The following is a 56,689-nucleotide window of genomic DNA, read 5'->3' as shown; positions in this document are numbered from 1 at the left end:
GAGGGTTACGCCCACCTTCTCGGCCGGTCGCTTGGCACGATCGCCGCCTGGCTGCGCGACGAGCGGCAGGTCGAACTGACCGAGCAGGATCTCTTTTCGATGCGGGAACGCCTGCTGGCGCGCTTTGGTACGGAGCTCGCCCCGATCCCACATGTGGCCGACACGGTCTCCGCCCTTCCCTGGCCCGTCTGCGTCGCCTCTTCAAGCCAGCCCGAACGCATCGCCCGCTCGCTCGAGGTGACGGGTCTGCTTCCGCTCTTCGCCCCGCATCTCTTCAGTGCGACCATGGTGCCCCGCGGCAAACCCGCGCCAGATCTCTTCCTTCACGCCGCCCGCAAAATGGGCGTCCCGCCCGAGGACTGCGTCGTCATTGAAGACAGCCCCGCCGGAATCAAGGCGGCCAGGGCCGCGGGGATGCGTGTCGTCGGCTTTCTCGGTGGGGCGCACGCCGGCCCCGCCGGCCTGAGAGAGGCGGTTGCAAATCTCGGCCCCATGGCCATGATCGCGGACATGGAGGAGTTACCCGCGCTTCTGCGTCGGGCCTCGGCCGGAACGGGGTAAGCCAATGGCCGAATTTGTCTGCGCCGTCGATGTCGGCACGCGCAGCGCGCGCGCCGGGATCTTCGCAAGCGACGGCACGATGCACGCGCGCGAAATAGCGCCATTGTCGCTGCACGAGGGTCCGAGACAGCGTGGGGAATACAGCGCCTCCCAGATCTGGGAGGCAATCTGCACCGCGATCCGGGCGGCTTGGAAGACCGCTGACCTCGCCCCCGATGCCATCGGCGCCCTGGCCTTCGACGCGACCTGCAGCCTCGTGCTCCGGCGCGCCGACGGCAGTCCCTTGCCGCTTGGTCCCGAGGGAAGCGACACCATCGCTTGGTTCGACCATCGCGCAATCGAGGAAGCCGCGGCCTGCACCGCCGCAGGCGGCCGGGTGATCGAAATCCAGGGCGGCGCCATGTCGCCCGAAATGCAGACGCCGAAACTGCTCTGGCTCAAGCGCCACCGCCCCGACCTCTGGCGCGACCTCGCATATGCCGGAGATCTGTGCGACTGGCTTGCCCTTCGCGCCACCGGCCAGGCGACCCGCTCGCTTTGCGCCGCATCGGCCAAGTGGCCATGGCGGTCCGACAGCGGCTGGCAGAAGGGTTTCCTCGCACAGCTCGACCTGCAGGACATGCCCGGGCGCGCGGGCCTGTGCACGCCTTCCGCGGTCGGCACCTCGGCCGGTCAGCTTACCGCGCAGGCCGCCTCCGAGACGGGCCTGGCAGCAGGCATCCCCGTGGCCGTCGGGCTCATCGACGCCTTCGCGGGCGGGCTTGGCGCTGTCGGGCTTTTCGATCGCGAAGCAGCTGCGGGCCAGTGCACGCTTGTCACCGGCACGTCGAGCTGTCTCATGGCACTCGGCGCCGGCCCCGAGTCGCGAGCCGGCATCTGGGGCCCCTATCCCGGCGCCATCCTGCCCGACCTGAGGGTCAGCGAGGGCGGCCAGTCGGCGGCTGGCGCGTTGCTCGACCACATCCTCGCCACCTGGCCCGGCGGAGACCACGAACATGCGCCCGTTCTCGACCATCTCGAAACGCTGCTGGCACGCCACGGTCCCCGACTCGGCGAAGAGATCCACATCCTTCCCGACCTCGCGGGAAACCGTGCCCCGCGCTCGGACCCGCTCGCCCGTGGGGTCATCAGCGGTCTGACACTTGATCGCGGCTTCGACGCGCTCTGCACGCTCTACTGGCGGGCAGCCGTTTCCCTTGCGCTCGGCGTGCGGCAGATCCTCGGCCACATGGGATGCAGCACCCCCGAAGATCCCATCGCCATGACGGGAGGCTTCGCGCGTAGCACCCTGCTGACGCAGCTTTTCGCGGACGTGACGGGCCGACGCGTGCTCTGCCATGCGGACCGCGATCCGGTGCTTCTTGGCACCGCCAGCGCGGCCTTCTGCGCGATGCAGCCGGGCACCTCTCTGGAAGAAACCGTCCGCCGGATGACGGGGACGACGGTCAGCTTCACGCCCGATCGGGCCGCCGACCGGCAGTACGCCCGCGATTTCCGGATCTTCCAGCTGATGCAGGCCCAACGGTCCGAGATCGTGCAACTTGTCGAACAGGCATGAGTGCGCCTCAGGTGCCGGCACCGCTGACCCGGCTCCAGACATCCTGGTAGACGGTCTCCAGCGTATCCAGCGCCTCAGGCAGGTTCTCTTCCGCCAGCATCATGAAGAGCTTGGTGCATTCTTCCGAGCTGGCATGAGGGTGCCTTGTATTCTCTGCCCCGTCACCCTGAAGGATCTCGCGCAGGCGCCGTGCCGAGAATTCATCTTTGTCGAGGACGCTGCGTCCCTCCAGCGGCTCCGCCGACAAACGCTCAATGACCGTCGGGTCTCCGGTCAGCATCACGATCCGGGCCCCCTGGCCAAGCCCGGTCGTCATCATCTCGTCAGCCAGCTGCGCGCCGTAGCCGTCCGGCAAATGATTGTCGAGGATCACCACGTCAAAATCCTTCATGCGCAGTGCCTCGCGCGCCTGGAGCAGGGTCAGCGCCTCGTCCAGTTCGACATCAAGGCGCGTCTTCTCGATGGCGCGGCTCACCTGAAGCCTGTCGATCATGTCGTCCTCGACGATCAGGATGCGGATTTTCTTGCTGGGCACTTCCATCTGGACACCTCGTGCGGATCAACTCGGTCTGGCGTCGACCTGGGACACGGTCGTCGGTCGCTCGGTGGGGCTCGACCCCGCGAGGGCAAAGCCCAGCGGATCGGCTTCGGGCTGCGCCAGCGGAAGCCGGATCCGGATCGTCGTTCCGGCACCAGGCTCGGACTCGCACCAGATCCGCCCGTGGTGGCGCTCGACGATCTTGCGGCAGGTCGCGAGGCCCAACCCCGTCCCCTCGACCCCCTGGGTCGTCGGAGCCCGGCGGAAGGGTTCGAAGACCCGGTCGACGAAGTCCGGCGGGATGCCGATGCCATGGTCGCTCACGGAAATCAGGACATGCGCCTCGCCATCGGCTTGCGCCGAGATCGCCACATCCGGCGGGGCATCCCCAGCGTACTTGATCGCGTTCGAAACGAGGTTCTGCAGCAGTTGCGCAAGCTGCGGTGCGCTTCCTTCGACTCGGTGCCCGCGCAGCTCCTGCGAAATCACGCAGCCGCTTTGAGCTATCTCTTCCCGCAGGGCCAGCAGCGCGGTATCGACAACATCGGAAATATCCGTTTTTTCGAGTTCCACGCCCCGATCAATCTGGATGTGCGCCGCAAGAGAATCCACCATGTTCCGCATCTTTTCGGCGGACTTCTGAAGCAACCGAAGCGTTTCCCCGACCTCCGCCATTTCGCCCGACGCGATATCCTCGGCAAGTTCGCCCGACAGGAAATTGACGGCCCGGATCGGCGCCTTGAGATCGTGTACGAGCACGCTTGCGAAGACCTCCAGTTCTTCGCGCTGCGCTCGAATACGTGCCTGCAACCGCACCTTCTCCAGCGTGCGCCACACGATCCGATGCAGCGACGCGACGCTCAGTGACTGCTTGGGGATGTAGTCGGCGGCGCCGCCCTGGATCGCACTTTTCGCGATCTCCTCGTCCCCCTTCCCGGTGAGCATGATGATGCCCGCGTCCGGCCAGCTGTCTCTGAGACGGGGCAGAAGCTCCAACCCATTGCTCGTGGGCAGCATATAATCAACCATCACGATATCCGGCGGCTTCCCTTCCCAGCCGAGCAGCTCGGATGCATCCGCCGCTTCGCGCACCGAGACTTGTGGCAGCACCCTTCCCAGGAGCCGCCGCACGAACTTGCGGTCTCCCAGATCGTCGTCAAGGACAAGGATGCATGCCTCCGCCATGGTCACCCCCCGGTCCCGCCCACGACCTTTGGCAGGACCACGATCTCGGAATAGCGCTCGAGCGCCTCGATCAGCTTGTGGAACCCGCGTCCGACGGCATCCTTGCGAATATACCCGGCGACGTTCCTGTCATAGGCGCAATTCACGTCGAACTGGTTCCCCGAGGTCGTCAGCACGAAGACGACAGTCCGCCGGATCCGCGGATCGGATCGGAGCTCGGCAAGGAACTCGTGCCCGTTCATACGCGGCATGTTCACGTCGAGCAGGAGCAGGAATCGCCGGTCCCGGGCTTCCGTGCTACGCAGAAAATCCAGCGCCTGCACCCCGTCCTTCACGCGTACCAGCGGCGCGCCGATGTCTGCCTTGCCGAGCGCCCGTCGCAACGCCCTGGCATCGCCATCGTCGTCCTCGATCAGCAACAGCTCTGGGCGAGGCTGCATGAGGGCCTCCGTATTATCCTGATTGAAGATCAGCCCGAATTCGCGAGAGCTCATATCGCGCCCTCCTCGTTTTGGAGCCCGGTGACAACCGACGCCCTCTCGAAAAAGGCCACGAGTTCCAGGCAGAAACTTTCGAGTACGGCCCGCGCCCCGGTCACAGCGACCTCCGGATCGGAGCAAAGCTTCAGCGTACGGCGCAGCATGGCACAGGTCATCAGCCGGAGCGGCGGGCTCATGGCGGTATCAAGGCGCCTGACAAGCTGGCGGAGCCTGTCGCGGCGCCGCTCCCCGCAATCGAGGCTCGAGAGGAGCAGCTGCCGTTCCAGTGAATTGATCAGTGACTGTCCGAGGCTTTCAGGGCGAATCCGATCCTTGACCAGATAGTCCGCGCACCCCGCCCGGATCGTGGCCGCCATTATCTCGGGCGTCTCGACGCTGGTGACCATGATCGCAATGGCCCCCTCCTGGTCGGGGCGGGCGAAGATGAGGTCCAGAGCTTCCCGGCCCGTGGCAAGGCCAAGGTGATAGTCCACATAGATCAGATCGAACCGCCTTGCCGACAGGTTGGCGGCAAGGCCCTCCAGATCCTGCGCCTCGTGGAAATCCGCTTGCAGCCCGGCCCGATTGATAAACTTGATCAGCCTCCGCCGGTCGGTCTCGTCGTCTTCGAGCACCAGCACGACGAGGGCAGTCCCCGGGATATCCGGGGTCAGCTCCGCTGATCTACGCCCTTCGTCGCTCATGTCACCCCCGTCCCCTGAGAACGGGGCCCGTCTTGTCCACTACGCTCCCAGTGCTAGCCCGAAGGGGTTAAGCGGACGCTTAGGACGACCTACGGAGAGGAGCCAAACCCTTAGAATGCGTCGTATTTTTGCATCTCCGCAAACCGCGCGAGCGGCTATACTGCCGGCCCGAGCGGAGTGTTTCCCCCGATGACAAAGATCAGATCCAATCGTCTCGGCACCGCCTCGCTTCGGGCCCGCATGGTGGCTCTTGCCGTACTGATCTCGGCTCTGTCGGTCATCTGTCTCGGTGCAGCGAGCTATCTGATGACGCGCGACGTGGAACAACGTCACCTCGAGCTTGAACTGGAGCGGCGGCTCGACCGGATCCGCGCCCAGTTCGACGCGGAGATGACGAGGATTCTGCAAGAGATGATCCTTCTTGCGAACGTTCCACCGGTTCAGGGACTTGCCCGCACGCTCTCCGGCGATCCGGTCGATCCGGCGGACGGAAGCTCCACCGCCGCGGACTGGAAGTCGCGCCTCGCCGCGATCTTCACGTCGGTCCACGAGGTACGCCCTGAGTATGTCCAGCTCCGGCTCATCGGCCTGACCGATGGCGGGCGCGAGCTCGTGCGGGTCGACAAGCGCGGCAGTACGATCGTCAGGATCCCTGAGGCCGAGCTTCAGCAGAAGGCAGGCCGGGACTACGTCCGTGTCGGCGCCCGACTGGCCCCCGGCGAGATCCATGTCACGTCAGTCGAATGGAACCGCGAAAACGGCCGAGTCACGGATCCGCGGATCGCGGTGATCCGCTACGTGCTGCCGGTCTTCGACGCCGACGGAAAGCGCTTCGGCATGGTCGTCATCAATGTCTCGGCCGGTCACATGATCCAGAAGATCACGCGGTCCGTGCCGCCGGGGCGCACGGTGCTGCTACTCGACGGGAACGGAGGCGGCTTCATCCAGGAACCGGGTGGCCGTGGCACACAGATTCTGATCGACAGGCTACCTCCATTCAGCCCGTCCATCCTCGAGGCGATCGAGCACGCAAGCGCCACGCCCCAGATCAGGCATGCCGACGGCAAGATTCTCGCCGCAACCACCCTTGACCGGGTGCGGCCCGGCGGCTCCACGCTGCACCTCGCCCTCATGACGGACGCCCGTGAATTTGCCATCGGCGCGCGCCGTACCTCCACCATCATCCTGCTCGCGGGTATCGCCACGACGCTGGTGGCCGCCGGTCTGGCGCATCTCGTCACCAACCGGCAACTGCGCCCCCTGCTTGCCTTGAATTCCGAGATACGGGCCGCCGAGGCCGCGATGCGCCGACCGGACCTGCCCAGGGACCGCGCGGACGAAATCGGGCAGCTTGCCCGAAGCTTCGGCCGCCTCCTGGCCCGCATCTCCGAGCAGAACCAACCTGCGCGCACCGTCTTCGACGAAGTCCGCGACAGCGTGCTGGTGATCGGCGCGGACAACACGATCGAAGACGCGAACCAGGCGGCGACACGGCTCTTCGGCCGCCCTCGGGACGATCTGGTGGGCACCAGCTTCTGCACGCTCCTGGTGAATACGGGTCGCCCCCCGGCTGCATGCGAGTCATGCGCCGGACGCTTCGGGCCCTGCCAGGGGACCATCGACGGGGCGCATCGGAACAGCAGCTTCTTCGAACTCGAGGCCATCCGGCGGAACGGCGAGCACTTCCCGATGGAGATCTCGGCCAGCACGATCGAGACCGGCGGCCGCAAGCGCCGCATCTGCATCATGCGCGACATCACGGACCGCAAGGCCGAGGAAGCCGAACGCGCGAAGCTGATCGCCGACCTCCAGGCCTCGAACAGCGAACTCGACACCTTTGCCTACGTCGCCTCTCACGACCTCAAGGCACCGCTGCGGGTGATCCACAACGCCGCGGACTGGATCGAGGAGGATCTCGACGGCACTCCGAATGAGGAAATGCTCGAGAACCTCGAGATCCTGCGCAGTCGCGCGGACCGTATGCAAAAGCTTCTGGATGCCCTGTTCGAGCACGCCCGCATCGGCCGCAAGCGTGGGGACACGCCCTCCGAACTTGTGACCGGCGCCGATCTCGAAGAGGAACTTCGCACGCTTCTCACCGTGCCGGACGGTTTCGAGCTGACATTCGATGAGGGTTTCCGCGGGCTCCGCATTTGCCGGCTTCCGCTCCAGCTCGTTCTGCTGAACGTCATTTCGAACGCCCTCAAGCATCACGATCTCGATCAGGGCTGCGTCCGCGTGGAAGCGCGTGTTTCCGGCACCATGGCCGAGGTCCGCGTGACGGACGACGGTCCCGGCATCGACCCGGCCTACCACGACCGGATCTTTGGCATGTTCCAGACGCTTCGCGCCCGCGACGAGATCGAGGGCAGCGGCATGGGGCTCGCCATCGCACGCAAGCACGTCAAGCTCGCCGGGGGCGAGATCACGGTGCGCTCGGTGGCGGGCGAGAGGGGAACCTGCTTCGTGATCATCCTGCCGCTGGCCGAAGACGCGGCCCGGCCCGCAGCGGCCTGAAGAAGGCCCCGCGCGTTCAGAAGGCTCTTGATTTCGCCCCGAGGACGCGCAGGATCTCGGGTCCCTTGAAATCGTTCTTGGTCCAGATCTCCAGCACGTTGCAAGCCTTTGCCTTGGCGTAGAGAAAGGGCGAAGGCCAGTCGCTGACGATGACAACCGGCAGCCGCTTCCACTCGGGATGCGCCGCGAGTTCGGCCACGAAATCGGCCCCGCGCCCGTCGGGAAGCGTATTGTCCAGGAAGACGAAAAAGATGGCGCGCGTTTTCAGTATCTCGCGCGCCTCGCGGAGCGACTTGGCAAAGATGAAGTTCTGCCCCTCGCATTGCCGGGTGACGACGCGGCGCATCATCGCGCGATCCGTTTCTGTATCCTCGACGATCAGGCAGCGTTCGGCATCGGTGTTCATGCGTTCCAGATCCTGAAAGACGTAAGGTTCCCGCACTTCTATCGCACGCCCCCCGTTTAGGATTGTTTAACATCCGCCAAGCCCAGCCCGAAGGCGATCCGCGCCTCCGCCTCGGCCATGCGCGCGGGAAGCAGGGCCCGCCACTGCGCCATGGCGCGGTCCGTGCGGACATCGTGCCCCGTCATCCGGGCGGCGAGCGTGGCGCTTACGGCACACCACCCGGCTCGCAGCGCCCCGTCTGCCGCGTGCAGCCTTGCCTCTGGCGATGCATCGCGCAAGCGCGCCGCCACGGCGCGCAGCCGCTCCATCATCTCCTTCGTCAGGGCATCCCGCGACAACTCCGCGGCTGCCCTTGCGGCAAAACCCTCCAGTCCGCGGCCCTCTTCCTTGATCAGCCGCCGCAACAGGAAATCCTGGGCCTGCATGCCTGTCGTGCCCTCGTAGATCGTCATGATGCGCGCATCGCGGTAGTGCCGCTCCACCGGCCATTCCCGTGTATACCCCGCACCCGCGAAGACCTGTATCGCGCCGCTCGTGCTGGCCGTCCCCAGCTCTCCGCCAAAGGTCTTGACCAGAGGCAGAAGAAACGCCGCCCGGGCCGTGGCGCCGTCATCACCCCGGTGCGCCTGCTCCAGCGTCACGGCGGTTTCCAGTACCAGCGCCGTCAGCAGCACCGCGTGGGCATCGAGCACGGCAAGCTGTCGCTGCACGTCCGGGTGGGCCTCGATCGGCGTCGGCGGCCCGGACGGGTCCCCGCCCTGTCGGCGTTCCGAGGCATAGTCCCGGGCAAGCCGCGCGCATTCCATCGCGATCCCGGCGCCTTGCGTGCCCACCTGAAGCCGCATCAGCTCGATCATCCCGAAAAGCTGTGACAGCCCCCGCCCCGGCGCACCGATCAGCGTGGCCTCGGCGCCGTCGAACCGCAGAACGCAGGTGGGCGAGCCATGCAGACCCAGCTTTTCCTCGATCCGCTCGACGGAAATCCCGTTACGCGCCCCGTTCTCGTGCAGGTCCGGGACGAGAAAAAGCGACAGGCCGCGTGATCCTTCCTCAGGCGTCCCGGTCCGCGCGAGCAGCAGATGTCCGATCCGGTCGGCCATGTCGTGGTCGCCGAAGCTGATCCAGCACTTGGTGCCCTCGATGACCCAGCGCTCCCCCTCGCGGCGGGCCCGCGTCCGGATCCGCCCGACGTCGGACCCCGCGTCGGGCTCCGAGATGCAGATCGTCGCCGTCCACTCTCCGGATGCGATCCGGGGAGCCCACTCGGCGGCCAGTTCCGGTGCGGCGCCGGCCAGCAGGTGCGCCCCGGCCCGCGAGGATCCGAGCGCCATCATGAACGGAAGCGCGGCACCTTCCATCGGCAGGGTCGCGGCAACGTGCACCGGCAATGGCAAGCCCATTCCGCCAAGATCGGGCGACAGGTCAGTGCCGATCCAGCCATCGTATGCCAGTGCCCTGTAGGCCGCCTTGTAGCCCCCGGGCACGATCACGCGCCCGCCCTCGAGGCGGCACCCCGCGGCATCGGCCCGTGCGGCAAGCGGCGCAAGATCGTTGCGCGCCCGCACCTCTGCCGCCTCGAGGATCTGGGACAGCGCGACATCATCGAGCCCAGCCGCCTCGGCCTGCTCCGCCCAGCCCGGTGTCCGGGCCAGCACCGCTGCAATCAGTCCTGCGCTCATGCGTGCTCCAGCGCGATCACCCGCGGATCTTCGCTCCAAAGCGCATCGACAAGGTCCGAGCGGTGCCGCAGCACTGCGCGCTGATTGATCGATCCCTTGTCGGTCACCTCGCCCTTGTCGAAGTCGAGCGGCACCGACAAGAACATCATGCGGGTCACCCGACTGGACGATCCCGTGGCCGCCGCGGCATGCGCCGCAAGCCGCTGCGCCGCCTCGTGGCGCACCTTGGGATGGTTCAGAAGCGCCTCGCCGCGCAGGCTCGTCCCAGTCAGATCCCGCAGCGCGTCCCAGTTCGGCACCACCAGCGCGCCCAGCTCGATATGCCCCTCGCCCGCGATCACCACGTCCGATGCAAGCCCGCCAAGCTGGTTGGTCAGCTGCGCCCGCAACGGACCGACCGCCACCCAGGTGCCGGAGGCCAGCTTGAAGTTCTCGGCCAGCCGTCCGTCGAAGACGAACCCTTTCGAGGGGTCCCCGGGCACCGCAAACCTGAAAGCGTCTCCGAAGCTGTAGAAACCCTCCTCGTCGAAGGCCTCTGCCGTCAGTTCGGCGTTACCCCAGTAGCCCGGCGTGACCGAGGGGCTCTTCACCCGCCCCTCCAGCTTGTCGCCCTGCGGCACCAGTTTCAGCACCACCCCGTGCGCCGGCACGCCGAGGTTGCCCGCATGCTCCTGCCGCTCGGTACAGATCAGCGAGAAGGGCCCCGTCTCGGTGGCCCCGAACCCGGTCGTCAGCAATACGCCACCCGGCACCATGTCGTTGGCGACACGCGTGATGCGGTCCCAGACCGGCTGGCTCATGCCCGCACCCGCGTAGAACAGCATCTGCAACCGCTTGAAGAAGGTCTCGCGCAGGGCGTGATCCGTCTCGAACGCATCCAGCAACATCTGAAAGCCCAGCGGGACGTTGAAATACCAGGTGGGCGAGATATCGCGCAGGTTCTCGATCGTCCGGTCGATCCCCTCCGGCGTCGGGCGCCCGTCATCGATGTAGTAGGTCCCGCCGTTGTAGAAGATCATGTTGAAGACCTTGTTGCCGCTGGCCGTGTGGTTCCAGGGCGCCCAGTCGACAACGACGGGCGGGGTCTCCTGCATGAAGGTAAAGCACTGCCGGATGATCTGCTGGTTCGAGCAGAGCATCCCGTTGGTCTGGATCACCGCCTTGGGGGTGCCCGTCGTCCCCGAGGTGAACAGGAACTTGGCGACCGTATCGGAGGTGACCGCCTCATGTGCGGCCTGCATCTCGTCGCTGGGCGGGGTGGCCAGCAGGCTTTCCAACGAAATCGTCTCGCGCCCCGGCACCTCGCCCTCTCGGCAAACAACCGGCACCTCCTTGCCAAAGACCGCGTCGATGCCGGACACGAATTTCGTGACATCCTCGGCAAAGATCAGCCCCGGGGAAAGCTGCTCGGCGATGTCGCGCAGCTTGGCAAAGTCGCCGCCCGCCAGCGCGTAGGCCGGCGCCAGCGCCGCCGATGGCACGCCGACGTGCTGTGCTGCCAGCGCCATGAGGGCATGCGCGATGGAATTGCCCGAGAGGATCAGGACCGGGCGATCCTGCGACAGCCCACGCGCCACCAGCGCGCTCGCGATCGCACGGATGCATGTCGCAGCCTCGCCGTAGCTCAGCCTGATCCATTCGCGACCGGGACCGCGCTCGGCCATCCATGTCCGGTCGGGGTCGGTTTCAGCCCAGTCGAAAAGCGGCTCGGTAATCCGGTCGGGATAGGGCTCCAGGGGGTCTTCCTGCCAGACCAGGATGCTTCCGTCGGGACGTGTCCCGGATCGCACTTTCGAGTCCCAAAGCGGGACTTCGACCTTCGCTTCGGTCATGTCTCCTCCTGCATGCCTTGGCCGCGGGGCAGGCTCCTCTTCCCGCCCACGGTTAAGATAACGTTGACTCGAATCATCCGTTTTGTCTACAAGGAAACAGAATTGAGCGTCCGGAGAGGCGCCGGGAGGAAGGCACTTGACCGATGGATCGAGCGGGGCCGAAGGCCTTGTCACCTACGAATTGCGCGGCGACGTCGCCCTCATCGGGCTGAACCGCCCCGACAAGCGCAACGCCATCTCCGACAGGTTCGTGCAGGCCATCGGCGCCGCCGTCACGCGGGCCACGGACGAGGCCAAGGCCGGAGTCATCCACGGCCACGGCCCGCACTTCTGCGCCGGGCTGGATCTCTCCGAACACTCGGAAAAGCCACTGTTCGAAGCCGTGAAGGGCTCCCGCCAGTGGCACCGCATCTTCGACATGATCGAACGCGGCCTGATCCCCTTCGTCTCGGCCCTCAGCGGTGCCGTGGTCGGCGGCGGCTTCGAACTCGCCGCCTCGACACAACTGCGCGTGGCCGACACCAGCGCCTTCTTCGCCCTCCCCGAAGGCCAGCGCGGCATCTTCGTCGGCGGCGGCGGATCGGTCCGCGTCGCCCGCCTGATCGGCGCGCCCCGAATGGGGGACATGATGCTGACCGGGCGCACGCTCGGGGCCGAGGAAATGGAACGCTGGGGCGGCGTCAGCTACGTCGTCCCCGAGGGTGAGGCGCTGACCCGCGCGGTCGAGATCGCCGCCCGCACCGCCACCAACGCCGAGTTCACCAACTACGCCATCCTCAACGCCCTGCCCCGCATCGCGGACATGTCTTCCGAGGACGGTCTGTTCACGGAATCGATGGTCGCCTCGCTGGCCACCATGACGCCCGAGGCCAAGCAGCGCCTGCGCGACTTCCTCGAAAAGCGCGCCGCCAAGGTACAGGCGCCCGGCAATGGGTGAGGCGCTCGAAACCACCCGGGAGGGACAGTCGATCCGACTCGGCCCGCTGGCGGAATCGCTCGGTTTCCTGCTGCGCCTCGCCCAGTTGCGCAGCTTCGAGGACTTCTTCGCGAATCTCTCTGACAAGGACGTCCGCCCGGGCGAGATGTCGGTCATGCTCGTCATCCATGACAACCCCGGCATCCGGCAGGGCGTCGTCGCACGCGCGCTCGACATCAAGCGCGCCCACATGGCCAAGATGGCCCGCACGCTCGAGGATGCGGGGCTCATCGCCCGCAGCGTGCCGGAAGACGACAAGCGGGCGATGGAGCTGCGTCTGACCGAGAAGGGCGAGGCGCACCTCGCCGAACTCCGTCCCGCCTTCGACCGCCACGAGGCGAGCGATGTCAGCGGGCTGACACCGGCCGAGGCAGAACAACTGCGCACCCTTCTGCGCAAGTATCTCAGGATCGAGGACGGGGGCCGTATCGCATGAACATCGACGACCTGATCGCCATCGACTTCCACACCCACGCGGAAGAGCCCTGCTGCGGCCCACGCGACGACGGCTACGACGACTTCCAGGCCGCCATGGCGAAGTATTTCAAAAATCCGGCGGGCGCGCAGGGCATGCTGCCATCGGTCCAGCAGACGGCCGAATACTTCCGCGAACGACGCATCGGCGCCGTGATCTTCCCCGTCGATTCCGAGCGCGAAACCGGCTTCCGCCGCTATTCCAACGAGGAAGTCGCGCAGATCGCCGCCGAGAACGACGACATCCTGATCCCTTTCGCCAGCATCGACCCGGCCAAGGGCAAGGCCGGCGCCCGCGAGGCGCGTCGCCTCGTGCGCGAGTTCGGCGTGAAAGGTTTCAAGTTCCACCCCACGCTGCAGGGCTTCTGGCCCAACGATCGCATGGCCTACCCGCTCTACGAGGCCATCGCCGATGAAGGCGCCATCATGCTCTTCCACACCGGCCAGACCGGCGTCGGCTCAGGGATGCGCGGCGGCATGGGGATGCGGCTGAAGTATTCCAATCCGGTGCACATCGACGATGTCGCCGTCGATTTTCCCGACACGCCCATCGTGCTGGCCCACCCCTCCTTCCCCTGGACGGAAGAGGGCCTGATGGTCGCCCAGCACAAACCCAACGTCTACATCGACATGTCCGGATGGTCGCCGAAGTACTTCCCGCCGATCTTCGTGCACTACGCGAATTCGATCCTGAAGAAGAAGATGCTGTTCGGCTCCGACTGGCCGGCGATCACGCCGGACCGCTGGTTGTCCGATTTCGACGGGCTCGATCTCAAGGAGGAGGTGAAGCCGCTGATACTTAAGGAGAATGCGAGGCGGCTTCTGAAAATGTGACGTCATGACAATTCAGGGAGGAGACTCATGACACTTGCTAGATGGACGACCGCCGCCACCGCGGCCCTGATGCTGGCGCTGCCGGCCACCGCGGATGCGCGGGACCTGCGCATCGCGTCGGGTGCGCCCCCGGCCCACCCCTCGACCAGCCACCTCTACGAGAAGCTGGCCGAATACCTTCCCGAGGAATCCGACGGCGAGATGGGGGCCATCCCTCTCGGCCCCGAGGTCGTGGGCCTCGGCGGCATGAAGGACGCGCTTCAGACCGGACTCGTCGATGTCGGCAACCTGCTGCCGCTCTACTTCCCCGCTGACCTGCCGAACTTCGCGCTCGCCGGTGAACTCTCGCTCTCGGGGCGCGATCCCTACGCGATGGCCGCCGCCCTCACCGAGTACACGGTCAACTGCGCCGAGTGCCAGCAGGAGCTATCCGACGCCGGCATGGTCTTCCTCGGCTCCGGCTCGTCCGATCCCTACATGCTCCTGACCAAGGAGCCGGTCGAGACCGCCGAGGACCTTCAGGGCCTGCGCCTGCGCTCGGGCGGCGCGCCCTACTCCCGCTGGGCCGAGAACTTCGGCGCGGTCCCGGTTTCCATCAGCGTGCTCGAAACCTTCGAGGCGATGAGCCAGGGCACGATCGACGGCTCCATGGCCTCGATCGGCGACCTGCTCGCCTTCCGCCTTGTCGAACTTGTCGAGTACGCGACCCCCGTGCCACTCGGCACCTACTTCTCGACCTCGAACTTCACCACTGCCGCCACCACCTGGCAGTCGATGTCCGAGGACGAGCGCGCCGCACTCATGCGCGCCGCCAACCGCGCCAACGCCGACTTCTCGCAGCGCTGGGGCTACGACTTCGCCGCCATCGCCCGCGAGGCGGCCGAGGAAGCCGGCATCGAGTTCCTCGACGCCGACGAGGCCTTCACCGAGGCCGCACGCCAGTTCGCCCTCGACGACCGCGAGACGGCCGCCGAGGTCTCGGCCGAACGCTTCGGAATGGATGACGCGCCCTCGCGGGTCGATGAGTTCGTCTCCCTCTTCGAGAAGTGGGAAGGCATCTCCGAAGAAGTCGACCACGACCGCGACGCCATGATCGACCGCATGTGGGAAGAAATCTGGTCCAAGGTCGACGTCTCGTCCTACGGGCTCTGAAAGACCGGGGCGGCCCTCCGGGCCGCCTCAGCCCTTCCGATACAGGCAAACGGGGTGTGACGATGAATTCCATCGAGCGCGCGGCCGACCGCGTGGCACAGGGGCTCGCCCTGGTCGGCGCCATTGGCCTCATGGCCCTTCTCCTGCACGTGGCCGCCGAGGTGCTGGCCCGGAACCTTCTGGACCGACCGATACCGGCCACCAACGAGATCGTCTCGCGCTACTACATGGTGCTGATCGCCTTCCTGCCGCTGGCATGGGTTGAAAGAAGCCGCGCCATGATCTCGGTCGAGATCCTCGACTCCTTCCTCCCCTCGCCGCTACTGCGCCTGTCGGACATCCTCGTGGCGGTGATCGCCTGCGTGATCTACGCCGCCATCGCCTGGGTCACCTGGGGCGACGCGGTAAAGAACTACGCCGCGGGCACCTTCGTCGACGTCCTGGGCCACGCCCTGCCCGTCTGGCCCACCTACTTCCTGCCGCCCGCGGGCTTCCTGCTCGCCGCCCTCGTCACGGCGCTGCGCGGCATCCAGATCGCACGGAGACCATGAGATGAGCGTCGAAACCGGCTTCTGGGGTGTCGGCATCCTATTCGCGCTGCTGCTGCTGCGCGTGCCCGTCGCGCTCTCGCTGATCGCGGTGTCCTTCGGCGGGATCGTATCGCTGCTGGGGCTGAAACCGGCCTTTGGCATCCTGTCGAACACGCCCTACTCCTTCGTCGCCAGCTGGACGATGAGCGCCGTGCCCATGTTCCTCCTGATGGGCTTCGTCGCCTTCCACGCCCGCCTGACCGAAGGCCTCTTCGACGCGGCCAAGGCCCTGCTCTGGCGGGTGCCGGGGGCGCTGGCCGTCTCGTCGATCTTCGCCTGTTCCGGCTTCGCGGCGGTCTGCGGCTCGTCGCTTGCCACCGCGGCCTCCATGGGCCGCATCGCCATCCCCGAAATGGTCCGTGCGGGCTATTCGCCCGCCATCTCGGCGGGCTCGATCGCCGCGGGCGGCACCATCGGCGCGCTGATCCCGCCTTCGATCCTGATGATCCTCTACGGCGTCTTCTCCGAGACCTCGATCACCGACGTCTTCCTCGGCGGTGTCACCGTGGGCATCATCACCGCCCTCAGCTACGCGGTCATCGTGCTCATCCTCGCCTGGACCCGCCCCGACCTCATCCCGCGCGGCCGGCTCGAGGGCAACCAGCTCTCCATCGGCACGGCACTGCGCAAGGTCTGGCCGGTGCTCGTACTGATCCTGCTGGTCTTCGGCGGGCTTTTCTCGGGCTATTTCACCGCCACCGAGGCGGGCGCCGTCGGCGCCGGTGGCGCGATCCTCTGCGCCGCGGCCGTGGGCACGCTGAACCGCAAGGTCATGAAGGACTCCCTGCTGGAAACCCTCCAGACCACGGCCTCGCTGCTGATCATCGGCATCGGCGCCATGATGTTCACTCGCTTCCTGGGCATCACCGGGCTATCGGGCTTCATCTCGCGCACCATCGGCGGCGCCGACGTGAGCTACGTGCAGCTCATGTTCATGATCGTGGTGGTCTACCTTCTGCTGGGCATGGTGATGGAGCCCTTCGGCGCCATGCTGGTCACGCTGCCCGTCTTCCTGCCGCTACTCAACGCCGAAGGCATCAGCCTCGTCTGGTTCGGCGTGCTCGTGGTCAAGTTGCTGGAGATCGGGATGATCACGCCACCGGTCGGGCTGAACGTCTTCGTCATACGAAACGTGGCGACAGACTACGTGAGCACGACCCAGATCTTCGCGGGCGTGCTGCCCTTCTTCCTGGCGGACATCGCGGTGACCGTTCTGATCATCGCGATGCCCTCTCTGGTGCTGGCTCTGCCGGGGCTCTGGTAGCCCGGCAGAACAGCTTCAATCGGCGGTCGCCGGCTCCTTGGCGGCGTCGCCGGTCTTTTCCCAGTCGCCCAGCGCCTTCATCTGGTCTTCGGCCCAGAAGCGGATGTCATGCTTGCGCACCATGCGGCGCATGGCCTCCATCCGGGTGCGGCGCTCCTCTTCCTCCATGCCCAGCGCGTGCAGGATCGCGCTGTCCATGGACCGGTGCGAGAAGGGGTTGGTGATGACCGCGGATTCCAGCTCTACGACCGCGCCCGCGAATTCGGACAGGACCAGCACCCCGTCGCCATCGGTGCGCGCCGCGCAGTATTCCTTGCAGACAAGGTTCATCCCGTCGGCCAGCGGCGTGATCCACGCCACGTCGGCGGCGTGGTAATAGGCCACCAGCTCGGTAAAGGGGATCGCGCGGGACACGAGCGCGATGGGCTGCCAATCGAGACTGCCAAACCGCCCATTGATCTTGCCCGCCACTTGTTCAAGGTCGTTCTGGATTTCCTCGTAGGCCACCATGTTGCGGTTCGCCGCGACCGAAACGTGCAGCAGCCGCACCTTGCCCACCAGCTTGGGATGGCTTTCCAGCAGCCGCTCGAAGCTCTGCAGCTGCGCCGCACCGCCCTTGGTGTAGTCCGTCCGGCCAACCGACAGGACAAGCTGCGCATCGCCCAGCTCCTCCTTGATCTCCTTGGCACGCGTGGCGGTTTCCTCCGTCGCCGCGACCTTCTCGATATAGTCCACGTCGACGCCCACCGGACTCGCCTGAAGGTAGATCTTGCGCCCCTCGTAGGCCAGCTCCGTCGCCACGCTCTGCTCGGACAGGGCCGAGATCTGCGAAGCGAGATCGGGGCTCACCTTCTCGCGCTTCTCCACCTCGACCTCGAGCAGCGACCGCGCCGCCGACACGAAGTTGTTCACGTAGCGCGGGATGTGGAAGCCCACCACGTCGCAGGCCAGCAGGCTCTCGAGGATCTCCTTGCGCCACGGCAGCACGTTGAACATGTCCGCGCTGGGGAACGGTGTGTGGTGGAAGAAACTGATCTTCACGTCCGGACGCAGCCGGCGCAGGTATCCCGGGACAAGCCACAGGTTGTAGTCGTGCACCCAGACCACGGCGCCTTCCGCCGCCTCAGCCGCCGCCGCCTCGGCGAAGTTCCAGTTCACTTCCCGGAAGGTCGGCCAGTCCACGGGGTCGTAGTTGTAGCGTTCCTTGAAGCCGTGAAGGATCGGCCAGAAGGCTTCTTTCGACGAGATGTGGTAGAAGCTGCTCACCTGCTCCTTGGTCAGCGGCAGGCGCGAGACGTTGTAGCGCCCGTACTGGTCCTCGATCTCGATGACACGTTCGAACTCGGGGTTCGCGGGGTCCTCGGCCTCTTTCCAGGCGACCCAGGCGCCCTTCTCGAAACGGCCGAAAAAGCTCTTGAGCGTGGGGACGATGCCGTTGGGGCTCTTGTTCTCCCGGTACTCGATCTTTCCGTCGACCTCGACCTCTTCGTAGGGCTGGCGGTGATAGACGATGACGAGGTTTGAAGACATGTCAGTCTCCTTTCGGGATATCGTGAAGGTCAAAGGCGTCGATCGCCTCGAGGATGCCGGCCGCGCCGAAGGCGCTCGCGTGGTAGACGGAGTCCTTACCCTCAAGCGCTGAAACAAGCGGTTGTTCCGAGTTCCCCACCGCGACGGCCTGAAGCCCCGAGGCAAGCATGGAAAAATCGTTCATCGTGTCGCCTGCGGCGAGCACGCGCTTTTCCGGAATTCCCAGATGCGCGATCAGCCGCTTCAGCGAGGGCCCCTTGGACACCCCCTTCGGCAGCACGTCGAAATACTTGTTGTCCGAGATCAGCCAGTCGAGGCCCAGCTCGTCCACCTTTTCCTTGGCAGAGGGATCGAAATCGTCGGGGAACAGGTCATAGCTCACCCGGTAGCGGAACTCCGTCGGCTGCAGTTTCAGACCCGGGTGCCCCTCGAGCGCCGCACGCACGACGCCGCCCTTGCCGCTCCAGCGATGCGAGATGTCCTCTTCCAGCGGCTCGATCGGCGCGATGGAGCCGTCCGGCTCAACCTCGGCGATGGTCGTGCCCACGTCGCCCACCACGTATTCCGGCCAAGGCAGATGCCGGTCCCGGCACATCTGCATGATGAATTCGGGATCACGCCCGGTGACGAAGACGAGGCCCACGCTGTCGCGGTTCTCCTCGATCCAGTCGTAAAGACGCTTCCTGTCGGCGTCGGTCCCTCCGAGGAAGGTTCCGTCCAGGTCGGTGGCAAGCGTCATGCGCCGCTCGGCCATGGCCGGGCGGGGGGATGCGTGAACGTTCATTCTCAGTCAGCTCCGAATGGCAGCGGCAGGTCAGGTGAGGGATGCTCGAGCGACAGATCGAGCGTCTGCGGCTCGGACTCGAGCGGGCGCGCCCAGAGAGCAGAAAAGCTCTCCTGCAGGTCGGCGCCATGGTGCAGGACGGCATTCACCGTCTCGCAGATCGGCATGGGAACACGGATGCGGTGGGCCAGGTCGCAGACCGACACGGCGTTGACTTCGCCCTCGACCACGACAGGCTTGCCGTCGAAGCAGTCGTCGCGCGCGATCCCCTGCCCCAGCTGGTAGCCCAGCGACATGTTGCGCGAGGTGGTCGACGAACAGGTCAGCGTCAGGTCGCCCGCGCCCGAAAGGCCCGTCACGGTTTCGCGCCGTCCGCCCAGCGCCTGCGCCAGCCGCTTCATCTCGTCGATGCCGCGCGTGATCAGCGCCGCGCGCGTGTTCTCGGCAAAGCCCGCGCCCGACATCATCCCGCAGGCGATGGCGATCACGTTCTTGACCGCGCCGCCGACCTCGACCCCCACGATGTCGTCCGAGACGTAGGGCCGGAAGCCGCCGCCCGAAAGCGAGACCGCCAGCCGCGCGGCGGGGCTCTTTTCGGGTTCGAGCCGGTCCTTGTAGCTAAAGGGAAAGGCCACGGTCGCCGCCGTCGGGTGCTCCAACGCCGTCTCGCGCGCGAAGGTCGGCCCCGACACGGCGCCCACCTGGTGGCCCTTCAGCTCCTCGGCCACCACCTCGGAAAGCAGCAGCCCCGTGGTGCGCTCGACGCCCTTGCAGCCCAGCGCGATGGGAATGCCCGCCGGCACATGCGGCGCGATGGCGGCGCACATTTCTCGCAGGGACGACGACGGCGTGACGATCAGAAGTGCCTCCACCCCGGAAAGAACCGTCTCGAGATCCGCCGAGGCCGTCAGCCTGTCGGGTATGGCGATGCCGGGAAGATAGTCGTGGTTTTCGCGCGTCTCGTTGATCTGCTGCGCAAGCGCCTCGCGCCGGGCCCAGAGCGCCACTTCGCGCCCGTTGCGGGCCAGCACGATGGCAAGGGCTGTGCCCCAGGCGCCCGCCCCGAGGACGGCGAGCCTGCCATAGGGGCGCGCGGATGGACGTGATGGCGAAACTTTGATGGGCTGACCCCCGCTGTTCAACTTCCGGATTTCCTCGATACGCCGGCGAGTTCGGCACTATGCATCATGAACTATGATCCTAGGCCGCCGAGGGGGATTTTCAAGCTGCGAGCGTTCGTCGCGCGCCGCCACCGATCGACGCGCAAGGCGACATTACGTCAGCTGCCCGTTTCCGCCGCATTGCCCCACGTACCGCCCGGCCGCCCGGTCCGCGGCCGGCACACGACACCTCAGCGCGCTGTTGTGAGACGCCGCGAAAGATGCAATGTCTGTTTGATCCTGGGGGGCATGTTGAACATGACGGACGGTCCAGCTGTTGTCGGCATCGGAGCTTCAGCCGGCGGGCTGGAGGCGCTGCAAGGCTTCGTGCAGGCGATCCCCGCCGACTCGGGCCTTTGCTACGTCATCGTGCAGCACCTCGCCGCGGATCAGCCCTCTCTCATGGCGAAGCTTCTCGGCGCCCATGCCGCCCTGCCGGTGCGCCGGATCGAAGACGGGGATCAGGTCGCCGCCGACCACATCTTCGTCATTCCACCCGGCAGCTTTCTCGAGATCTCGCAGGGGCGCTTCCGCCTGGTCGATCACGCCCCCGAACTTGGCGTCAGGACGCCAATCGACCGCTTCTTCACCTCGCTTGCCGAACAGTACGGGCGCAACGCCTTCGCCGTGGTTCTCTCGGGAACGGGGTCCGACGGCACGACCGGCGTCCGCTCGATCAAGTCCCACGGCGGCTTTGCCATCGTGCAGGAAAGCACCAGCGCCCGGTTCGCGGCCATGCCCGAGAATGCCTCGGCCACCGGTCTTGTCGACATGGTCCTGCGTCCTTCCGACATGCCCCGGCGCATCCTCGAGATCCTCGACCATCGAATGTCCCTCGAAAGCGAAAGCCGTCAGGGCCTGCTCGACACCGTCTCGGCCCATCTCGACAGCGTCCTGGGCAAGCTCGAGGACGGCAACCGCGCCTCCTTTTCCGGATACAAGCCCGGCACCCTCGTCCGGCGCATCGCCCGACGCATGGCTCTGCTGCGCAAGTCTTCAGTCGAGGACTACCTGATTCACCTCGAACATCATCCCGACGAACGCGACCTTCTGGCCAACGACTTCCTGATCAGCGTCACCGAGTTCTTCCGCGACCCCGAGGCCTTTGCCACGCTGCAGACCCGGGCGCTCACCAAGCTCTTTGACAAGGACCAGGAGAGCTTCAGGATCTGGGTCCCGGGCTGCGCGACCGGGGAAGAGGTCTACAGCCTCGCCATCCTGGTGGCCGAGTTGATGGAGGAACGCGACGACCGCAGGCCCTGGAAGCTCTTCGGCACCGACATCGACCTCGACGCGCTCCGCAGCGCCCGCAGTGGACGCTTCTCTGCCACCTCCATCGAAGGCGTCAGCCAGGAAAGGCTCGACCGCTTCTTCGTGCACGAGAACGATCACTGGCAAATCGTGTCCCGCCTGCGGGAGATGTGCGTCTTCGCCCCGCAGAACCTCCTGCAGGACCCGCCCTTCTCCCGGCTCGACCTGATCTCCTGCCGCAACGTGATGATCTACCTTGACGCGGGCAGCCAGGGACAGCTCGTGCCCCGCTTCCACTACGCGCTCAATCCCGGCGGCTTCCTCTTTCTCGGCCCCTCCGAGACCCTCGGCAAGAACGAGAACCTCTTCCGGACCCTCGACCGCTCGGCACGCCTCTTCCAGCGCGACGACACCCGCAGCGCCAGCTATTCCGCGGTCAGCGGCTCGGCCCGGCGCCCACCGCCGGCGACGCCGATCGCCCCCGGACAGGTCGCGCCGGCCGGCCCCTCCAGGGTCGACACGCTCGAGACACAGACCGAGCAACTCTTCCTGCAGCGGCTCGCGCCCCCCTTCGCCACCATCAACCGCGACAACAGTGTGCTCTACCTTTCGGAGTCGATGACCCGCTTCGTGCGGCCCTCGCGCGGGGCAGTGGGCACAAGCGTCGACGACCTGCTGACCCCCGAACTGCGCCTGCCCGCCCATTCCGTCCTCGCCGAAGCGCGCGAAACGGGCGCCTCCGCCCACGCCACGGATATCGTTGTCGAACTGGACGGCACGCGGCATCTCTTCGACGTCTCAGCGATCCCCTTCGACACCGACCAGGAGCTTATCCTTCTGTCGCTCGCCGAGGTCCGGTCCGGCGAACTCGGCGAAACAGATCCCGGCGACGGCCGCGCGGAACGCAGCGAGAGGGAACTGGCGCTCACCCGCAAGCGGCTCGATGCCGTCCAGCGCGAATTCGAGGGCGCAGAACAGGAACTGCGCAGCACCAACGAAGAACTCCTCTCGATGAACGAGGAACTGCAAAGCTCAAACGAGGAACTCGAAACCTCGCGCGAGGAACTCCAGTCGATCAACGAAGAGCTCGAGACCATCAACGCGGAGCTCTCCGAGAACAATCGCCAACTCGTCCGCGCCAACAGCGACCTCAAGAACCTGCTCGAAGCGACCGAGATCGCGACCCTGTTCCTCGATACCGTCGATTGCGTCCGGCTCTTCACCCCGGCGCTGTCGCGGCTCTTCGGCATCCAGGAACGCGACATCGGCCGCCCGATCCACGAACTCGCCGCCCACGTGGACTATCCCCAGCTCGCACAGGACGCCGAGCAGGTACGCCGGACGCTCCAGCCGCTCGAGCGCGAGTTGCACATCAAGGACACCGACGAGACCTTCCAGGCCTACGTCCGTCCCTACCGGACCATCGACAACCGCATCGACGGCGTCGTCATCGCCTTCGTCGACGTAACCGAGCGCAAGCGCAGCGAGCGCGAACTGAAGGTCTACGCCGGCCAGCTCGAAACCCAGAACATCGAGCTCGGCGCAGTCTACGACGGTATCCCCATCGGGCTCAGCCTGATCGATCCCGACATGCGCTGGATTCGCGTCAACCACGCCATGGCCGAGTTTTCCGGCCACGCACCCGAGGCCCATATCGGCCGCCCCGCCGAAGAACTGATGCCCGACTTCGGGGCCAGCCTGGTCCCGCACGTCCGCGACGTCCTCGACGACGGTACGGCGCGCACCAGCATCCGCATCTCCGCCGAAAGCGCCGTCGAACCCGGCACGCCCCGCAACCATCTCTGCGACTTCTTCCCCCTCAAGGCAGAGGGCAGCATCTTCGCGGTCGGTATCAGCGTGCGCGATGTCACCCGCGAATACCGCCTCGAAAGTGAGGCACTGGAAAGCCAGGCGCAGCTCCAGCGCCTCTTCGACGCCGTGCCTGCGCAGATCGGCGTCTTCGAAGGCCCCGAGCATCGCAACACCTACCTGAACGCCGCCGCCAAGGCCGTCACGGGCGAACGCGTGCTCACGGGCCGCCCCCTGGCCGAGGCCTATCCCGGCATCACCGAGGGCGATATCTACAAGGGCTTCGAAGAGGTCTACACCACCGCGAAACCGGTGGTGCTCCCCGAGATCCGCAACGACATCAACCGCCGGCCGGAGGCGCCGTTCGAATACCGCCACATCGAGCTTCAGCCATGGTTCACGGCCACCGGGTCGGTCGGCGGTGTCATGAGCTTTGCCTTCGACATCACCAACCTCGTTCGCAACCGCAACGAGATCCAGGCCATCTACGACGGCATCCCCATCGGTCTCGCGCTCGTCGACCGCGAGGAACGCTGGATCCGCACGAACCCCAAGCTCGCGGACATCAACGATCTGCCCGCCGACCAGCACGCCGGCCGGACTCTCCAGCAGGTCATGCCTGAAATGGCCGCCGAAGTCCGCCCGCACATCCGCCGGGTCTTCGAGACGGGCGAGCCAAGCTACGGGATCGAAGTGCGCGGCCCCGGCGGCGCGACGACCGGAGAGCGCAGCAACTACATCTGCGACTTCTTCCCAGTCGTCACCGAGGGCAATGTCTTCGCCGTCGGCGCTGCAGTGCGGGATATCTCGCGCGAAACCGCCCTCGCCGAAGACCTGCGCGAAAGCGAGGAGCGGCTGCGCCGTCTCTTCGACCAGGCCCCCGCTGCCATCGCGATCTTCGAGGGCCCCGAACAGCGCTTCATCTACTCCAACCCGCGCCACGACGCGGTTCTCGGCCACCGCGAACTGCTCGGTCTGCCCCTGCGCGAGGCCATCCCCGAGATCGAAGGCCAGGGCATCTTCGAGAGGTTCGACCAGGTCTTCGCGACGGGGCAGCCCTATGTCTCCGAAGAACTCCAGGCCTCCGTCTACCGTGGCGCGCAGGAAGGCATCACCACCCGCTACTACCAGCAGATCATCCAGCCCTGGTACAATACCGCCGGCACAGTCGCAGGCACCATGACCTTCAACCTCGACATCACCCCCCAGGTCGAGGCCCGCAAGGAAGCCCGCGCCGCCGCCCGCCGACTGCAGAAACTGCTAGACGGTCTCTTTGCCTTCGTCGGGCTCGTATCGCCGGACGGCACGCTGCTCGAAGCCAATGCAACGGCCCTGCGCCGCGGCGGGGTGACCCGCGAAGACGTGGTCGGGCGGAAATTCTGGGACACCTACTGGTGGTCGTTCAACACGGGGTCACAGGACCGCCTCAGGGACGCTGTCCGCCGCGCCGCCGTGGGCGAGACATTGCGCTACGACGTGAGTGTGCGCACCGAGGGGGACACCCGTATCCTCATCGACTTCCAGCTGACGCCGGCCGTGGACGAAACCGGCCGCGTGACCGAAATCGTCGCCTCGGCCGTCGACGTCACCGAACGCGCCATGGCCGAGGAACGCAAGGACGTGCTCCTGGCCGAACTCGAGCACCGCGTGAAGAACACGCTCGCAGTGGTGCAGTCGATCACCCGCTTCACCGGCCGCACCGCGCCCGACAAGAAGGAGATGGTCACCCGGCTGATGAGCCGCCTCTCGGCCATCGCACGCACCCACGAGGTCCTCACGGCGGGCGACTGGGTCGGCTACGACCTGCGTGATCTTGCCATCGCCGAGACCTCTCCCTTCGTCGGTCAGGACCAGGGCCGCTTCACCTACCGCGGCCCCGGGATCGAGCTCTCGCCCTCCGAGGCCATGTCCCTCGGCCTCGCCCTGCACGAGCTCTCGACGAACGCCGCCAAGCACGGCGCCTTCTCCTCGGACGAGGGCCGGGTCATTCTCGACGTGACCGAGCGGGACGGAAAAATCGACAAGATGGTCTGGACCGAATGCGACGGTCCTCGTGTCGAGACGCCGGATCACACCGGCTTCGGCTCGTTCCTGATCGGAACGCTGCTCGAACGCCAATTGCACGCAGCGGTCACCATGGACTTCCGTCCAGAAGGGCTCCTCTGCACGATCGAAATGAAAGGCAAGACCCAAGAAGATGAACGATGACACGGCGCCCCAGGAAACGCGCGAACGGACTGCAGATCACAAGCCGAGAATCCTCGTGGTCGAAGACGAGGCAATCGTCGGCCTCGATCTCGTCATGTACCTCGAGGAAACGGGTTTCGATCCCGACGGGCCGCACGTGTCTCGCGATGCCGCGCTCGACGCCATCCGGCTGTCGCCCCCCGACATGGCCATTCTCGACCTGAACCTCGGCAACGACCAGACCAGCGTCCCCGTGGCCGATGCGCTGGATGCCCTCGACGTACCCTATGTCTTCCTGACCGGGTACAATCCCGACCGCGCGCTCGCCGAACACAAGCGCCCCGACGTCCCGCGCCTCGGCAAGCCGGTGGACTTCAAACAGCTCCAGAGCGCCATTTCGAAGATCTTATAGGCTGGCCGTGTCGTCGGCTCTGCGCCTGAGTGCGGCCACGACCGCTTCGACGGGATCGCTCTTGCTGACGACCTCGACATCCGTGTCGAGCGCCAGAAGGTCGTGCACCGGCACTCGCAGCCCGCTGTAGATCACCGTCCGGCTTCCGTGGTTGGCCAGCACCGAAAGCAGCCGCCGCCCCTCGGTGCCGAGCGGCTCGTGCCAGGCCCGGTTCCCGCTGAGATCGAGATCAAGAACGCAGTATTCCGGAAAGTCCTGCGCCAGCAGGCTCATCGCATCGCGGTAGTTCGAGCACGGCTCGAAAGGCGCCAGCCCGGCGTCGGTCAGAACCTCGTGAAGCTCGGCCGCAAGCAGCGCGTTGTCTTCCACGATGAGCGTCTTGGGCGAGGTTGTGGTCTTACCTTTCGGCAAAGCTGACCTCCGGCAAATCGAACTCTCTGATGAACCTTTTACGGATATCCACGTGATAGCTATCACGCCCGTGGAGCACCAGCCAACGAAGGAAATGTGGCAGCGGATTTTCGCTCGTGTGCCAGCGGAGCCCGGCAAACCCGCATTTCGGCGGATTGACGCTTCTCGTCATCATCCATGTTGCCCTCACACCGACGGCCTCGCGGCGAAGGCAACGGACCGCGCCGTTTCGTTTTTTCCACTCCATGACTTCACCACCGCCGCCCGCATGGGCCCGGCATGACAAGGGCGGCGCCGGGGCGCCGCCTTGCATCAGATCATCAGGGTCGGGTGCGATCAGCGCCGGCTCAGGATCGCTCCGACTGCTGCTCCGAAGATCGCCGCCGCCGCCGCATCCGCCGCAGCCGAGTTGCTGCGCTGCGCCGCAGGGGCCCGTCGGCTGCTGGTCGACACGCTGCTCGTGCGCGACCGCGTGCTGGCCGAGGAGCTGCGCCCCGACCCGCCCGAGGCCTTGGGCGCCGGTGCAGGCCGTGTCGCCAGGTAGACCCTGTAGTCGGCCTCGGTATTGGCCACCAGCATCTGGTGCTGGATGGTGTTGAGATACCCGGTCGCCGGGAAACCGTTGGCCGCCTGCCACGAGCTGACACCCCGGCGCGTGCCGTTGCCGAAGATCCCGTCGACCCCGCCGACATTGTGGCCCGCGACGTTCAGCCGGCCCTGCACCTCGCGCCGCTGGTCCCGCGTCAGGCCCAGCCAGGCCTCGCTGACCTGCGAGGCGGGCTGCGCCAGGCCTTCGGGCGTCGGACGCAGCCGCAGCGGCGCGTCGATCACCCGCGTGGTCGATACCGGGATAGCCGGCGCCGCCCCCGTGGCCGAGGCCACCACCGCGGGCTCCTCAAGGTCCTCCTCGAGCCGCGAGATCGCGTTGCGCGCCAGCGTCGCGAAAACCCCGTTCGGATAGGCGTCGAGATAGGCCTGGTAGTCCGCCGCGTCGCCGCTCTCCTTGGCGGTCTCGAAGACGATCTTCTCGATCTCGAAGGCCGAACCGCCACCGCTGCCGCCCGCCTGTTTCCCGCCCCCGGAGCTCACGCCGCCGGGCGAGAGTGGCGTGACAGCCGCGGCCAGGGCCAATTGCGGCTCCGCCGCGGCCTCGGGCGTATGCACCGCGTTCAGGATCAGCGGCCCGGTCAGCGACACGTCGAAACGCGGCCGCTGCTGGTTGTCGGTCGCGGCCAGCACGTCCCGCGTGATCCGCGAGGTCAGCGAGGCGAAATCCGTGTTGGTCGTCCCGATGTGCTCGAGCAGCGCCGTGGTGAAGGGCGAATTGCGCCCTGTGCCATCTTGCGCCACCTGCCCCGGCTCGGTCGCGTAGGCGATAACCGACCCCCGGGTGCCCAGGTGCTGCGTCGAAATCGGACTCAGCCCCCGCGTCGACAACGACCGCGTCCCAAGCCCGTTCAGCGCGGCCAGCTGCTGCGCCATGGGATTGTCGCGGCAGGCATCGAGGAACACCAGGCTCGGCCCGGAGGACCGCTCGAAGTGCCGCAGCACGTCGGTGAGCGCAAAAACCTCGAACTCCCAGTCGATGGGGTCGTCCATCCGTGCGTCGATCGGCACCATGTAGTTGGTGCTGTCCACCGCGATGCCGTGGCCCGCGTAGTAGAAGATCGTCAGGTCCGCGTCACTCGCCTCGCGAGCAAAGTCGCGCACCTTGTCGCGCATGGCATCGTAGGACAGGTTGTAGCCCTCGACCACGTCGAACCCGAGCCCGCCCAGCTTGGCGGCCACCGCCTTGGCGTCGTTCTCGGGGTTCTTGAGCGGTGCGGTCGCCTGGTACTGGCTGTTGCCGATCACCAGGGCCACCCGTTTCTCGGCCTGCGCGGCCCCGGCAAGGCCGAAGACGGTGGCGAACGTCAGGATGATGAGTCTCTTGAGCATGTCTTGTACCTCGCTGGCAGCGTGGAAGAGGCGCGGGCTCAGAGCCCGGTGACGTTGACAAAGGCGATGCGGGTGTTCTCCAGGAAGGCAGGATTGCCGGCATTGCGCGGCGCGCTGTCCCCGTAGCCGACCGGCACCAGCCGGTCACGCGGGATGCCGTAGAAGTAGACGAGGTGATCGACCACGGCCTGCGCCCGCTTGGCCGAAACCCGGGCCGTGTCGGCCCGCCCGTTTGCGGCCATGTGTGCCGCCACCTGGAAGTTCTGACGCGACAGCCGCGCATCCCCCAGCGCGGCCGCGACCGAGCGCAGCGCCTTCATCCCCTGCGTGGTCAGAAGATGGCTGTCACCATCGAAGGCGACGCCCACGTCCATGGAGGCGAAATCGAACGAGGGCGGCAGGCGCTGGTCGGGCGTCATGGTCAGAGCGCCCTGTTCCTTCAGCGCCGTGACAAGCGGCCCGTTGCGCTCCTGCGCAACCTTTTCAACCATGACTTCGGGATCGATGACCTGGGCCCGTGCGGCACCCGTGAGGGGAAGAGCAATCAGAATCGCCAGGAAAGAGGCTGAAATGAGTTTCATGGAAAAGCACCGAGTCGAATGACGTATGGTAAACCTTAACCCAGTTCGGCCGTTCGCCCAAAAATTTGTTTCGGAAATTGCACGAATCCACCTGTCAAGTCTCCTATTCCCGCCGCCATGGCGACGCTTGAAGCGGCATTCGATGCACCAGACAGCCCTTCGCCCGCTCAGCCGGCAGCGGTTTCGCGAAGAATCGTCAGAAGCAGCGCCTGCGCCCGCGTCGGCACCCAGTCGGCGCGACAACTCAACCCGATGGGCCGCGCGGGCCAGTCGACCGCCACGTCGAGCGTCACCAACAGCCCGTGCTGCACCTCGGCCTCGGCCTGCATCGCCGAGATGCACCCCAGGTGCCCACTGCCCCGCAGCAGCTCGCGCATGAGCAGGACGGAGCCGGATTCGATGATCCGCTCCGGCGCGCCGACCCCGGCGAAGAAGGCATTGAACTGGTCCCGCGCCGGGGTGCCCGCGCGCGGCACGATCCAGGGATGGTCCCGCAGCCCCTCCGCCGTCAGCCCCGCCTGCCCGACCAGCGCATGCTCCCGCCCCGCCAGCATGCACAGCCGGTCGTCGAACAACCGCTCCTGCACCACGTCGCCGATGGGCGCCGGGTCGCGCAGCGCCCCCAGGATCAGGTCGATGTCGCCCCGCCTCAGCCCCGCCAGAAGCGTGTCGTAAGGTCCGTCGATCACCTTCAGGCTCTGCCCCGGGTGTTCCTCGCGGAACCGGGCCAACGCCGTGGGCAGCAGCGCCGATCGCGCCAGCGGCAGCGCGCCCACCACGATCTGTCCCGCCGCGCGACCGTCCAGCGCCGCCAAATCCGCCTCCGCCTGGTCGAGCTCCGCCAGCGCCAGCCGCGCCGCCTGCACCAGCGCCCGCGCCGGACGACGCAGGACGATCCCGTGGCTGCGCCGTTCCAGCAGCGCCTGCCCCGCCTCCTGCTCGAGCCGCGTCACCGCCCGGTGCACCGAGGGCTGCGACAGCCCCAGCTGCCCCGCCGCCAGCGTGAAGTTCTCCGTCTCGCCCAGCGCCATCAGCGCCCGCAACTGCGCCAGCGTCACCCGCCCCGGCAGCTTCGGCGCGATCTCCGCCAGCGCCGGGTCCAGCCGCGCGAAGGCCCGCGCGACGCGCGCCGCCAGCACCTCGCCCCGCTCGGTCGGCAGAACCCCCTGCCCCGTCCGCGACAACAGCGCCCCGCCCGCGGCCTCTTCCAGCTTGCGCAGGCTCTGGGTCACGGCAGGCTGCGACACGCCCGCGACCTGCGCTGCGCCGCTCAGCGATCCGCGGGTGACGGCGGCGTGAAAGGCCCGCAAATGGCGCAGGTTGCGCGGGATCACAGCCGGTCCAGCAGCCGGTCGGCGCGCGGCCCAAAGGCCTCCTCCCCCAGCTCGGCCCCGGCCCCGGCGACCCGCGCCTGCCAAAGCACCACCGCCCGCGCCATGTCGGCGGGCAGGCCAAGCCCCTCGACCGTGCGCACAACCTCCCGCATCTCGGCGGCGCGTCTCTCGCCGTGCTCGATCATCCGGCCAAGGTGATAGGTCCCGCGCCCCTCCCAGTCGACCTCCGGGTTCGACGCAGCGAGAGATCCCAGCACCGCGTCGTCCACGCCCGCCCGGCGCGCCGCAAGCAGGCATTCCGCGCTCAGCGCCTCCATTCCCTTTATCATCACCGACCGCAGCATCTTGATGGTCGAGGCCGCGCCGACCTCCTCCCCCGCCACGCGCGGCGACATCCCCAGCGCCGACAGCACCTCTGCCGCAGCCTCCGCATGCGGCCCCGACAGCAGCAGCGGCACGCGATGCTTCTTCGGGTGCACGGGCGCCATGATCGCCACGTCCACGTAGCGCCCGCCCTTGGCCGCGATCACCTCCTCCGCCTGCCGCTTGGTCTCGGGCGCGCAGGAATTCCCGTCGAGCCAGAGCGCCCCCGGCGCAAGCCCTTCGCAGGCCTCCGCCGCCTCCAGCGCGCGGTCCGCGGTGACAAGACAGAACACGGCGGGGGCGCCTTCCAGCGCGCCACGCACCTCGGCCTCCCCGTGCACGCCATGCGCCGCGCAGGCCTCCAGCATCGCCTCACGCGCCGCCGGGTCGCGCATCTTCACGTCGAAGGCGCGCAGCCCCGCAGGCGCCCCCGGCCCCCAGCCCGACACGAAGGCCCGCGCCGCCTCGCCGAAGCCCACGAAGGCTATCGCACCGGCCGTCTGCTGCACATCGGACATGGCAAGCTCCTCCCTGAAAACGGCCCAAGGCTGGCACAGCGCACCGCGCGGCTCCAGCCTCTATAGCCGAAACTTATACCCACGCACCCATTTCGAAATTGCCAAACCGCCCCGCTTGCGAAACCCTGCACCCCGAGGTGGAGGAGAAGGAAGACCCATGTCAGACAGCAAGACGGCCCTCGTGATCTCGGCCCATGCCGCCGATTTCGTCTGGCGCTGCGGCGGCGCCATCGCGCTGCATGCCGAGAAGGGCTACGACGTCACCGTGCTCTGCCTCTCCTTCGGCGAACGCGGCGAAAGCGCCAAGCTCTGGAAGCAGGAGGGCATGACCCTCGACCGGGTGAAGCAGGTCCGGCACGAGGAGGCGCAGAACGCGGCGGAGGCACTCGGCGTGCATGACCTCGTCTGCCTCGACATGGGCGACTACCCGCTCGATTTCAGTCGCGAGAACAAGATGCGGATCGTCGACGTGATCCGGAAGGTGCAGCCCGTCTTCATGCTCTCGCACTCGCAATACGACCCCTACAACACCGACCACATGAACACGACGCAGGTCGCGCTGGAATGCCGGATGATCGCGCAGGCCTGGGGCCACAACCCCGGCGAAAAGGTGCTCGGCGCCCCGCAACTCTACCTCTTCGAACCGCACCAGACCGAGCAGATGGGCTGGAAGCCCGACACCTTCCTCGACATCACGCCCGTCTGGGAAAAGAAGCGTGCCGCCATCGAGTGCATGCAGGGACAGGAACACCTGTGGGAGTATTACACCCGCGTCGCCCAACAGCGCGCGAACCACTTCAAGCGCAACTCCGGCGGCCAGTCCGGGGGGCGCGACTGCAAGTATGCCGAGGGCTTCCAGTCGATCTTCCCGCGCACGGTGGATGAACTCTGAGCCACGGCCACGAAACGACGGCGGGCGACAGGCCCGCGACGAGGGGCCATGCGCGCCCCGGGGAGGACAAGACATATGACGACCACACCGACGAACCCCGCCTTCGACGTGGCCCACCTCGGGCATGTGGAGGTCTACACCGACAAGTTCGAGGAAAGCCTCGACTTCTTCACCCGGGTCTACGGGCTGAAGCTCTCGGCGCAGGATGAAACCAGCGCCTACCTGCGGGCGTGGGAGGATTACGAGTTCCACTCGCTGAAGCTCACGAAGCACCACACCACCGGTGTCGGCCACATCGGCTACCGCTGCGCCAGCCCCGAGGCGCTGGAACGGCGCATCGCGGTGATCGAGGCCTCGGACTACAAGGCCCTCGGCTGGGTCGAGGGCGATCTCGGCCACGGGCCCGCCTACCGCGTCGAGGATCCCTTCGGCCATGTCTTCGAGCTCTACTACGACACCAACCGCCCGGTGCTCGCCCCCGAGGATCGGCCCGCGCTCAAGAACATGGCCTCGAAGTTCCACGCGCAGGGCGTCTGCCCCCGCCGGATCGACCACCTCAACCTGCTGGCCGAGGATGTGGGCGAGTTCCGCCGCTTCATGGAAACCGTTCTGGGCAGCCGCGTGACCGAGTACATCCAGCTCGACAACGGCCGCATCGGCGGCTGCTGGTTCACCATCAACAACAAGACCTACGACCTTGCCTGCACCGAGGAACACGGCGGCGGCGAGGGCCGCCTGCACCACGTGACCTATGCCACCGACCAGCGCGAGGACATCCTGCGCGCCGCCGACATATTCCTCGAGAACGGCGTGCACATTGAGACCGGCCCCCACAAGCACGCCATCCAGGGCACCTTCTTCCTCTATGTGTGGGAACCGGCGGGCAACCGGGTGGAACTCGCCAATGCCGGCGCGCGGCTGATCCTCGCCCCCGACTGGGAACCGGTCTGCTGGACCGAGGCCGACCGCAAAAAGGGGCAGGCCTGGGGTCTCAAGACCATCGAGACCTTCCACACCCACGGCACGCCGCCGGTGGGGGACTAGGGGGCTCTGCCCCCGTCCCTTCGGGACTCCCCCGGAATATTTGAGCCAAGAAGAAGCACAAAAGGATCTTGCCCATGCCCGTCGTCGTCCAGTCCATCCCCCGCGCCTCGGACGAGGTGATCGCCCGGCTGGGAAGGGCCGGGGTCGCCACCGTGCACGAGGCGCAGGGCCGCACCGGGCTCATGTCCGCGAAGATGCGGCCGATCCAGCAGGATTTCGGCATTGCCGGGTCGGCGGTCACGATCAGCGCGGCGCCGGGCGACAACTGGATGATCCACGTGGCCATCGAGCAGCTGGAGGAGGGCGACATCCTCGTGCTCGCCCCGACCGCGCCCTGCGACATGGGCTATTTCGGCGACCTTCTGGCCACCTCGGCCATGTCGCGCGGCTGCCGGGCGTTGGTGATCGACGCGGGCGTGCGCGACACGCGCGACCTGCGGTCCATGGGGTTCGCCGTCTGGTCGACGGCCATCTCGGCGCAGGGCACGGTGAAGGAGACCCTGGGATCGGTGAACGTGCCGGTGGTCTGCGCGGGCGCGCAGGTGATGCCGGGCGACGTGATCGTGGCCGATGACGACGGTGTCTGCGTGGTGCCGCGGTCCGAGGCGGGGGCCACCGCCGACAATGCCGATGCGCGGCTCGCCCGCGAGGAAGAAAAGCGCAAGCGCCTCGCCGCGGGCGAGCTGGGGCTCGACATCTACGACATGCGCGGGCGGCTCGACGCCAAGGGCCTGCGCTATGTGCGTTCCTTATGAGTGTCGAGCGGGACGGTATTCCCTGCCTCTGGATGCGGGGCGGCACGTCGAAGGGGGCCTATTTCCTCGCCTCCGACCTGCCGGATGACGAGGCGGCGCGCGACGCGTTGCTGCTGCGTGTCATGGGCTCTCCCGATCCCGCGCAGATCGACGGCATCGGCGGCGCCGATCCGCTGACCTCGAAGGTGGCGGTGCTGTCGCCGCCCTCGCGCACGGATGCCGACGTGGATTACCTGTTCCTGCAGGTCATGCCCGACAGGCCCGTGGTGACGGACGCCCAGGCCTGCGGCAACATCCTGGCCGGTGTCGGCCCCGCCGCCATCGAGCGCGGGCTGGTCGCGGCGCAGGCGGGCGAGACGCACGTGCGCATCCACATGCTCAACACCGGCGAGGTGGCGCAGGCCACCGTCGCCACCCCGGAGAGCCGCGTCAGCTACGAGGGCTCTGCCCGCATCGACGGCGTGCCGGGGCATCACGCGCCCGTGCCGCTCCTGTTCGAGGGGCTGGCCGGCAGCATGTGCGGGGCGCTGCTTCCCACGGGCAGCCCGGTGGACGAGGTGGAGGGTGTCGCCTGCACGCTCATCGACATGGGCATGCCCTGCGTGGTCATGGCCGCGGCGGACCTTGGCATCGAGGGCACAGAGAGCCGCGAGGCGCTGGAGGGCAACGACGCCCTGCGCCAAAGGATCGAGGCCATCCGACTGGCGGCAGGCCCGATGATGACCCTCGGCGATGTCACCGACAAGAGCGTGCCCAAGATGTTCCTCGTCTCGCCGCCGCAGTCGGGCGGCGTCATCATGACCCGCAGCTTCATCCCGCACCGCGTGCACGCCACCGTGGGCGTCTTTGCCGCCGTCAGCGTGGCTACGGCCTGCACCATGCCCGACACCCCCGCGGCCCGGCTGGCCACCCTGCCCGGGGGCAAGACCTTCGCCGTGGAACACCCCGGCGGCGCGGCGGAGGTCCTGCTCAGACGCGACAATGCCGGCCACGTCACCGCCGCCGGCACCCTGCGCACCGCGCGCAAGCTTTTCGACGGGCGCGTCTTCCCGCGCCCGCCCTCCTAGGACGGGCCGTGCAGCGCCGCCAGCCGGCGCCCCCGCTCCGAGCCCGCCCGCCACAGCAGGTTGATCTCGAGCGCCATGGCGCCGTCGGCGATCTCGCGTAGGACCACGCCGGGTGCCCCGGCGCCCAAGGCCCCGTGCACGATGGCGACGCCGAAGCCCGCTCCGGCAAGGCAGACCGCGGTGGCGGGGTTCTCCGCGACGCAGGAAATCTCGGGCGAAAACCCCAGCACGCCGCGCGTCAGCGCAACGCCCTCGACGTCGCCCGGCCCCCGGTAGCCGATGAAGGGCCGCCCTTCGAGGTCCGCCACGGAGACCGTCGCCCTCGCCGCCAGCGGATCGCCTTCCGGGAGGGCGACCTGCGCGGGGCGCGACGAGAGCGCCCTCAGCGCCACGCCCTCGGGCACCGTCTCGCGCCAGATCAGCCCGATCCCGAGATCGAGATCGTCGCGCCCCAGCAGATCGAGCAGTTCGGCCGGATGGCATTCCAGGGGCTCGATCAGAAGCTCCGGCGCCTTCTCGCGCAGGTCCCGCGCCAGCGCCGCCAGTTCGCCCGAATGCGCCGCACCCGACGTGAAGCCCAGCCTCACCCGCCCCACCGTGCCCAGCGCCGCCAGCCGCGCCACGTGCCGGGCCTGCGCCGCCTGCGCCAGCGTCCGCTCGGCCTCGGGCAGGAAAAGCCGCCCGGCGTCTGTCAGGCTGACCCGCCGGTGCGCCCGCTCGAAAAGGGCCACGCCCAGTTCCTCTTCCAGCGCCTTGATCTGCATGCTGAGCGCGGGCTGAACGATGTTCAGAAGCTCCGCCGCGCGGCCGAAATGAAGCTGCTCGGCCAAGGTCACGAAATAGCGCAGGTGGCGCAGTTCCATTGATCATCATTCCTGATTGATTGGTCAGAAAACCCTATTAAACATTATCATAGACCCTCGCTAGACGGTTTCGCACCCGAGCAATGAACAGGTGCACCATGGGACTTTCCCGCAGAGATTTCTTCGGTCGCGTCGCGGTGGGCGGCGTGGCCGCCGCAGTGGCCGCCGATACGGTGATGGCCGCGACGCCGCTGGGCCAGCTTCCGCCCCTCGGAACCGGCGGCACGCTGCCCGGCAAACCCGACCTCTACGCGCTGCGCAACGGCGAAGGCGAACATCACCTTGTGGGCGGGCATGTCGCCACGCTGATCGCGCGTACCTCCGAAACCGGCGGCGAGTACACCGCCGCGATCCTGACCGGCGGCAAGGGCGCGGGCCTGCCGCTGCACCGCCACGCGGAGACCGACGAGGTCTTCTTCCTCCTCTCCGGGCGGCTCGAGCTGCACATGGACGGCGCCGTCCACATGCTGACCGAGGGCGATTATGCCTACATCCCTGCCGGCACCCCGCACGGATACCGTATGCAGGGCTGGCGCACCCGCGTGCTGACATGGTCCATCGGCAGCGGTCTGGCGGGCTTCTACCCCGCGCTCGGCACGCCCTATTCCCGAGCGGTTCAGCCCGACGGGGCCGACACCATCCTGACCGAGGCGCAGCTGCAGAAGGCAAGCGCCGCCAGCGACGTGACGTTCCTCGGCGACCTGCCCGAGGGACAGGCGACGCTCGTCACCGCGCGGGGCATTCCCGACAGCCGCCAGCCCTATGTCCTGCAGGATGGCGAGGGCGAACGCCTTCTCGCCGCCGATCAGCTTTTCTCGTTCACCCAGACCACCGCATCGAACGACGACACGTTCTTTTCCGTGCTGACCGAGGGGCCGACCGGGGCCCCGGTCCCCTGGCACTACCACCAGCACCACACCGAGAACTTCTTCTGCCTCGAAGGGATCATGACGATGTGGTTGAACGGTCAGGAAGTCACCCTGCACCCCGGCGACTACTGCATGGTGCCGCCGAACACGGTCCACAGCTACCGGATGGACAGCCCCTACACCCGCTTCTTCGGCTGGCTGGTCCCCGGCGTGTTCGAACCCTTCTTCCACTACCTCGGCCAACCGACCGAGGCGCATGTCTTCCCGACCGATCCCGCGCCCTTCTCCTTCGACCGGGTGACGGCGCACATGGACGAGCTTGATCTCAACGTCCTGATCGTGAACGACTGAACGACAACGGGCGCGGATCTCTCCGCGCCCGTCATGCCTTCTGCCTGGCGAGAGGTTCAGACGATGCCGCCGCCGCCCGCGCCGCTTTCTGGGCGTTCCGCAGCCACCTTGGCGCGGTAACCCGCCTTGCGGTAGGCCGCGATCGGGTCGATGGCACAGCCCTTTTCCAGTCGCGCCATCTGCAGGATCGGCGTCACGTCGGTCCGGAAGGCCGCCTTCAGCGTCTCCGAGGCCATCAGCGCGTCGTTGCCGTCCTGGTAGCCCGACAGCGCCGCGCGATCCACGATCAGCGCCTGCGCATACGCGCGCTGCACCTCCATGGCCGAGTTCATCAGGCTCTCGATCGGGTCGGTCACGTTGTGGCTCTGGTCCAGCATATGCGCCGGGTCGAACCCGGGCGTGTCGCCCGCGTCGACAAGCTCGTTGAAGACGAGGAACAGCCGGTAGGGATCGATCGACGCGGTATCGAGATCGTCGTCGCCGTACTTGCTGTCGTTGAAGTGGAAGCCGCCCAGCTTGCCGAACTGGATCAGCCGCGCCACGATCATCTCGATGTTCACCGTCGGCGCGTGGTGGCCGAGGTCGACAAGGCACTGCGCCTTGTCGCCCAGCTCCTTGGCGATCATGTAGTTGGTGCCCCAGTCCTGCACGACGGTGGAGTAGAACGCAGGCTCGAAGATCTTGTGCTCGGTCAGCAGGCGCCAGTCGTCGGGCAGCCCGGCATAGATCGCCTTGGCGCTGTCGAGGTAACGCTCGAACTGGCGGGTGAAGTGGCTCTGGCCCGGAAAGTTCGACCCGTCGCCGATCCAGACGGTCAGCGCGGTGCTGCCGATCTTCTTGCCCAGCTCCACGCAGTAGAGGTTGTGCTCCACCGCCTGCTCGCGCACCGCCTTGTCGGTGTGGCTGAGCGAGCCGTACTTGTAGCTCAGCGCCTGCCCTTCCTGGTCCTGGAAGGTGTTGGAGTTCATCGCGTCGAACCCCAGCCCCAGCTCCCTGGCCTTGGCGTTCAGGTCCGCGGGGTCGGCATCGTCCCACGGGATGTGCAGCGACACGCGCGGCGTCGCGCCCGTCAGCTGGTGGATCACGCCGCAATCGTCGAGCTTGTCGAAGATGCCCGCCGGTTCGCCCTGCCCGGGGAAGCGCGCGAAGCGCGTGCCGCCGGTGCCGACGCCCCAGGACGGGACCGCCACGCCGTAATCGGCGACCTTGCCCTTGATGGCCTCGATGTCCACGCCCCGGCGCGAGAGCGTCTCGCCCAGCGCGTCGTATTCGGCGCGCAGATCGGCCTCGGCGGCCTGGTTGGCGCTGCCGATCATGTCCTTGTCGATCATGGAATTCCTCCCTGGTCCCGGGGCGCGCGCACACTCGCACGCGGTCGCGCACCCCGCTCAATGTCGCTCTATGGCTTGGCCGAAACCCGGGTCAGCGGGTGAAGGCCTGCACGTTGCCGGCATCCACGTTCAGGATGTTGCCGGTCGACTTGGCGCTCTGCTCCGAGGCGAAGAAGTAGCAGCCGGCGGCGATGTCCTCGGGCAGCACGCTGCGCTTGAGCAGGCTGCGCTCGCGGTACATCTCCTCGAGGCCCTCCTTGTCGGTGCCGTAGGTCGAGGCGCGCTGGTCCAGCCATTCGCCCGACCAGATCTTCGACCCGCGCAGCACCGCGTCGGGGTTCACCACGTTCACGCGGATGCCCTCGGGCGCCCCTTCCAGCGCAAGGCAGCGCGCGAGATGGATTTCCGAGGCCTTGGCCGTGCAGTAGGCCGATGCGCCGGGGCTGGCCGCAAGACCGTTCTTCGAGGCGACGAAGACCATGGACCCGCCGATGCCCTGCATCTTGAGCAGCTTGAACGCCTCGCGAGAGACGAGGAAGTAGCCCGTCGACAGGATCGACATGTTCTTGTTCCACAGGTCCAGCGTCGTGTCCTCGACCTTGGCCGACGACGCGATGCCCGCGTTCGACACCACGATGTCGACGCCGCCGAACTCGACCGCCATCTCGGCATAAGCCGCGATCACCGCCTCTTCCGAGGTCACGTTCATCTCGACCGTGCGCACCACGTCCTTGGAATAGCGCCCCGCGAGGTTGTCCTTGGTGGCGGCCAGCGCATCGGCATCGATGTCGGCCAGCACCACGCAGGCGCCCTCGGACAGGTACTTCTCGGCCGTCGCTGCGCCGATACCGCCCGCGCCGCCGGTCACGATGGCGATGCGCCCCGCCAGCGACTTGGGCTTCGGCATCCGCTGCAGCTTGGCTTCCTCGAGCAGCCAGTACTCGATGTCGAAAGCCTCCTGCTCGGGCAGGCCCTGGTAGGTGCTGACCGCGTCGGAGTTGCGCATCACGTTGATGGCGTTCACGTAGAACTCGCCCGAGATCCGCGCCGTCGCCTTGTCCTTGGCGAAGGTGATCATGCCGACGCCGGGGACGAGATAGACCACCGCGTTGGGGTCGCGCATCGCCGGGCTGTCGTCATGCTTGCAGCGGTCGTAGTAGGCCGCGTAATCGGCACGGTAGTCCTCGACCATGCCCTTGAGCTTGTCGAGCGTGCCCTCGATGTCCGGGTTCGACGGGTCGAAATCCACCACCAGCGGACGGATCTTGGTGCGCAGGAAGTGGTCCGGGCAGGAGGTGCCCAGCGCGGCAAGGCCCGGCATGTCCTTGGCGCCCACGAACTGCAGCACCGCGTCCTGGTCGTCGAAGTGGCCGACCTTGTGGCTGCCTTCCGAGATCATGCCCCGGATCGCCGGCATCAGGGCCGCGGCCACCTTGCGGCGCTCGGCCTCGGGCAGCGTCGGGTGCACTTCACCGCCAAAGGCCGCGACGCCCTCGGTCTTCTCCTCGAACCACTCGATGGCGCGGTTGATGATCCGCAGCGTCAGCTCGTAGCACTCCTTGGCGTCGTCCGCCCAGGTGAACAGCCCGTGGCTTTCCAGCACGACGCCCTTGGCATCGGGGTTCTTCTTGCAGAAGTCCTCGAGCCACAGGCCCAGCTCGTAGCCCGGCTTCTTCCACGGCAGCCAGCCGATCTCGTCGCCGTAGATCTCCTGCGTCAGCTCCTTGGAATTCACCGACGCCGCGATGGCGATGACCGAATCCGGGTGAACGTGATCCACGTGCTTCTTGGGGACATAGGCGTGCAGCGGCGTGTCGATCGAGGCCGCCCGCGGGTTCAGGTTGAACGTGCAGTGCGGCAGGTAGCCGACCATCTCGTCCTCGAACTCGACGCCGCGGTACTTGTCCTTCAGCGCCTGCAGCTTGTCCATGTAGAGCGTCGAGAAGCCGTCCATCTTGATCGAGCCGATGTCACCGCCCGAGCCCTTGACCCAAAGCACCTCGACCTCTTCGCCGGTCAGCGGGTCCGGCATCATCACCTTGGCCGAGGTATTGCCCCCGCCGTAGTTGGTGACGCGCATATCCGATCCCAGAAGATTCGAGCGATAGAGCAGCTTTTCCGGCTCGCTCATTCCCGAGGCTGTGCCGTCGTCCCACTTGTCGGCGATCCGGCTGCTGATGTCCTTGAGCATGGTGTCCTCCCGCAAGGCAAATTCGCTTGGCTTGCGCGCAACCTCGCCGCGAGACCACCTGTTGTCAATCGATTTCGATCAGCTTCAATCATTCTGCACCGCAGAAACGATCAAGTATGACAAATTATGATTGACATTGCGCGGATTCAACGAAACCCTCGCGGCACCGAGGGAGGACCACCATGATCGAGAGCGAACGCCACAGAGTTATCCTGTCCGCCGTGCAGGCGCGGCCAGTGGTGACCGTGGCCGAGCTGGTCGAACTCACGGACGCCTCCGAGGCGACGGTCCGACGCGACATCGCCACCCTGCACATGAAGAAAAAGGTCCGCCGGGTGCGCGGCGGGGTCGAAAGCCTCGCACCGCCGCAGTTCGTCGGCCTCTCGGGCCGCCCCTTCGAGATGAACGCCACCCGCCAGATCGCGCAGAAACGCGCCATCGCCCAGGCCGCGGTGGATCTCTGCGAGGACGGCGAACCGATCATCATCAACGGTGGCACCACCACGTTCCAGATGGTGCACCCGCTCGCCAACCGGCGCTGCCTCGTCTTCACCAATTCCTTCCCGATCGCCGAGCACCTGCTCAAGCAGTCGAAGAACACGGTGATGCTCTCGGGCGGCACCATCTACCGCGAACAGAACATCGTGCTTTCGCCCTTCGACAACGACGGCACCCGCAACTTCGCGGCCCGCCGCATGTTCCTCGGCGCCTCGGGCATCAGCAAACTCGGCGTGATGGAGCAGGATCCGCTCATCATCCAGGCCGAGACCAAGCTCATCGGACAGGCCGACGAGGTCGTCCTGATGGTCGACAGCACCAAATTCCGGAACCGCTCCAGCCTGGTGCTCTGCCCGCTGGAACGGATCGACACCCTCATCACCGACGACGGGATCGAGGACAAGGATGCCGCGATGATCGAGGCCCGTGGCCTCAACCTGATCGTCGCGAGCCCCGGCAAGACCGAAGAGGCGCAGCCGGCGGCGGAGTAGACTTCTAAAGCTCAAAGGGAGGACATCATGAGCTTCACGAGACGTTTCGCAATCGCAACCGGCGTCGCCGCCGGCATGGCGGCAAGCCTCATGGGCAGCACCGCGCTCGCACAGGACAACGTGCGCATCGCTCTGGTCGCCAAGTCGCTCGGCAACGGCTTCTTCGAGGCCGCAGCCCGCGGCGCAGAGGAAGCCGCCGAGGAAGTCGGCAACGCCGAGATCATCTATACCGGCCCCACCAGCACCACCGCCGAGGGCCAGATCGAGGTCATCAACAGCCTGATCGCCCAGCGCGTCGACGCCATCGCGATCTCGGCCAACGACCCCGACGCCGTGGTCCCTGCCCTGCAGAAGGCCATGCAGCGCGGCATCACCGTGATTTCCTGGGATTCGGGTGTCGCCCCCGAGGGCCGCGAAATGCACCTCGCGCCGTCGTCGGACGAGCTGATCGGCCAGACGATCATCAAGCTCGCCGCCGACCAACTGCCCGATGGCGGCAAGGTCGCCGTGCTCTCGGCCACCTCCACCTCGACCAACCAGAACACCTGGATCGAGGAAATGAAGTCGGTGATGGACCAGTATCCCGACATCGAGCTGGTCGCGACGGTCTACGGCGACGACCTCGCCGACAAGTCCTACCGCGAAACGCAGGGTCTCCTGCAGACCTACCCCGACCTCGACGCGATCATCGCGCCGACCTCGGTGGGCATCGTGGCCGCCGCGCAGGCGGTGCAGGACGCCGGCAAGGTGGGTGAAGTCAACGTGACCGGCCTCGGCCTGCCGTCCGAGATGGCCGGTGCCGTCGAATCCGGCGCGTCCAAGTCCTTCGCGATCTGGAACCCGGTCGATCTGGGCTACTCCACCGCCATGCTCGCCTACAACCTCGCCACCGACCAGGCCGAGGCCGAGCCGGGCGCCGAGATCTCCATGGGCCGCATGGGCACCGCCACGCTGGACGACACCAACACCGCCGCGATGAGCGAACCCTTCACCTACGACTCGTCCAACATCGACGAGTTCAAGGACATCTTCTGATCGTCACTCCGTGACCCGGGGCCCGGCGGCGCGACCTGCCGGGCCCCTCCCTGCCCGACGGAGGACAAGATGAACCGCATGACAGATATCGAGACCCTCACAAGCGCGGACCCCGTGCTCCGCCTCAGCGGCATTACCAAGACATTCCCAGGCGTGACCGCGCTCTCGGGGGTCGAACTCGCGCTCTACCCCGGCCAGGTCACCGCCCTTGTCGGCGAGAACGGCGCAGGCAAATCGACCCTCGTGAAGATCCTCACCGGCATCTACGTGCCCAACGAGGGCCAGATCCTCGTGGACGAACAGCCCACCCGCTTCACCACCGCAACCGACGCCTCCGACGCCGGCATCACCGCCATCCACCAGGAAACCGTCCTCTTCGACGAGCTTTCGGTAGCCGAGAACATCTACCTCGGCCACGCCCCGCGCGGCCGCTTCGGCCTTGTCGACTGGGCCAAGATGCGCGCCGACGCGACCGAGATCCTCGACCGGATCGGCGCCAAGATCGACCCGCGCACGCCCCTGCGCGAACTCGGCATCGCCTCCAAGCACCTCGTCGCCATTGCCCGCGCGCTCAGCGTCGATGCCCGCGTGGTCGTCATGGACGAACCCACCGCCGCCCTCAGCCAGGCCGAGATCGAAGAGCTCTACGAGCTCGTCGAGCGCCTGAAGTCCGAGGGCAAGGCGATCCTCTTCATCAGCCACAAGTTCGACGAGATCTTCCGCATCGCGGACCGCTACACCGTCTTCCGCGACGGCGAGATGGTGGATGCCGGCCTCATCGCCGAGGTCACCGAGGACCAGCTCGTGGAAAAGATGGTCGGCCGTTCCATGGACGCCATCTTCCCGCAGCGCGACCACACCCCCGGCGACACCGTGCTTTCCGTCGACGGCTACAGCCACCCGACCGAGTTCGAGGACATCTCCTTCGATCTCCGCCAGGGCGAGATCCTCGGGTTCTATGGCCTCGTCGGCGCGGGCCGGTCCGAGTTCATGCAGGCGCTCTTCGGCGTCACCAAGCCCTCGGGCGGCAGCGTCACCATCGACGGACAGGAAATCTCCATCCGCTCGCCCGCCGAGGCGATCGAGAAGGGCATCGTCTACGTCCCAGAGGACCGCGGCAAGCAGGGCGCCATCACCGCCATGCCGATCTTCCAGAACGTCACCCTGCCCTCGCTCGCCCAGACCTCGAACCGTGGCTTCGTCCGCATGGCCGAGGAATTCGCGCTGGCTCGCAAGTACACCGAACGGCTCGACCTGCGCGCCGCCTCGCTCGACCAGAACGTCGGCAACCTCTCGGGCGGCAACCAGCAGAAGGTGGTCATCGCCAAGTGGCTGGCCACGAAACCCAAGGTCATCATCCTCGACGAGCCCACCAAGGGTATCGACGTGGGTTCCAAGGCCGCCGTGCACGAGTTCATGGCCGAACTCGCCGCCGAGGGCCTTTCCGTCATCATGGTCAGCTCCGAGATCCCCGAGATCCTCGGCATGTCCGACCGCGTCATCGTCATGCGCGACGGGCTCATCGCCGCGCGCTTCGACGGCGAGGGGCTGACCCCCGAAGCGCTGGTGCGCGCCGCCGCCGGCTACGAGGAGAGTGCCGCATGATTGGCCAAGCCCTGAAATCGCGCGAGGCGATCCTCGCCGGCGCGCTGATCCTCCTGATCATCGTCGTGGAAAGCCGCTTCTCCGGCTTCGCCGCCCCCGGCAACCTCGCCGGGGTCTTCAACGACACCTCGATCCTCATCATGCTGGCCCTCGGCCAGACGCTGGTGATCCTCACCCGGTGCATCGACCTGTCGCTCGCGTCGAACCTCGCGCTCACCGGCATGGTCACCGCCATGATCAACAGCGCCATGCCCGGAGTACCCGTGGTGGCGCTCATCGCCATCGCCGTGGCGCTCGGCCTGCTCATGGGGGCCTTCAACGGCATCCTCGTGTGGAAGCTCGACATCCCGCCCATCGTAGTCACGCTCGGGACGCTCACCATCTACCGCGGCATCATCTTCGTCGTCTCCGGCGGCGCATGGGTGAACAGCCACGAGATGAGCGAGGCCTACAAGGCCATCCCGAGGTTCGAGATCCTCTCGCTCCCGGTGCTCAGCTGGATCGCCATCGCCGTCATCGCGGCCTTCGCCGTGGGCGTGAACCGCACCGCGCTCGGCCGCGCCTTCTACGCCGTGGGCGGCAACCCCTCGGCCGCGGTCTACACCGGCATCAACGTGGGCAAGACCCGCTTCTGGGCCTTCGTCATCGCGGGCGGCCTCGCCGGCCTCTGCGGCTATCTCTGGGTCTCGCGCTACGCCGTGGCCTACACCGACGTGGCCGGCGGGTTCGAACTCGACGTGGTCGCGGCCTGCGTGATCGGCGGCATCTCCATCGCCGGCGGCCTCGGTACCGTGACCGGCGCCGTGCTGGGCGCGCTCTTCCTCGGCACGATCAAGAACGCGCTCCCCGTGGTCGGCATCTCGCCCTTCTGGCAGCTCGCCATCTCGGGCGCCGCGATCATCATCGCCGTCGCCTTCAATGCCCGCTCCGAACACGGCAAGGGCCGCATCATTCTCAAGAAAGCGGAGGCACACTCATGAGCCTTGCCGAAGGAACCCGCCCGCGCAACCTGCCCGACCGTCTCACCAACCGGGGCACGCGCGTCCTGCGCAGCTGGGAAATGCTGCTGGCCGCCATCGCGGTGCTGATCTTCATCGCCAACACGCAGGCCAGCCCCTACTTCCTCGACCCCTGGAACCTCTCGGACGCGACCTTCAACTTCACCGAGAAGGCGATGATCGGCTTCGCCATGGCGCTGCTCATCATCTCGGGCGAAATCGACCTGAGCGTCGCGGGCATCATCGCCCTGGCCTCCACCGCCATGGGCTGGGCGCTCCAGTTCGGCGTCGGCACGCCGGGGCTGGTGGCCATCGGCCTCGCCGTGGGGCTGATCTGCGGCGCTTTCAACGGCGTGCTGGTGACGCGCCTCGGCCTGCCCTCCATCGTCGTGACCATCGGCACCATGAGCCTCTTCCGCGGCCTCAGCTACGTGGTCCTCGGCGACCAGGCCTTCAACGGCTACCCCAGCGACTTCGCCTTCTTCGGGCGCGGCTACGTCTTCTGGGTGATCTCGTTCGAGCTGGTGCTCTTCCTCATCTTCGCCCTGATCTACGGCGTCGTCCTGCACGCCACCAACTTCGGCCGGCAGGTCTATGCCATCGGCAACAACCCCACGGCGGCCACCTTCTCGGGCATCCGCATGCAGCGCGTGAAGATGATCCTCTTCCTGCTCACCGGCGTCATGTCCGGCATCGCCGCCATCTGCCTGACCTCGCGGCTCGGCTCCACCCGCCCCTCCATCGCCTTCGCGTGGGAACTCGAGGTGGTCACCATGGTGGTGCTCGGCGGCGTGTCGATCCTCGGCGGCGCGGGCAGTATCCTCGGCGTGGTCATCGCCGCCCTCATCATGGGCATGGTGACCTTCGGCCTCGGCCTTCTGAACGTGCCCGGCATCGTCATGTCGATCTTCATCGGCGGCCTGCTGATCGCCGTCATCGCCCTGCCGCGTCTCTTCACCCTGATCCGCACGGGCCGCGCGTCATGAGCGAGAAACACGCCTTTATCATGAAGCTGATCCCCGGGCAGGAGGCCGAGTACGAGCGCCGCCACGACGAGATCTGGCCCGAACTCGTCGCCCTCCTGAACGAGGCCGGCGTCAGCGACTACTCGATCCACCTCGATCGCGAGACATCGACGCTTTTCGCCGTGCTCTGGCGCGCCGAGGGGCACACGATGGCCGACCTGCCCTCCCACCCCGTGATGAAACGTTGGTGGGACCACATGGCCGACATCATGGTCACGATGCCCGACGCCTCGCCCTACGAACGCGCCCTGGAAACGGTCTTCCACCTGCCATGACCTCTCCCAAGCACATCGCCGTCATCGACATCGGCAAGACCAACGCCAAGCTGGCGCTGGTCGACGCCACCCGGATGGAGGAAATCGCCGTCGAGACGCGCCCCAACACGGTGCGCCCCGGCCCGCCCTGGCCGCATTTCGATCTCGACGGCCACTGGGATTTCCTGCTGGGCGCGCTCACGCACATGCAGGCCGACCACGGCATCGACGCCATCTCCGTCACCACCCACGGCGCCGCCGCCGTGCTGCTGGACGAGGACGGCGCGCTGGCCGCCCCCATGCTCGATTACGAGCACACCGGCCCCGACGACATGGCCGGGGCCTACGACGCCCTGCGCCCGCCCTTCGCGGAAACCGGCACGCCCCGCCTGCCCATGGGCCTCAACCTCGGCGCGCAGCTTCACTGGATGCTCGAGGTCGACCCCGCCCTGCGCGACCGCACCGCCCACGTGGTGACCTACCCGCAATACTGGGGCTACCGGCTCACCGGCAACTGGGCCAGCGACGTGACCTCGCTCGGCTGCCACACGGACCTCTGGAACCCCTGGACGGGTGAACCCTCGTCGCTGGTCGAAAAGCTCGGCCTTGCCGACAAGCTCGCCCCGGCGCGCCATTCCTCCGACATCCTCGGCACGGTCCACCCCGAGATCGCCGCCCGCACCGGGCTTTCGCCCGACACCCCCGTCGCCTGCGGCATCCACGACAGCAACGCCTCGCTCTACCCCCACCTCGCCGGGCGCCCCGCGCCCTTCTCGGTGGTCTCGACCGGCACCTGGGTGGTCTGCATGGCGGTCGGCGGCGCCTCGGTCACGCTCGACCCGAAGCGCGACACGCTGGTCAACGTGAACGCCCACGGCGATCCGGTGCCCTCGTCGCGCTTCATGGGCGGCCGCGAATACGAGATGATCCGCGAGGGCCGCGAGGCCACCCCCACCGAGGCCGACCGCGCCGCCGTGCTCGACGGGCTCTACCTGCTGCCCGCCATCGAGCGGAACTCCGGCCCCTTCCCGGGCCGCCCCGGAGGCTTCACCTCCGAGCCCCGGACCGAGGGCCAGCGCATGCTCGCCCTCTCGTGGTATCTCGCCATGATGACCGACACCTGCCTAGACCTCATCGCCGCCGAGGGCCCGGTGATCGTCGAGGGCCCCTTCGGCCGCAACCCGGACTTCCTGCAGATGCTCGCGGCCCTGCGCCCGGGCGGCGTGGAATCCGCCACCTCGGCCACGGGCACCGCCATCGGCAGCGCCCTGCTCTTCGTCCCCGACCACCGCGAAACCCCCGGCACCCGGGCCAAGCCGCAAGACCCAGAGGCCCTGCGCCGCTACGCCGAAGGCTGGAAAGCGGCACTGGAGGCGGTTCCGCAGGCATCCTGAACCGCCGGGCGGGTCGAAGCGCGAAAACACCAGCGCCTCACCCGCTCCGGCTCTCCCCCAGCCAATAGCGCACCTTGTTCGCGACCTCGGCGGGCGTCGCCCCCTCGTGGATCTCCAGCAGCGGAATGCCCGCCTGCTCCAGCGCCAGCCGCTTCACCGCATCGCGCGCCACCGCGTCGCTCTGGTAATGGCCGCTGCCCTGGTACTCGATCACCAGCCGCGGCTCGCCGTAGGCGTCGATGACAAGGAAATCCACCCGCTTGCTGTTGAACGAGGCAAAGGCCCGGTCCTGCGCCTTCTGCGAGCCGATCCCGCCCGAGGTCCCCACGAAGCTGCCCATCGCGACCTCGGCCAGAAGGCGGTACCGCGTCTTGCCGGGCAGCGACGACAGGGTCCGCTCGGCCACAGAAAAGACCGTCCGGAAGGCCTCCTTGTTGATCGGCTTGCGCGGGTAGAGCTCGGCATCCTCCAGGAACCGCAGCTGGTTCCCGGCATCGGTCGTGTCCCACTGGCGCGCCCGGACCCGGGCTTGCGTCCGCTGCACCATCCCGCGCACCCAGACGACAACCGCACCGATAACGATCCCCAGGACAAGTTCCAAAACCGCCACTCCGCTTCAAACCGTACCGGACAGCTTGAAACCACGAAACCGTGACGGGGGCACTGGCCCCTGTCCGCATGAGCGGGCCTTGGCCGAAACAACCGCCGGGGATGTCGTCTCAGATCCCGTGCTCGGACAGGAAATCGGCCACCGTCTGAAGACAGACCTGCCAGGCGGGCTCGTAGTCCACCAGAACATGGTTGCGGCTTTCCAGCGGCACGAACTCGGCCCCCGGGATGCCCCGCGCCATGTCGCGCCCCATCTCGACCGGGATGCGCTGGTCGTGGCGCGAATGCAGCACGATGGTCGGCGCCCGCACCTGCCCCAGCCGGTCCCGCACGTCGATATCGCCGAAGGCATCCTGGAAGCGTGCCGCGTTGCGGGCCGAGGTCGTCTGCCGCTGGAAATTGTCGAACCAGTCGAGATCCTCGGCGCTCGCCTCCGGCATGAAGGTCTGCGAGAAAATGTGCCGATAGGCCGGGTTGTCCGTGCCCCAGCCCACCTCGGTCAGGTTGCGCACCGCCTCGCGGCGCGCCTGTTTCTCGGGACTCGCAAGGTGGCGCCAGCCCGCCGCGTAGCCCCCCACGAGGATCAGCCCCGACACCCGCTCGGGATGGCGCACGGCGTATTCCACCGACACCGCCGCCCCCTGCGAAATGCCCAGCAGCGGGAACCGCTCCAGCCCCAGCTTGTCGGCCACAAGCTCGAGATCCTCCACGAAGGCGTCGAAGCTCAGGTCGTCCACGTCCCAGTCGGACAGCCCGCAGCCGCGCTCGTCGTAGCGGATCAGCGTCCGCGCCCGCGCGATCTCGGCAAAGCAGCGCCCCCAGATCGGCGCCGCCCAGTCGAACTCCAGATGCGTCAGCCAGTTCGCCGCCTTGAGCAGCGGCGGCCCCTCGCCCACCGTGGCATAGGCGATCTTGGTGCGGTCCGGCCCCTCGCAGAAGCCGATCCGCTGTGTCCGCAGTCCGCGCGCACCCCGCACGCCGCCGGGGCGCTGCGCATGGGCACGCGACACCGGCAGGCGCGGCACCTGCGGCGGCAGCGGGCGCGCCGCCTCCTCCTCGTGGGCCTCGGCGGCCTCGGGATCGGCCTCCTGCCAGATGCGCTTCCACTTGCGGACCGACACGGGCGTGGCCTCCGGGTGCGTCGCCAGCAGCCGAACCACGGTCAGCCAGGCGGCCTGCGCATCCTCGCGCTCTGCCGTAAGCCAGGCCGAGAACCCCTCGCCCCCGGCGCCGTCCAGCCCGTCGAGCATCACCCCGTCGAGCGACCGCGCCATCTCCTCCAGCTCCTCGAAACCGCAATGCCCCTCGCGATCCCGCAAAGCCGCCTGGATCTCGTGGATGTCCACCCGCGCCCGGTTCTGCGCGAAGGACACACGCTCGCGATCCGACACGATGCAGACCCGGTCCGGCGCATCCACCACCTTGCGCAGTTTCGACAGCGACCAGCGCAGCGCCGCCTTGGGATCGTCGGGCAGGTCCCAGAACAGCTCGCACAGCCTCTCCCGCCGGTGCGGCCGGCCCGTCGCCACGAGGAATCCCAGCAGGGCCCGCGCCTTGCGCGAGGCCGGCAGCGGCATCTCCTCGCCCTCCGAGAAGACGCGCAATTCCCCCATCAGAGAGATCTCGAGTTCGGCCAATGCACTTCCCTCCCGAATGAGCTCACAGGCGCCGACAGGCCGGCCCCGCAACCTATAGCTTAATAACCGAACCGCCATTCCCTTGGGGCAGGCGAATTGCGTTCCCCTAGCGACGCCCCCGGAACGTCGCAAGCCGCACCGCCCCCTCCACGGCGAAACAACGGCCCTCAGATCCTTTTACCACCGCCATGACAACGCTGGCGACAACGCCGAGGCGCGAAACGCTCCGGCGACAGCCACGGCGATGATCCGGCACGCCCTCCCGCCCCGACGGCGGCAGGCAGCATGGGCGCATCGCCATTCCCGACCGGAGACCGCCATGACCACCCCTGCCACTACCGTTACGCCCCGACCGCCCCACGTCGACCCCGCGCTCCTGCGCGAGGATCCCCTCGCGCCCCTCGCCGCGCTCCGTCGCGACCACGGGGTGATCGCCATGGGCCCGAACGTCTACATGGCGCTGCGCGCGGGCGACGTGCTCGACCTGCTGGCCCGCCAGGGCCGCGGCACGCGCCAGGCCGAGGGGCACGAATACGTTCGTATCTCGGGCGTCCCCGAGGGCGTCACCGCGCGGCTTCTCACCGACTTCATGCTTTTCGCCAACGACCGCGGCCACCGCACCAAGCGCGGGCTCTTCGCACGCAGCTTCGCCCACCGCCGCATCGCCGCCGAGCGCCCGCGCATCCGCGCCGTCGCCAACCGCATCGTCGGCGACCTGCCCCGCGGCGCAGGCTTCGACTTCACCGACCTGATGTCCGCCCGCGTCCCCGCCCACATGATCGCCGCGCTCCTGGGTCTGCCGCCCTCCGAGGCGCCGGTCTTCACCCAGTGGGTCTACCAGGTCTCGCGCGCCGTCTCGCCGGTCTACCCGGTCGAGGACCACGCCGACATCGAACGCGCCTGCAGCGCCCTCTGCGCCTACGTCGAGGCCCACCTGCGCGCCCGCCTGTCGCGCCCGCAGGACGACATGCTCTCGGAACTCGTCACCAACTGGAAGCAGGACCCCACCGTCACCTTCGAAGTTCTGGTCCATCAGGTCGTCGGGCTCGTCATCGCCGGCAGCGACACCACCCGTGCGAGCTTCTCGATGCTGGTCGCGCTGCTGCTCAGGACGCCCGGTAACTGGGAGGCCGTGCGCGCCGACCGCGGCCTGATCCCCGGCGCCGTCGCCGAGGCCCTGCGCTACGAGCCGGTGGCCGGCAACCTCACGCTGCTCGCCACCGAGGACCTGCAGGTCTCGGGCCATGACCTGCCCGCGGGCTCGGTGCTGCGTCTCAGCCTGCTCTCGGCCATGCGCGATCCCGCCATGTACGCCGACCCCGACCGCTTCGACATCACCCGCACCGACCACCCTCGGCTGCACCTCGCCTTCGGCATGGGCGCGCACCGCTGCATCGGCGAGATGCTCGCCCGCATCGAGATGGAAGAGGGCCTTGCCGCCCTGCTCGACGCGGCGCCGCAGATCACCCTCGAACGCACCCCGCGCATGCTCGGCTTCGGCGGCATCCGCCAGATCACCGCGATGCAGGTCCGCATCGGTTGACACCCCGTTTCACGACCGGCGGCCCCGGCCGCCAACCATTTTCAACCAAAGGATTGTCCAATGAATTTCACCATGTACGTCTCGGAGGGCATCCTCGTCGTGGGCCCGCGCGGCACGCTCGACTCCCGCTCCACCGGCCCCCTCTGCGATGCGCTGGTCGCCGCGATCCGCGAAGGCTGGCGCCATGTCGCGGTCGATCTCTCGGCGCTCGACACGCTGACGCGCGCTGGCATCCGCGGGCTGGTCGTCGGCGCCAAGCTGATGCAGGCGGCGGGGGGCGAGCTGTGCCTCTGCGGCGCCACGCCCGACAAGGAGAGCTTCCTGACCCGGGCCAGCTTCGAACACCTGCTCGCCTTCGAACCCAGCATCCAGGTCGCGGTCCGCGCGCTTTCGGCCGCGGCCGCGACGCACCCCTCGCAGATGAAGGTCTCCATGGCCGAGACCCTCACCCGCCCGGCGCTCGGGGCGGCGCCGGATGATCTCGCCCCCCGCCTCTCGGCGGGCTGCGACCGCCTCGCCGACCCGGGAACCGGGCCGCGCAGTCGCGTGGCTTGACCCCGCCGCAACCAACTTTCAAAAAAGGAAATTTCCGATGGTCAACATCAACACATCCGGCGGCATGAGTGCCTTCGGCCCCCGCCGGCGCCGCGGCCTGCGCACGGGGCTCAGCGCACTCTGGAATGCCCTGCGCGACCTGCACCGCCACAACCGCGACTGCCGCAAGCTCGAAACGTTGCCCGACTACCTGCTCGACGACGTGGGCCTCACCCGCGCCGATCTGAGGCGCCGCCCCGACCTGCCTTTCGAGTGATCGCGTGACCGGGCGGGCCGAACGCCCCTGCGCCACCCGCAGGGGCGTTTTCCGGCCCCGGCGGCTCAGTTCCCGACCAGTTCCCGGACCAGATCCAGCCGGTCCTGCCAGGGATCCGGCCCGACGGTGACGCCGCCGTCCGCCGCGAAATCCAGCATCCGGTCCTCGTCGCCGATCACGGGCCACTCCGGCGCATCTTCCGCCTCGGGCACTCCCGTCCGGGCAAAATTCACCACGTAGTCGTTCACCCGTTCCGCCACCGCACGGTCCTGCGCCGTCACGGCCTCCGCGTAGCGCGCGTCGATGGTGCGGAAGAAGAACGGGATCTCCGAGGCGTGCGGCGCCCCGCGCGCGCCCGCCCCCTGCGCGCTCTCGGCCACGTAGGAAAAGCGGTAATAATAGGTCGGCGCCCCGGCCCCGGCAAAGCCGCGCGCCACGTAGCGCGCGGGCTCGATCATCAGCAGATCGCCCCCGATCGCCGCCCGCAACTCGCCCACGCCCAGCGCGCCGTCGGGATCGTAGGCCTGCCGCGCCTCCTCCGCCCGCGCGCCGAAAGCGGCAAAGATCTCGTCCTTGCTCTCGCCCCCCATGAAGCCGAGGTCGGCACTCGTCGCCCCGATCATCACCGGGATGTCGTCGGGCGCGCTTCCGGCAGCGAACATGTCCTCGTTGCCGTTGAAATGCGTACGGTTCTCGCGGAAATAGGGCGAAAAGCTGCTGCCCTGCATGTCGGCCATGTTCAGCCCCGAGACCACCTCCTCGGCGGGCAGCGCCCGCAGGGCCGCCAGCGCATCGGGCCCGGTGCCCTCGACCCCCTTGTCCTCGGCAAAGGCCATGCCCAGTGTCTCGGCCGAGGGCCGCCCCTCGCGGTCCTGCACCATGTCGCGCGGCGCCATGGCCCCCTCGGACCGCCCCGCGCCCGACATGACCACCGCCCGCGCGATGCGCGTCCGCACCTCCGGGTCGCGCAGCAGGTGCAGCACCGAGATGCCGCCCGCGGACTCGCCCATGACCGTGATGTTCTCGGCATCCCCGCCAAAGCGGCCCACGTTGCGCGCCACCCACTCCAGCGCCGCGCGCTGGTCCATCAAGCCGTAGTTGCCCAGCGGCCCCTCGCGCGCCGCGCTCAGCGCCGGGTGCGCGAAGAAGCCGAAGCGCCCAACGCGGTAGTTGAAGGACACGAAGACCACGTCCCGCTCCGCAAATGCCGACCCGTCATAGACCTTGGCCGAAGAGCCGCCATTCACGAAGCCGCCGCCGTAGATCCACAGGATCACCGGCAGGTCGTCGCCCGGCTGGGCCCCTTCGGGACGCCAGACATTCATGACAAGGCAATCCTCGGCGGGCTCGGTGCCCAGCGGCGCCGCGTCGCTCGGGAATGGCAGCTGCATGCAGTCGTGGCCAAAGGCCGTGGCGTCCCGCTCGCCCTCCCAAGGCTCCGGCGGCACAGGCGCCCGCCAGCGCAGCGCGCCGACCGGCGGGGCGGCAAAGGGGATGCCCTTGAAGCTCTCGACCCCACTTTCAAGCCGGCCCCGCACCGCGCCGCTCTCGGTCTCTGCCACCGGCTGCGCCATGGCCAGCCCGGCCGAGCACGCCACTCCCGTCATCGCCATCAGTATCGCCTTCCTCATCAAACACACCCCTTCCTCGGACCGCCAAGGGGCGGCCCCTCGCAAGATTAACCACACCCTGCCCCGCCAGAACCGACAACAAAAGCCCCCCACGAGCGGGGCTCGTGAGAGGCAACATTATAGCCAGTGACTGTCCCGATACTGGCGGTGACGCGGTCAACCCGCGCGCCGCCCTAGCCGAGCAACACAGTCTCGGAACCCGGCTCCGGAAATTTCCTTCAGGCCATTGAAGCGAACCGTGTTTCGATCCGGGTATGCCGCCCGTCTAACGTTACCCACACGTAGTGTATTCCCACCCTCTGATCGGCAAGCCTTCAGGGTCCACCGGTGTCTTCGGAAGACCCCTCTCGCCCCCGTGTCCGATAAGCCAGATACCGTCTCGCTCGAATGGCCCAAGGATGAAATCACCTCGCGAAAACTCTACCGTCTCGGATAGACTATATCGATTTCGAATTTCGACGGGTAGATCGGTGATATTTCCGCTAACCTGGAAATCCTCAAGAGCCACGGAAGAAACCAGATCGGGCCGGAATGTGTCACCGATTGAAAGAAAGTGGCATCGCAATCCCGATGCCTCAGCGACGGGCTTCCCTGCCAGTAAAGAATGCTTGTAGTACGCCTTCGCAAGCTGCACGGTCCCTACCAACAGCACAAAACAGACCGCGATCAATCCAGAAAGGCCAAAAACGACACGTTGAAAGGTGTCAGCACGTGCATCGCGTCGCTGACCAGCCTTTTTCGTCGCCTCATCGCTGGTCGCATAGATTTCCCGTTTAATCGCCTCGGGCAGCCTTCGCTTCAACCCGTCGGGCTTCCGCCCTTCGAGCACTTGCCTCAGGATTTCAAGCAATTGCCTGCGATCCACATCCTCGCTGACACGAATGAAGAACTTTGGCAGCTCGCTCGAGCGAAGGGAAAATACGATCCCGTTCCTCATTCGAGCCTGCCGGCGCTCATATGCATTGCGCCCCATGGCGCCAATCTCATCGCCGACGCGGTTCAAGCCGCCCTGGACGGTATTCAGATAGAGCCCTCCCGCTTCAAAAGTCTTTGGATTGCCGACGAGCTCCTCGATGCTTCGGATATCCTCGAAAGCAAACTGTATCCGGGTCCATCGCGGCTGACCCGCCAGGCCATCCTTCGTCCTTTGATAGGTTCCGAGCGTTCTTCCTGACATATCGAGCGAGATACCAAACTCGTCCTCGAACCAGTAAATATCGCATTTCTCTATCTCTTCAATCTGTGCGCAGCTTGCAGATAACATGTAAAATTCTTCTCCTTAAAACAGCCACCACAATAGATGTAGATTGGCGCCACACAAGCAGAATGAACTCTTCATAGAATATCGGCATCGAAACTCTTCAATAGGTTGAAATCCTCGACTCCGCACGCTCATCTTGGAAGCGGTGGCGGGGCGAGCCGTTCACGTTGCGCGAAGTCGAATGGTAGAAGATGGTAAACCGCCTCTTCAGAAGATAGCGCCCAAGAGCCTCCTGCGATTGCCCCTGATAGGGGGCATGTATCGTCGCAGCGGAGACGGGAGGCCTTTCGAACAAGCGAGAACTGCTTCCTCAATTAGCCCGCCGCGGGACAATCTTAACAGAGGGTTAAACCGTCTCTGTAAGCCATTGATTCATATAGATCGGAAAGCTGTCCCGGCCCGGGACATCCCCAGGACACCGCGATGTCCCGGGGACTCGGCCCCGCGCCGGGCAACCCTCAGCGCAGGTCCGCCACCGTGCCCGCCGACACAGCCGGGGCGGCGTTGCCGAAGGCGTTCCGGACATAGGTCGCCACCTGCGCGACCTCCTCGTCGGAGAGCTTCCAGTGGTAGGCCGGCATGGCCTGCGCCGTGGGATACTTCTCCGTCGGCACGGCGCGCGCGCCCTCGAGGATCATCCGTACCACCGTGGTCGGATCGGAAGACTGCGCCAGCGACGACCCCGCGATGGGCGCGAACTGGCCCGCGACGCCCTCGCCCTCGGGTCCGTGGCATGCCGAGCACTGGGTGGCGTAGATCTCGGCCCCGGCAGTCATCGCCGGATCGTCCTCGGCCACCGGCTCCGCCGCCTCTCCGTCGACCTCGCCGAAGGGCAGATCCTTGAAGTAGGCGACGATCGCCTCGAGGTCCTCGTCGCTCAGGTACCGCGTGGATTTCTCCACCACCTCGGCCATCGGCCCGAAGGCGGCGCTGCGCCCGTTCCGCCCGTGGCGCAGGAACTCGGCCAGATCCTCCTCGGACCAGTCGGCCAGCCCCTCGCCGCCGGGGCCGCCCCGCAGCGAAGGCGCGAACCAGCCTTCGATGACCCCGCCGGTATAGGCGGCGTTGCCGCCCTTCTCGGCGCCCAGCATGTTGCGCGGCGTGTGGCAGGCCCCGCAGTGTGCCAGCCCCTCGGCCAGGTAGCGCCCGCGGTTCCAGGCCTCGGACTTGTCCTCCACCGGCTCGAGCTTGCCCTCGTCGAAGAACAGCATGTTCCAGCCCCGCATCGCCGTCCGCACGTTGAGCGGAAACGGGATCTCGGGCGACTCCACGTCGTTGCGAACGGGATCGAGCGTGTTGAGATAGGTGAAGATCGCGTCGCTGTCCTCTCGCGTCACGTGGGTGAAGTGGGTGTAGGGAAACGCCGGATAAAGCCGCTTGCCGTCGGGACGCACCCCTTCGGTCATCGCGTCGTAGAACTCGTCCTGGCTCCACTCACCCAGGCCTGTGGCGTTGTCCGGCGTGATGTTGGCGGCGTAGATCGTGCCGAAGGGCGTGGGCAGGCCAA

At 67.1% G+C, this 56,689-nt stretch carries 49 protein-coding genes (2 of these 49 cut by a window edge); 26 read left to right on the top strand and 23 right to left on the bottom strand.

Going from position 1 to position 56,689, the window contains the following annotated elements; genetic code table 11:
- On the top strand, positions 1-561 hold the 3' portion of the coding sequence (locus C8N44_RS11245; protein ID WP_107976514.1) for an HAD family hydrolase. 129 nt of this gene lie to the left of the window's left edge; 561 of the gene's 690 nt are visible here — the last part of the coding sequence; its start codon lies off the left edge, out of view; its stop codon occupies positions 559-561.
- Positions 562-565: 4 nt separating this feature from the next.
- Positions 566-2,119, top strand: a complete 1,554-nt coding sequence (locus C8N44_RS11240) for an FGGY-family carbohydrate kinase (protein WP_107976512.1) — start codon at positions 566-568, stop codon at positions 2,117-2,119.
- A gap of 7 nt (positions 2,120-2,126) precedes the next feature.
- On the opposite strand, the gene C8N44_RS11235 is transcribed toward C8N44_RS11240, so the two are convergent.
- From C8N44_RS11235 to C8N44_RS11220, 4 genes are read right to left on the bottom strand one after another with little or no spacing between them, the layout of a single operon-like run.
- Positions 2,127-2,660, bottom strand: coding sequence for a response regulator (locus tag C8N44_RS11235; protein ID WP_107976510.1), 534 nt, complete (start codon positions 2,658-2,660; stop codon positions 2,127-2,129).
- Between the two features lie 18 nt (positions 2,661-2,678).
- On the bottom strand, positions 2,679-3,842 hold the full coding sequence (locus C8N44_RS11230) for a sensor histidine kinase (protein ID WP_107976508.1): 1,164 nt from the start codon (positions 3,840-3,842) through the stop codon (positions 2,679-2,681).
- A 2-nt stretch (positions 3,843-3,844) separates the two neighbouring features.
- A complete protein-coding gene (locus tag C8N44_RS11225; protein ID WP_244641066.1) occupies positions 3,845-4,336 on the bottom strand; it encodes a response regulator in 492 nt (163 codons plus the stop codon).
- Entirely contained in the window at positions 4,333-5,025 is a 693-nt protein-coding gene (locus C8N44_RS11220) for a response regulator (protein ID WP_107976505.1), read from the bottom strand. The genes C8N44_RS11225 and C8N44_RS11220 overlap by 4 nt, the downstream gene beginning before the upstream one ends.
- Positions 5,026-5,214: 189 nt before the next feature.
- On the opposite strand from C8N44_RS11220, the gene C8N44_RS11215 reads away from it, so the two are divergent.
- A complete protein-coding gene (locus tag C8N44_RS11215; RefSeq protein ID WP_107976503.1) occupies positions 5,215-7,542 on the top strand; it encodes a sensor histidine kinase in 2,328 nt (775 codons plus the stop codon).
- Positions 7,543-7,558: 16 nt separating this feature from the next.
- On the opposite strand, the gene C8N44_RS11210 is transcribed toward C8N44_RS11215, so the two are convergent.
- From C8N44_RS11210 to C8N44_RS11200, 3 genes are read right to left on the bottom strand one after another with little or no spacing between them, the layout of a single operon-like run.
- Positions 7,559-7,948 (bottom strand): response regulator, encoded by a 390-nt coding sequence (locus C8N44_RS11210; RefSeq protein ID WP_107976501.1) that lies wholly within the window; start codon positions 7,946-7,948, stop codon positions 7,559-7,561.
- Positions 7,949-8,004: 56 nt separating this feature from the next.
- Positions 8,005-9,627, bottom strand: a complete 1,623-nt coding sequence (locus C8N44_RS11205) for an acyl-CoA dehydrogenase family protein (RefSeq protein WP_107976499.1) — start codon at positions 9,625-9,627, stop codon at positions 8,005-8,007.
- Positions 9,624-11,459 (bottom strand): feruloyl-CoA synthase, encoded by a 1,836-nt coding sequence (locus C8N44_RS11200; protein WP_107976498.1) that lies wholly within the window; start codon positions 11,457-11,459, stop codon positions 9,624-9,626. Before C8N44_RS11200 ends, C8N44_RS11205 begins: the two co-directional genes overlap by 4 nt.
- A gap of 136 nt (positions 11,460-11,595) precedes the next feature.
- On the opposite strand from C8N44_RS11200, the gene C8N44_RS11195 reads away from it, so the two are divergent.
- The 6 genes from C8N44_RS11195 to C8N44_RS11170 all read left to right on the top strand — a co-directional run bounded on the left by C8N44_RS11195 (position 11,596) and on the right by C8N44_RS11170 (position 16,749).
- Positions 11,596-12,396, top strand: a complete 801-nt coding sequence (locus tag C8N44_RS11195; protein WP_107976496.1) for a crotonase/enoyl-CoA hydratase family protein — start codon at positions 11,596-11,598, stop codon at positions 12,394-12,396.
- Positions 12,389-12,871 carry a MarR family winged helix-turn-helix transcriptional regulator gene (locus C8N44_RS11190; protein ID WP_107976494.1) on the top strand — a complete coding sequence of 161 codons (483 nt, stop codon included), beginning with the start codon at positions 12,389-12,391 and terminating at the stop codon, positions 12,869-12,871. Before C8N44_RS11195 ends, C8N44_RS11190 begins: the two co-directional genes overlap by 8 nt.
- Positions 12,868-13,743 (top strand): amidohydrolase family protein, encoded by an 876-nt coding sequence (locus C8N44_RS11185; protein WP_107976492.1) that lies wholly within the window; start codon positions 12,868-12,870, stop codon positions 13,741-13,743. The genes C8N44_RS11190 and C8N44_RS11185 overlap by 4 nt, the downstream gene beginning before the upstream one ends.
- A 27-nt stretch (positions 13,744-13,770) precedes the next feature.
- Positions 13,771-14,895: a C4-dicarboxylate TRAP transporter substrate-binding protein gene (locus tag C8N44_RS11180; protein WP_107976490.1), complete on the top strand. Its 1,125-nt coding sequence runs from the start codon at positions 13,771-13,773 to the stop codon at positions 14,893-14,895.
- A 62-nt stretch (positions 14,896-14,957) separates the two neighbouring features.
- A complete protein-coding gene (locus C8N44_RS11175) occupies positions 14,958-15,446 on the top strand; it encodes a TRAP transporter small permease (RefSeq protein ID WP_107976487.1) in 489 nt (162 codons plus the stop codon).
- 1 nt (position 15,447) lies between these two features.
- Positions 15,448-16,749 carry a TRAP transporter large permease gene (locus C8N44_RS11170; protein ID WP_107976485.1) on the top strand — a complete coding sequence of 434 codons (1,302 nt, stop codon included), beginning with the start codon at positions 15,448-15,450 and terminating at the stop codon, positions 16,747-16,749.
- Between the two features lie 15 nt (positions 16,750-16,764).
- On the opposite strand, the gene ggpS is transcribed toward C8N44_RS11170, so the two are convergent.
- Genes ggpS through C8N44_RS11155 form a run of 3 tightly spaced genes read right to left on the bottom strand, consistent with a single transcriptional unit; the run spans position 16,765 to position 20,205 of the window.
- Positions 16,765-18,279, bottom strand: a complete 1,515-nt coding sequence (gene ggpS / locus C8N44_RS11165; RefSeq protein WP_107976483.1) for a glucosylglycerol-phosphate synthase — start codon at positions 18,277-18,279, stop codon at positions 16,765-16,767.
- 1 nt (position 18,280) lies between these two features.
- A complete protein-coding gene (locus C8N44_RS11160) occupies positions 18,281-19,063 on the bottom strand; it encodes an HAD family hydrolase (protein ID WP_107976481.1) in 783 nt (260 codons plus the stop codon).
- Between the two features lie 2 nt (positions 19,064-19,065).
- Positions 19,066-20,205: an NAD(P)H-dependent glycerol-3-phosphate dehydrogenase gene (locus tag C8N44_RS11155; RefSeq protein ID WP_170121080.1), complete on the bottom strand. Its 1,140-nt coding sequence runs from the start codon at positions 20,203-20,205 to the stop codon at positions 19,066-19,068.
- 276 nt (positions 20,206-20,481) lie between these two features.
- On the opposite strand from C8N44_RS11155, the gene C8N44_RS11150 reads away from it, so the two are divergent.
- Both C8N44_RS11150 and C8N44_RS11145 read left to right on the top strand, forming a co-directional pair.
- The gene (locus tag C8N44_RS11150) at positions 20,482-25,491 is read left to right on the top strand and encodes a PAS domain-containing protein (protein WP_158274043.1); all 5,010 of its coding nucleotides are present in this window, start codon (positions 20,482-20,484) and stop codon (positions 25,489-25,491) included.
- On the top strand, positions 25,481-25,882 hold the full coding sequence (locus C8N44_RS11145; RefSeq protein WP_107976476.1) for a response regulator: 402 nt from the start codon (positions 25,481-25,483) through the stop codon (positions 25,880-25,882). Before C8N44_RS11150 ends, C8N44_RS11145 begins: the two co-directional genes overlap by 11 nt.
- On the opposite strand, the gene C8N44_RS11140 is transcribed toward C8N44_RS11145, so the two are convergent.
- From C8N44_RS11140 to C8N44_RS11120, 5 genes are all read right to left on the bottom strand, one after another.
- Entirely contained in the window at positions 25,877-26,293 is a 417-nt protein-coding gene (locus tag C8N44_RS11140; protein ID WP_107976474.1) for a response regulator, read from the bottom strand. The two genes, C8N44_RS11145 and C8N44_RS11140, sit on opposite strands and share 6 nt — an antisense overlap.
- 336 nt (positions 26,294-26,629) lie before the next feature.
- Positions 26,630-28,231 carry a caspase family protein gene (locus C8N44_RS11135; RefSeq protein ID WP_107976472.1) on the bottom strand — a complete coding sequence of 534 codons (1,602 nt, stop codon included), beginning with the start codon at positions 28,229-28,231 and terminating at the stop codon, positions 26,630-26,632.
- 38 nt (positions 28,232-28,269) lie between these two features.
- Positions 28,270-28,812 (bottom strand): OmpA family protein, encoded by a 543-nt coding sequence (locus C8N44_RS11130; RefSeq protein ID WP_107976470.1) that lies wholly within the window; start codon positions 28,810-28,812, stop codon positions 28,270-28,272.
- Positions 28,813-28,979: 167 nt separating this feature from the next.
- Complete coding sequence (locus tag C8N44_RS11125; protein ID WP_107976468.1) at positions 28,980-30,146, bottom strand: LysR family transcriptional regulator; 1,167 nt, start codon at positions 30,144-30,146, stop codon at positions 28,980-28,982.
- Positions 30,143-31,027: a DUF1932 domain-containing protein gene (locus tag C8N44_RS11120; RefSeq protein WP_210204157.1), complete on the bottom strand. Its 885-nt coding sequence runs from the start codon at positions 31,025-31,027 to the stop codon at positions 30,143-30,145. The genes C8N44_RS11125 and C8N44_RS11120 overlap by 4 nt, the downstream gene beginning before the upstream one ends.
- Before the next feature lie 157 nt (positions 31,028-31,184).
- Between C8N44_RS11120 and C8N44_RS11115 the strand changes: the two genes are divergently transcribed.
- The 4 genes from C8N44_RS11115 (at position 31,185) to C8N44_RS11100 (ending at position 34,785) form a co-directional block, all read left to right on the top strand.
- The gene (locus C8N44_RS11115) at positions 31,185-31,919 is read left to right on the top strand and encodes a PIG-L deacetylase family protein (RefSeq protein WP_107976466.1); all 735 of its coding nucleotides are present in this window, start codon (positions 31,185-31,187) and stop codon (positions 31,917-31,919) included.
- A gap of 75 nt (positions 31,920-31,994) precedes the next feature.
- The gene (locus C8N44_RS11110) at positions 31,995-32,963 is read left to right on the top strand and encodes a VOC family protein (protein ID WP_107976464.1); all 969 of its coding nucleotides are present in this window, start codon (positions 31,995-31,997) and stop codon (positions 32,961-32,963) included.
- 74 nt (positions 32,964-33,037) lie between these two features.
- On the top strand, positions 33,038-33,718 hold the full coding sequence (locus tag C8N44_RS11105) for a 4-carboxy-4-hydroxy-2-oxoadipate aldolase/oxaloacetate decarboxylase (protein ID WP_107976461.1): 681 nt from the start codon (positions 33,038-33,040) through the stop codon (positions 33,716-33,718).
- Complete coding sequence (locus tag C8N44_RS11100) at positions 33,715-34,785, top strand: 4-oxalomesaconate tautomerase (RefSeq protein WP_107976459.1); 1,071 nt, start codon at positions 33,715-33,717, stop codon at positions 34,783-34,785. Before C8N44_RS11105 ends, C8N44_RS11100 begins: the two co-directional genes overlap by 4 nt.
- Here C8N44_RS11100 and C8N44_RS11095 read toward each other — a convergent pair.
- Positions 34,782-35,648, bottom strand: a complete 867-nt coding sequence (locus C8N44_RS11095) for a LysR substrate-binding domain-containing protein (protein ID WP_107976457.1) — start codon at positions 35,646-35,648, stop codon at positions 34,782-34,784. The two genes, C8N44_RS11100 and C8N44_RS11095, sit on opposite strands and share 4 nt — an antisense overlap.
- A gap of 98 nt (positions 35,649-35,746) precedes the next feature.
- On the opposite strand from C8N44_RS11095, the gene C8N44_RS11090 reads away from it, so the two are divergent.
- On the top strand, positions 35,747-36,868 hold the full coding sequence (locus C8N44_RS11090) for a quercetin 2,3-dioxygenase (RefSeq protein ID WP_158274042.1): 1,122 nt from the start codon (positions 35,747-35,749) through the stop codon (positions 36,866-36,868).
- 56 nt (positions 36,869-36,924) lie between these two features.
- Here the strand turns inward: C8N44_RS11090 and rhaI are convergent, their stop codons facing one another.
- Both rhaI and C8N44_RS11080 read right to left on the bottom strand, forming a co-directional pair.
- Entirely contained in the window at positions 36,925-38,199 is a 1,275-nt protein-coding gene (rhaI, locus tag C8N44_RS11085; RefSeq protein ID WP_107976453.1) for an L-rhamnose catabolism isomerase, read from the bottom strand.
- 91 nt (positions 38,200-38,290) lie between these two features.
- Complete coding sequence (locus C8N44_RS11080) at positions 38,291-40,390, bottom strand: bifunctional rhamnulose-1-phosphate aldolase/short-chain dehydrogenase (protein WP_107976451.1); 2,100 nt, start codon at positions 40,388-40,390, stop codon at positions 38,291-38,293.
- Between the two features lie 182 nt (positions 40,391-40,572).
- Between C8N44_RS11080 and C8N44_RS11075 the strand changes: the two genes are divergently transcribed.
- From C8N44_RS11075 to C8N44_RS11045, 7 genes are all read left to right on the top strand, one after another.
- Positions 40,573-41,379, top strand: a complete 807-nt coding sequence (locus tag C8N44_RS11075; protein ID WP_107976449.1) for a DeoR/GlpR family DNA-binding transcription regulator — start codon at positions 40,573-40,575, stop codon at positions 41,377-41,379.
- Between the two features lie 27 nt (positions 41,380-41,406).
- On the top strand, positions 41,407-42,414 hold the full coding sequence (rhaS, locus tag C8N44_RS11070) for a rhamnose ABC transporter substrate-binding protein (protein WP_107976447.1): 1,008 nt from the start codon (positions 41,407-41,409) through the stop codon (positions 42,412-42,414).
- Between the two features lie 69 nt (positions 42,415-42,483).
- Entirely contained in the window at positions 42,484-44,019 is a 1,536-nt protein-coding gene (locus C8N44_RS11065) for a sugar ABC transporter ATP-binding protein (RefSeq protein ID WP_107976445.1), read from the top strand.
- Positions 44,016-44,999 carry an ABC transporter permease gene (locus C8N44_RS11060; protein WP_107976443.1) on the top strand — a complete coding sequence of 328 codons (984 nt, stop codon included), beginning with the start codon at positions 44,016-44,018 and terminating at the stop codon, positions 44,997-44,999. The genes C8N44_RS11065 and C8N44_RS11060 overlap by 4 nt, the downstream gene beginning before the upstream one ends.
- A complete protein-coding gene (locus tag C8N44_RS11055) occupies positions 44,996-46,003 on the top strand; it encodes an ABC transporter permease (protein WP_107976441.1) in 1,008 nt (335 codons plus the stop codon). The genes C8N44_RS11060 and C8N44_RS11055 overlap by 4 nt, the downstream gene beginning before the upstream one ends.
- Entirely contained in the window at positions 46,000-46,317 is a 318-nt protein-coding gene (gene rhaM, locus C8N44_RS11050; RefSeq protein WP_107976439.1) for an L-rhamnose mutarotase, read from the top strand. The genes C8N44_RS11055 and rhaM overlap by 4 nt, the downstream gene beginning before the upstream one ends.
- Positions 46,314-47,690 (top strand): FGGY-family carbohydrate kinase, encoded by a 1,377-nt coding sequence (locus C8N44_RS11045; protein ID WP_107976437.1) that lies wholly within the window; start codon positions 46,314-46,316, stop codon positions 47,688-47,690. Before rhaM ends, C8N44_RS11045 begins: the two co-directional genes overlap by 4 nt.
- 37 nt (positions 47,691-47,727) lie before the next feature.
- On the opposite strand, the gene C8N44_RS11040 is transcribed toward C8N44_RS11045, so the two are convergent.
- Together C8N44_RS11040 and C8N44_RS11035 are read right to left on the bottom strand one after the other, a co-directional pair.
- Complete coding sequence (locus C8N44_RS11040; RefSeq protein ID WP_210204156.1) at positions 47,728-48,291, bottom strand: DUF2726 domain-containing protein; 564 nt, start codon at positions 48,289-48,291, stop codon at positions 47,728-47,730.
- Between the two features lie 118 nt (positions 48,292-48,409).
- Complete coding sequence (locus C8N44_RS11035; RefSeq protein WP_244641065.1) at positions 48,410-49,936, bottom strand: bifunctional AfsR/SARP family transcriptional regulator/alpha/beta hydrolase; 1,527 nt, start codon at positions 49,934-49,936, stop codon at positions 48,410-48,412.
- Between the two features lie 319 nt (positions 49,937-50,255).
- On the opposite strand from C8N44_RS11035, the gene C8N44_RS11030 reads away from it, so the two are divergent.
- Genes C8N44_RS11030 through C8N44_RS11020 form a run of 3 tightly spaced genes read left to right on the top strand, consistent with a single transcriptional unit; the run spans position 50,256 to position 52,290 of the window.
- Positions 50,256-51,479 (top strand): cytochrome P450, encoded by a 1,224-nt coding sequence (locus C8N44_RS11030; RefSeq protein ID WP_107976434.1) that lies wholly within the window; start codon positions 50,256-50,258, stop codon positions 51,477-51,479.
- Between the two features lie 60 nt (positions 51,480-51,539).
- Entirely contained in the window at positions 51,540-52,034 is a 495-nt protein-coding gene (locus C8N44_RS11025) for an STAS domain-containing protein (protein WP_107976432.1), read from the top strand.
- A 37-nt stretch (positions 52,035-52,071) separates the two neighbouring features.
- Complete coding sequence (locus C8N44_RS11020; protein ID WP_158274041.1) at positions 52,072-52,290, top strand: YjiS-like domain-containing protein; 219 nt, start codon at positions 52,072-52,074, stop codon at positions 52,288-52,290.
- 65 nt (positions 52,291-52,355) lie between these two features.
- Here C8N44_RS11020 and C8N44_RS11015 read toward each other — a convergent pair whose 3' ends face one another.
- The 3 genes from C8N44_RS11015 to C8N44_RS11005 all read right to left on the bottom strand — a co-directional run.
- The gene (locus tag C8N44_RS11015; protein WP_210204155.1) at positions 52,356-53,903 is read right to left on the bottom strand and encodes a carboxylesterase/lipase family protein; all 1,548 of its coding nucleotides are present in this window, start codon (positions 53,901-53,903) and stop codon (positions 52,356-52,358) included.
- 289 nt (positions 53,904-54,192) lie between these two features.
- Complete coding sequence (locus C8N44_RS11010) at positions 54,193-55,185, bottom strand: hypothetical protein (protein WP_107976427.1); 993 nt, start codon at positions 55,183-55,185, stop codon at positions 54,193-54,195.
- 455 nt (positions 55,186-55,640) lie between these two features.
- On the bottom strand, positions 55,641-56,689 hold the 3' portion of the coding sequence (locus tag C8N44_RS11005) for a c-type cytochrome (protein ID WP_107976425.1). The gene runs 169 nt beyond the window's last position; 1,049 of the gene's 1,218 nt are visible here — the last part of the coding sequence; its start codon lies off the right edge, out of view; its stop codon occupies positions 55,641-55,643.

Source organism: Allosediminivita pacifica (genome assembly GCF_003054175.1).
GTDB lineage: Bacteria > Pseudomonadota > Alphaproteobacteria > Rhodobacterales > Rhodobacteraceae > Allosediminivita > Allosediminivita pacifica.
This window is presented reverse-complemented; position numbering and strand designations above follow the sequence as displayed.

What these genes read in the sequence shown, in the direction of transcription:
- C8N44_RS11045 (WP_107976437.1), top strand. Translation starts at nt 46,314, where the DNA reads ATGACCTCTCCCAAGCACATCGCCGTCATCGACATCGGCAAGACCAAC.
- C8N44_RS11055 (WP_107976441.1), top strand. Translation starts at nt 44,996, where the DNA reads ATGAGCCTTGCCGAAGGAACCCGCCCGCGCAACCTGCCCGACCGTCTC.
- C8N44_RS11060 (WP_107976443.1), top strand. Translation starts at nt 44,016, where the DNA reads ATGATTGGCCAAGCCCTGAAATCGCGCGAGGCGATCCTCGCCGGCGCG.
- C8N44_RS11175 (WP_107976487.1), top strand. Translation starts at nt 14,958, where the DNA reads ATGAATTCCATCGAGCGCGCGGCCGACCGCGTGGCACAGGGGCTCGCC.
- C8N44_RS11205 (WP_107976499.1), bottom strand. Translation starts at nt 9,627, where the DNA reads ATGAGCGCAGGACTGATTGCAGCGGTGCTGGCCCGGACACCGGGCTGG.
- C8N44_RS11210 (WP_107976501.1), bottom strand. Translation starts at nt 7,948, where the DNA reads ATGAACACCGATGCCGAACGCTGCCTGATCGTCGAGGATACAGAAACG.
- C8N44_RS11190 (WP_107976494.1), top strand. Translation starts at nt 12,389, where the DNA reads ATGGGTGAGGCGCTCGAAACCACCCGGGAGGGACAGTCGATCCGACTC.
- rhaM (WP_107976439.1), top strand. Translation starts at nt 46,000, where the DNA reads ATGAGCGAGAAACACGCCTTTATCATGAAGCTGATCCCCGGGCAGGAG.
- C8N44_RS11065 (WP_107976445.1), top strand. Translation starts at nt 42,484, where the DNA reads ATGAACCGCATGACAGATATCGAGACCCTCACAAGCGCGGACCCCGTG.
- C8N44_RS11095 (WP_107976457.1), bottom strand. Translation starts at nt 35,648, where the DNA reads ATGGAACTGCGCCACCTGCGCTATTTCGTGACCTTGGCCGAGCAGCTT.
- C8N44_RS11185 (WP_107976492.1), top strand. Translation starts at nt 12,868, where the DNA reads ATGAACATCGACGACCTGATCGCCATCGACTTCCACACCCACGCGGAA.
- C8N44_RS11130 (WP_107976470.1), bottom strand. Translation starts at nt 28,812, where the DNA reads ATGAAACTCATTTCAGCCTCTTTCCTGGCGATTCTGATTGCTCTTCCC.
- C8N44_RS11015 (WP_210204155.1), bottom strand. Translation starts at nt 53,903, where the DNA reads ATGGCGATGACGGGAGTGGCGTGCTCGGCCGGGCTGGCCATGGCGCAG.
- C8N44_RS11090 (WP_158274042.1), top strand. Translation starts at nt 35,747, where the DNA reads ATGGGACTTTCCCGCAGAGATTTCTTCGGTCGCGTCGCGGTGGGCGGC.
- C8N44_RS11010 (WP_107976427.1), bottom strand. Translation starts at nt 55,185, where the DNA reads ATGTTATCTGCAAGCTGCGCACAGATTGAAGAGATAGAGAAATGCGAT.
- C8N44_RS11110 (WP_107976464.1), top strand. Translation starts at nt 31,995, where the DNA reads ATGACGACCACACCGACGAACCCCGCCTTCGACGTGGCCCACCTCGGG.
- C8N44_RS11105 (WP_107976461.1), top strand. Translation starts at nt 33,038, where the DNA reads ATGCCCGTCGTCGTCCAGTCCATCCCCCGCGCCTCGGACGAGGTGATC.
- C8N44_RS11080 (WP_107976451.1), bottom strand. Translation starts at nt 40,390, where the DNA reads ATGCTCAAGGACATCAGCAGCCGGATCGCCGACAAGTGGGACGACGGC.
- C8N44_RS11220 (WP_107976505.1), bottom strand. Translation starts at nt 5,025, where the DNA reads ATGAGCGACGAAGGGCGTAGATCAGCGGAGCTGACCCCGGATATCCCG.
- C8N44_RS11200 (WP_107976498.1), bottom strand. Translation starts at nt 11,459, where the DNA reads ATGACCGAAGCGAAGGTCGAAGTCCCGCTTTGGGACTCGAAAGTGCGA.
- rhaI (WP_107976453.1), bottom strand. Translation starts at nt 38,199, where the DNA reads ATGATCGACAAGGACATGATCGGCAGCGCCAACCAGGCCGCCGAGGCC.
- C8N44_RS11145 (WP_107976476.1), top strand. Translation starts at nt 25,481, where the DNA reads ATGAACGATGACACGGCGCCCCAGGAAACGCGCGAACGGACTGCAGAT.
- ggpS (WP_107976483.1), bottom strand. Translation starts at nt 18,279, where the DNA reads ATGTCTTCAAACCTCGTCATCGTCTATCACCGCCAGCCCTACGAAGAG.
- C8N44_RS11030 (WP_107976434.1), top strand. Translation starts at nt 50,256, where the DNA reads ATGACCACCCCTGCCACTACCGTTACGCCCCGACCGCCCCACGTCGAC.
- C8N44_RS11230 (WP_107976508.1), bottom strand. Translation starts at nt 3,842, where the DNA reads ATGGCGGAGGCATGCATCCTTGTCCTTGACGACGATCTGGGAGACCGC.
- C8N44_RS11180 (WP_107976490.1), top strand. Translation starts at nt 13,771, where the DNA reads ATGACACTTGCTAGATGGACGACCGCCGCCACCGCGGCCCTGATGCTG.
- C8N44_RS11020 (WP_158274041.1), top strand. Translation starts at nt 52,072, where the DNA reads ATGGTCAACATCAACACATCCGGCGGCATGAGTGCCTTCGGCCCCCGC.
- C8N44_RS11225 (WP_244641066.1), bottom strand. Translation starts at nt 4,336, where the DNA reads ATGAGCTCTCGCGAATTCGGGCTGATCTTCAATCAGGATAATACGGAG.
- C8N44_RS11170 (WP_107976485.1), top strand. Translation starts at nt 15,448, where the DNA reads ATGAGCGTCGAAACCGGCTTCTGGGGTGTCGGCATCCTATTCGCGCTG.
- C8N44_RS11235 (WP_107976510.1), bottom strand. Translation starts at nt 2,660, where the DNA reads ATGGAAGTGCCCAGCAAGAAAATCCGCATCCTGATCGTCGAGGACGAC.
- rhaS (WP_107976447.1), top strand. Translation starts at nt 41,407, where the DNA reads ATGAGCTTCACGAGACGTTTCGCAATCGCAACCGGCGTCGCCGCCGGC.
- C8N44_RS11025 (WP_107976432.1), top strand. Translation starts at nt 51,540, where the DNA reads ATGAATTTCACCATGTACGTCTCGGAGGGCATCCTCGTCGTGGGCCCG.
- C8N44_RS11120 (WP_210204157.1), bottom strand. Translation starts at nt 31,027, where the DNA reads ATGTCCGATGTGCAGCAGACGGCCGGTGCGATAGCCTTCGTGGGCTTC.
- C8N44_RS11115 (WP_107976466.1), top strand. Translation starts at nt 31,185, where the DNA reads ATGTCAGACAGCAAGACGGCCCTCGTGATCTCGGCCCATGCCGCCGAT.
- C8N44_RS11135 (WP_107976472.1), bottom strand. Translation starts at nt 28,231, where the DNA reads ATGCTCAAGAGACTCATCATCCTGACGTTCGCCACCGTCTTCGGCCTT.
- C8N44_RS11215 (WP_107976503.1), top strand. Translation starts at nt 5,215, where the DNA reads ATGACAAAGATCAGATCCAATCGTCTCGGCACCGCCTCGCTTCGGGCC.
- C8N44_RS11150 (WP_158274043.1), top strand. Translation starts at nt 20,482, where the DNA reads ATGACGGACGGTCCAGCTGTTGTCGGCATCGGAGCTTCAGCCGGCGGG.
- C8N44_RS11100 (WP_107976459.1), top strand. Translation starts at nt 33,715, where the DNA reads ATGAGTGTCGAGCGGGACGGTATTCCCTGCCTCTGGATGCGGGGCGGC.
- C8N44_RS11160 (WP_107976481.1), bottom strand. Translation starts at nt 19,063, where the DNA reads ATGAACGTTCACGCATCCCCCCGCCCGGCCATGGCCGAGCGGCGCATG.
- C8N44_RS11075 (WP_107976449.1), top strand. Translation starts at nt 40,573, where the DNA reads ATGATCGAGAGCGAACGCCACAGAGTTATCCTGTCCGCCGTGCAGGCG.
- C8N44_RS11240 (WP_107976512.1), top strand. Translation starts at nt 566, where the DNA reads ATGGCCGAATTTGTCTGCGCCGTCGATGTCGGCACGCGCAGCGCGCGC.